Raw genomic sequence first — 47,502 nt, 5'->3', positions numbered from 1 at the left:
GCGACGGAACCCCCTCACGGTCGCCCGGCAGAACTCCGACAACACCCGACCCAGAGACCTTCGCCCCCTCCGGGTCGCCGGACGGCCGGATGCTGGACGCGACAGGCGAATCGGAACCGTGGTTCCTGGGCGGTGTGCCACCGGGCGGGGAGTCCGGGGTGCCCCGGGAGTCCGGAGCGACCGGGGGGCCATCGGGGCGCTTCCCGGCGGGCGGGGTGAGGCCGGCCCCGTCCCCGGAGCCGACGGGATGCGTGGTGACCGGCGGCTGCGGGGCAGGGGTGCTGCCGCTGTCGCGTCCGGCCGGACCCGGCTGGGGGGTCGAGCCGGGGGTCTCCGTCGTCCCCGAGTTCCCGCGGCCCGGTAGCGGAGTGGGGAGCGGTGCCGTGGAGGAGCCGTCGGTCTTCGTCGCTTGGGCGGGCATACCGAGGTCGCCCGAACGTCCGTTGCCGGGGCCGCTGTTGGTGGGGTGGTTGTCCTTGACGGAGACGCCGTCCCTGCCGCCGGACGGAGGGGGAGCCAGCGATCCGTCTCCCCTGCCCGGGCTGTCGGGGGTGGGCAGGGAGAGGTCGCCGCCAGGCGTCCGGGACGGAGGCGGAACCGTCCCTTCGCCGCCACCCGGTATGGGTTTGACGGTGGACGGGGTGACACCGGGCACGGACGCCGGCGGGGCGTCGCCACCAGGAGTGGGCGTGGGGACGAAGGAGCGCCCCCCACCGCCGTAATGCCAGCCCATCATGCCGCCGCCGTGCGCGCCGAAGCCCGCCCCGATGATCGCACTGATGGCCACGGTCCAGTTCACCTCGAAGTCGGCACCCGCGATCTCGGCGCCGAGCGCGCCGAGACCGAGGTCGAAGGCCACCTCGACCCCGGCACCGACGACGGCGCCCCCGGTGGCGCCGGCGATCGCGCCCCCCACGGTGCCGAGTCGGCTCCCGATCGCGGTCACGACGGGGATGAGCCTGGCCAGCAGCGAACCGACGATCGACATCACGCGTGCGAGGAGCGGGCCGAGGCCGATGAGGACGAGCCCGGCGATGACGCCCAGGATGTTCGCCCACATGGCGGCGTTGAGCTGCTCCGCGTACTCCTCGGCCGCCTTGTGCAACTCGTCGGCGTAGCGGTTGATCGTCTGTCCGATCGTCCATGCCTTCTCGGCGGCGGCGTCGAAGGTCAGGGCAAGCCCTTCCTCCCACGCCCGGCGCGCCTCATCGCCCGCCGCCCCGGTCATGCCGATGCCGTCCACGTGGCCGTTGACGGCGACTCGGCGCTCGTGAAGAGCGTCACCGAGCTGGATCCAGGCGTTGCCCAGGGCGTACATCTCCTCGATCTTGATGTCGCCGAGTACGGAATCCGCGTCTTCCATGGTGGGGCCGCCCTCCCTGGGCGTGATGTGTTCGACGGTCGCCTGACTGGTGCCGTACCGGGTGGTCTGTTGAGGTGGCTAGGTCCGGGTCACGGGCTGTGCTCTCGTCGTGGGCGGGTCTTCGGCGCGGGGTTCGCCGCCCCGCCGATCACCGGCACCGGTGCTGGACGGCGCCGCGGACTCCTCGGCCGGCACGTCCCGCTCGTCCATGGCGACCTGGACGAGGGTGGGCTCGTGGCCCCGGCGGACCAGCGTTCCGCGACCGGGCTGACGGCGGTACGCGCGCTGCTCGTTGATGAGGACCCCTTCGCGGTGGTCGCCGGACAGCAGCAGGCCGCCGGAGCCGATCTCCTTGAGCTTGCTCAGCAGCGGGTCCGACAGCAGGGCTCGCGCGGCGCCACCGACCCGGCGGGCCAGTACGAGATGGAAGCCCAGCTCGTCCGCCTGCGGGATGAACTCGGCCAGCGGAGCCAGCGGGCCGCGTCCCATGCTGCCCGCCGCCAGGTCGTAGTCGTCCACGACGACGTACAGTTCGGGGCCCTCCCACCAGCCGCGCTCGGCGAGCTGGGTGGGAGTGATGTCGGCCGGAGGCATCCGGGAGCGCAGGGTCTCGGCGAGGGCCCCGACCTGTCCGGCGACCAGGTCGGAGCTGCCGCCGCGGGCACCGATGTACTCGTCGGCCACCACGCCCAGCAGACTGTGCCGGTAGTCGACGATCATGAACCGTAGCTCGTGGGCGGTGTGGCGGGCGGCCAGACCGCGCATCCAGGCACGCAGGAACGCGGTCTTGCCGGATCCCGAGTCGCCGAAGACCACGAAGTGCGGGTCGCTCGAGGTCAGATCGAGTCCGACGGGAGCCAGATCGGACTCGCGCACCGCGACAGGTACCTCGCGTTCGCCGAGGGCGGCGCCGTGGCCCTCCCAGCGTTCGGCGGGCGTCGGCGCCGCGGCCGGCGACAACTCGCGGACGGTGATCCGGTCGGGCAGTACGCGCAGCGCCGGGGCCGCGGCCCGCTGCCAGCTCTCCGCGATCGTGGACACCAACCGGCGCTCGGCGTCGGCGATGCCGTCCGTGCCGTCCACGCCGTCCAGCCGGGGCAGCGCGATGTGGTGGGTGAGTCCGGGTGAGGCCAGCCCCCTGCCTGGAACGCTCTGGCCCAGGGCACGGGAGGCGGGGCGGCTGATCTCGGACTCGGAGGGGTCGTTGAGCCACAGTTCGAGACGGCCCGGAATGTTGTCGCGTAGGCCGACGCGGATCTCCGCCCACCGGTTGGCGGTCAGCCACAGGTGGACTCCGACACCGAGGCCGCGGGCGGCGATGTCGGTGAGGGTGGTGACGGCGTTGTCGTCGGAGGTGTGCAGAGCGGCCCAGTTGTCGACGACCAGCACGATGTCCGCGGCCCGCACGCCCTCGGGCAGGTCGCCCTCGGCGCGGCGGGTGCGCAGTTCGGCCGCCGACTGGATGCGCAGGTCGCGGAACATCCGCTCGCGCGCGGTGACCAGTCGGCTGACCTCGGCCAGCACCCGGCGCACCCGCTCCTCGTCGCGGCGGCCCGCGATGCCGGCGACATGGGGTGCGTCGCTCAGTCCGTGCAGCGAGCCGCCACCCATGTCGATGGCGTAGAACTGCAGTTCTTCGGGGGTGTGGGTGAGCATGGCGCTGAGCATCGCGGTGCGCAGGAAGGTCGACTTGCCGCTCTGCGGGGCGCCCACCAGCGCGATGTGCCCTTGCCGTCCCGTCAGATCCGCCGTGAGGGGGATCTGTTCCTGGCGCACGGGCACGTCGATCACGCCGATCGGGAACACCAGCCGGCCCCCGTAGGGCCACAGGGAGCAGCGCAGGCCCAGCTCCGGGTCGACCTCCGGCTCACCGAGCAGCGAGCTGAGGGCGAAGTGCGCGGGCAGCGGGGGCAGCCACACCTGGTGGCCCGGGACGTCCTTGTTCACCAGTCGCTCGACCGCGATCTGCAGCTCGGTCGCGCCCCCGTCCGGGGTCCACTCCGAGTGGGTCGCCTCGCTCTCCTCGGGGGCGAGCGGGGCGAGGTCTCCGTGCACGGCGAAGGGAACCGGTTCGGCGGCCACGGCAGCGGCGCCGGAGTCCTGCTCGCGGTAGGGCGCCGACACGTGCGCGACGCGGAAACGCTCGTAGACCGACTCGTCGACCTTCAGATAGGCGGAGCCCGGGATGGGGGGCAGCGCGTAGGCGTCGGCGGTGCCGATGACGGCACGGGACTCGGCGGCGCTGAAGGTCCGCAGGCAGATCCGGTAGGACAGATGGGACTCCAGGCCGCGCAGTCTGCCTTCCTCAAGGCGCTGGGTGGCCAGCAGCAGGTGCATGCCGAGCGAGCGCCCGACCCGGCCGATCTGGACGAACAGGTCGATGAAGTCCTGCCGTTGCGAGAGAAGCTCGCCGAACTCGTCGACGATGATGAACAGGTAGGGCAGGGGGTCGAGCGGTTTGCCGTTGACGTCGGTGCCGCCTGCGGCCTGACGGAGCTGGTACTCGCGCACGGAGTCGACGTTCCCGGCCTCCCGCAGCATGCGCTGCCGGCGCTGCTGTTCGCCCTGCAGGGCCTTGCGCATCCGGTCGACCAGTGCGAGGTCGTCGGCGAGGTTGGTGATCAGGCCGGATACGTGCGGCAGTTCGGTGACGCCCGCGAAAGTGGCGCCGCCTTTGAAGTCGACGAGGACGAAGGCCAGGTGCTCCGGCGCGTGCACCATGGCCATACCGGTAACGAGGGTGCGCAGCAGCTCGCTCTTGCCGGACCCGGTGGCGCCGACGACCAGCCCGTGTGGGCCGATACCGCCCTGCGCCGACTCCTTGAGGTCGAGGTGCAGCGGTTCGCCGGTGCCGGTCACCCCGATGGGGACGCTGAGAAGGTTCTTCGCGTCGGGGCTGCGCCGCCCGGCGGCCGGGTCGAAGGCCGCCATGTCCGCGAAGCCGAGCATCCCCGAGAGGGAGACGTCCTCGGCGAGGACCTGTTCGCGTTCGCCGGACAGCCTCAGCGGCGCCAACGCACGTGCGGTGGCCGCCAGGACGGCGGGCGCCGGCTCGTCGACGGCACCCCTCTCGATCGCCGCGTACAAGCCCGGCATGCGTCCCTCCAGGACGAGTCCACCGCGTGCGTCCGTACGGGCGCGTACGTCGACCCGGCCCGGTTCGGAGCCCTCCTCCTCCACGAGGCACACCACGTGCACCCCCAGGTCGGGTCCCGCCTCGGTGAACAGGTCGGCCAGGAGTGCGGAACGGGCCCAGGAGGCCCCGGGCTCGTAGTCGTCCAGGAAGACCACCAGGTGGCGGCGCGGGCCGCTGTCACGCTGGGCGATGAGACGGCCGTTGCGTTCGGCGCGGGCCGCAACCGCTTGGTCGAGGGCGGCCCGCAGTTGATCGTGGAGTCCGGCGAAGTCGTCGGCGAGCAGGGGGACGACCTCCTGCTCGCGGCTCTGTGTCCGCGGGTCGGGGTCCTGGGTGTGCGGCAGCCACTTCGCCCAGTCCCAGGCGGAGTTGCCGCCGGTGACGACCGCGACCCGCACGTCGTCGGGGGCGTGCAGCACCGAGAGCTGCAGCAGCAGGGTCTGGGCCAGCTCACGGGTGCGCGGGCGCGGCCCCAGCAGACTGACCACGCCGGACGCCCGCAGGTCCAGCCAGGCGGCCTGGCCGTCCACCGTGCTGTGCGCCTCGACGAGTTCGGCGGCTGCGTGCTGGCACTCGATGTCGACCTCGATGGTCGGATCGCTCTGCTCCGGGACGCGCAGGGCATCGGCCAGCGGCACCGTGCCGGTGCCGAGCCGCAGTTGGAGGAAGTCGGTGTCACCGGGGCGGCGTTCCCACACCCGGCGCCGCTGGGTGGCTATCGCCCACAGCCGATCGGGGTGCGGATGCCGCCAGGCGTCGGCGGCCTGCTGGCCGACCCTGCTCAGCTGAGCCCGCTTGCGTACACCGGCCAGGTACTCCAGGTACCGCTCCCGCTGCCGGAACTGGTTGCGGCGCCGACTGCTCCGCAGCTGCATCCGCACACCGATGGTGATGCCCACGGACACCACGACGAAGGCGAACCCCAGCAGGATCATCCATGCCTTGCCGTAGGCCACCATGTACGCGGCCATGCTCACGCTGGACAGCAGCGGCAGGAGCAGCATCAGCCATCCGGCCGCGCCCTGCGGCTGGGGCTTCTGGGGCGGTGAGGCCAGTTTCGTCATGCCCTCCGGCACCGGTGGGGGCGCCATCCGGACGGGGCGGTGGAACGGGATTCGACTCACGGTGACTGCCTAGCTGCCTTCGGGGTGTGGGACACGGGGAGTGGGAGAAGGCGGTACTCAGTAGGGGAAGGTCATGGTGACCGCTGTCCGGTTGGTGTCGGTGACCTCCTCGGGATCACCGCCGCCGCTGCCCGTCGCGGTCAGGTTGGTGATGAACTCGGTGAAGATCTTGGTGACGCCCTGCTCGGCCACGCTGAAGTTGCCCCAGGCCATGCCGACTCCGTCCGCCAGCGTGGGCAGGACCCCCAGGGACGGGTCCTCCTCTGTGCCGAACAGCTCGGTCATGACCCGCGTCCACTCGTTCTGCACCTTCTCGGCGTCCGAGGCGGCCTGGCCCTGCCATGCCACGCGCAGCCCGTTCAGTGTGGTGTGAATGGTGCCGATGCGCTCGGCGACGGAGTTGGAGAGTGCGACCAGTGACTTGGACGTGACGTCCAGGCCGGCCGGGGACACATCGATGACGGAGATGTCGTAGTTGGCGGCTTCGCTGTCAGCCATGACTCGCCTTCCTCGGGTGATGATCCGGTGATCCAGGAGGTATGGGGTGATTCCCTCAAAGGCGCGATAGGGAGACCGCACTGACAATTCATCACATAAGTGGTTAACCTGGCGGCGGTTCTCGACGCTTGAGAAGACGAAGGAGACACCGTGACCGAACCGATCGACTCGCAGTACGACCAAACACCGCTTCCCGAGCCGGAGATGGTGGACGAGGACGGCGACAAAGCCGCCGATCCCTCGGAAGACAACGGCAAGGACCTCAGCCACCTGGTACCGGATCCAGAGGTCGTCTGGGACGTGCCGCCCTCCTTCAACATCGACCCGACGGACCTGTCGGGGGGCGGGGACGGACCGCAGCCGGAGGAGATCAAGGAACCCTCCGCGGATCTGAGGGTCGACCTCGGCGCGCTGCGCACCGCAGAGAAGTCGATGCTCACCGAGGCACGCGGCGCCGTGGACAAGTACGAGGAGGTCCGCGCCCTGGTCGCAGCCGTCAAGGACACCGTCTTCGGACAGGGCGCCACGGACACGTATGAGAGAGGGGGAGACAACAGCAATTCGATGTCGTACGACCCGCAGCAGGGCGAGTCCGTTGCCAACCCGTTCGCCGCGACCGGCGAGACGTTCGCCGCCGAGATGAACCCGGCCATGGAACGCGCGCTGCTCGAGGTCGGCTCCACGATCGAGAAACTGGGCGAGTACATCGCGCTGCTCAACCACTCCGGACAGGTCTACGCGGAGGCGGACCGCAAATCCCGCTTTCCCGCTCCTCCGGCCCAGGCCTGAACCGGCAGGCCGCGCCGCCCCGTTCCGCAGGTGCGGAGCGGGGCGGCCGTGCGCCGTGCCGCGGTGGCACGCCGCACGCCGTCCGGGGTGCGGCGTCCCGGGCGCGCCGCGGCGCCGCTCAGCCATCCGACTGCCCGTCGGTGACGTTGTCGTAGTTCGTGCCCTCCGCGTTGTGGTAGTTCGAGTAAGTGGTGTTCATCCGGCGGAGGATGTCCTCCATCAGCGCTTCCAGGTCGTGCTGGCAGGTCAGGAACCACGACTTGATGTCGTCGAACGTGGCGTAGGACGGACTGTTCCAAGAGGTGCCGATGTCGTTCATCTTGGTGGCGATCGACGCCATGCCGGTCGTGATCTCCGCCGACTCCCGCCCCACAGCGCCGATCGCCTCCTTCAGCGCCGCGAGGTTCGCGAGCCAGTCCTGCGTGCTTTGTTCTGCCATCTGGGAGACACCTGTCTTTCAACCCGGTCCGAAGTCCTCTGGCGTCCTGCCGCTCCGTCCTGCTCAGAGAACCTCTTCCGGGGGGAGGTCCACGGGCAGGAGAGTGGTGAGCAGTTCCTCGTCGGCCGATGCGAGATCGACGGCGCTCAGACCGAGTTCGGCCACGCGCTGCGCGTGCCTCTCGGTCATCCGCTGGAAGACCTGTCGCGCGCTGCGTCCGTTGCCGAACTGTTCGCCGCGCGGCAGCGTCTCGAAGTAGTCGTGCAGCGCGGTGGTGGTCTGCGGCGCGAAGGTGTACTGGTGGCTGTCGGCCTGGTGCTCGACGATGCGCACCAGCTCGGACGAGGAGTAGTCGTCGAAGTGCAGGGTGCGGGTGAAGCGTGAGGCCAGGCCGGCGTTGGACTCCAGCAGCCGGTTCATCTCGTTCGGGTATCCGGCGACGATGACGACCACCTCGTCACGGTGGTCCTCCATCAGTTTCACCAGCGTCGAGACGGCCTCCGCGCCGAAGTCGGTGAACTGGCCCTGCGGCACGAGGGAGTACGCCTCATCGATGAAGAGCACCCCGCCCAGGGCGCGCCGGAAGACGGCGGTCGTCTTGGGCGCGGTGTGCCCGACGTACTCCCCGACCAGGTCTCCCCGGTCGGCCTCGACCAGGTGACCGCGGCTGAGCAGACCGAGCGCCGCCAGGAAGCCGCCGTAGAGGCGGGCCACGGTGGTCTTGCCGGTGCCGGGGTTCCCCGCGAAGACGAGGTGCCTGCTCAGCGGCGGCGGCGCGAGCCCGGAGTCCTGGCGGGCCTTGACCATCTGCATCAGCTTCGTGAGCGTGACCACGTCGCGTTTGACACCTTCCAGGCCGACCAGCCGGTCGAGCTCCGCGCGGAGTTCCTCCAGCTTCGCCGCGGCCGCCTCGGAAGCCTCGGGGTCCTGCTCGCCCTCCCCCGCGGTGCCGCTGGTGCCCACCGCCCTGCGGACGCCGGGAACCGGGGTGCTCCCCTGCTTCGCCGCCGGGGGTGGCAAGGTCGGCAGCACCGGATCGGCCACATCCTCGACATGACAGTCCTGCGCATACACCTCGGCCTCCTCGTCGCGCAGCAGGTCCGTCTCGGTGCCGTCCACGGCGCAGCGGCGCAGCACGATCCGGGAGCGGGCACCGGCGTAGACGGCGGGGAAGCGGCTCTTGGTGAAGTGACAGTCGTCGTAGCCGCCTTCGCCGCCGTCCCCGACGTACAGCGCGTTCTTCGCAGCGGACGCGACCGTGAGGCCATGGACCGTGGGACGAGCGCCCGCGTACACGACGACACCGCTGCCCCGGGACTCGCGTACCGCTCCGCCCTCCACGAGGACGGTGCTGTCCTCCTCCAGGAGCAGACCGGTGGTGGCACCGGTGATCGTCACGTTCTCCAGCAGGGCGCCCGTGTCCCGGCCGACCCGGACACCGGTCTCACCGATGGAGGTGACGGCGCAGTCCGCCAGCAGCGGCCGGTGGGTGGTGATCAGGCGTACGCCGTCGCGGTCGCCTTCTATCCGGCAGTCGCGCAGGGCCGCGTCGCCGCCCTCCACACACAGCCCTGTCAGCTCGACGTCGGTCACCTCGCACCGCTCCGCCAGGAGTTCGGCCCGTTCGGTGACACGTGCACCGTGCTCGGGGGTGCCACCGATCGCGCAGTCCCGTGCGTTCACCCGCGCCGAGCCGCCCAGGTGCACGGCCGTGTAGGCGGTCTCCCGCACGGTGCATCCGGTCAGTGAGACCTCGGCCTCGCCCGTCGCGTACAGCCCGTTGGCACCGGTGCGGGCGAAGGTGGAGTCGCGCGCGGTGGCGTTCCCGGTCGCGCTGACGACCAGCGCGGTGTCCACGCAGTCCACGGCCCGGACCGAGACCAGTTCCGCGACGGCCTCTCCCGTGACCAGCACCGCGGCACCGGTGGTGTGGTGCACGTGGCAGCCGTCCAGCACGATCGCGCTTGCGTCCTCCGCGAGTACACCGGAGCGTCCGGTGCGGAAGATCTCACAGTCGCGCAGCCGTACGCCCTGGGTCAGGTCGGCGGAGCGGCCTGCGGCAGCGGCCGACGAAGAGGCCGCCACCGGGTTCTGGTCCTCGTCGGAGGGACCGACGTCCCGCCGCCGGTGGCGCTGCGGGCCCGGAGGGCGGCCCGCCGTGCCGCGTACCCGGACCCCCTGACCGCTCGCCTCGTACAGGCGGCATTCGCGCAGCGACGCGGAGGCGTGTCCGTCCACGAGGACGGCGGCGCCGCCGCTGCCGCGTATCTCGCAGCGGGTCAGAGTCGCGTGCGCGCCGGCGGTCACCACGATGCCGCGTCCGGCGACGCCGTCCACGAGCGCGTCGGTCAGTTCGAGGGCCGCCTCGTCCTCGACGACCACGCCGTCCCCGGTGCAGCCGCCGACCGTCAGGGCCTCCAGCGTGGTGCGGCTGGTGCCCGTCAGACGCACCGCCATGCCCTCGGCCCGCCGCACCGAACAGCCGCTCAGCAACGGAGCCGCCGCGGCGGCGACCTCGACGCGACCGCCGGTGATCTCGCAGTCCCGCAGCACCGGTTCACCGCCGCGCAGCAGCACCGCGGCCTCCCGGGGCGCGGGGGAAACGAGGGTGAACCCGCGCAGCTCGGCGCGGCCCGAGTGCACGGTGACGGCCGGGCCGCGCGGCGCGACCAGCCGTACGGTGCCCTTGGCGACCAGGACGATGTCCTTGTCCAGCACCAGGCCCTCGGTGTACGTCCCGGCCTGCACGGTGATCACCCCGCCGGGCTTGGCGTCCCTGACGGCCGCACCGATGGAGCGGTGCGCGCCCCAACTGCCCAGTGCCACACGCTGTGCGACCGAGTTCACCCCACGCATGGTCGACCGGTCCGCCTCTCGGTCACAGGTCGCCGCCGAGGTTGGCCAGCCAGCCGAAGAGGCCGAAGACACCGGCGGTCAGCGGCAGGGCGGCGACGACGAGAGCGGTGACGACGGCCCCGGGCCAGGTGGGCCGCTCCGGCTCGATGGGACGCAGGGCCGCGCCGAAGGCGAGGAACAGCCCGCAGGCGACCAGGACGGCACCCGCCGCGAACGCGGCCAGCGGGCCCGCGGTACGCGAGTCGAAGAGGTACTCGGGCACCCGCACGGCCAGCGCGAGCAGCCCCAGCACTCCGGCGGACAGCAGCGGGATCACGCTGGACAGCACGCGCACCGAGCCGGCCTGGAGCAGCAGCCCGACGCTGACGCAGGCCACCAGGAAGAGGGCGTACACGTCACGCGAGGTGGTCAGGGTGAGCAGGGCGGCCGTGAGGACGGTCGCGGTGACGACACTGAGGAAGGTGAGCAACCCATTGCCCCGGCGGACGACGGCGGCGACGTCCGCGCTGCCCAGGGCGGGGGCGCCGGTGTCCGGACCGTCGGGCACGAGCACCGCGATCTGGCTGGTGATCCGGGGCAGCAGCCCTGTCAGCACGAACAGCACCAGGGCCACCACCGCCGCCGAGCTGGTCAGACTCGCGTCCAGCACGACCAACGGCGCCACGAACAGCGTGGTCACCAGCGTCAGCGTCTGGAGCACCACCGTGGCAGGAGCCGGGAAGGCGACCACTCCGGCGAGCGCGCCGATCACCGCGGTGCCCATCACCAGAACCGGAGTGACCACCGGGCCATGGACCGGCGCTCCCAGGCCGGCACAGGCCAGCAGCGGGCAGGCGGCCAGTGCGAGGAGCTGGCGCACCGGACGCGGCAGCGGCCAGTTCTTGCGCTCGGAGTACCAGGCGAGCAGCGCCGAGCACAGCGCGGCCAGTACGAAGAACAGCACGGCCACGCCCGCGATCCGATGCGCGCCGAGCCAGGCGGCCGAGATCACCATGACCACCAGACCGGCGCCGAGAACGCTCTGGGCACGCCGGCGGGCGCTCCACAGGCCGCCGTCCTCGCGGGCGTTCGTGATCTGTTCGTCCAGGTCGGTGACGGTCAGCTCGCTCAGCTCCGCGGCCCGCTGGTCGCGCAGGTACAAGGTGGCACCGTCCACGATGCCTGCACCCAACAGCGTGTCGCCGGGGGCCATGGGAGAACCTCCCGACGGCTCGAGTGTCCAGACCGGGGGCATGCCCTCGGACTCGGGCTGGCCGCACAGGGTGGCGAGTCGCGGGACGTATTCGGCGATCGGGGCATGGGCTGGGAGTGCCAGGTCGACCTGCCTGCGTTCGCCGACCACGGTGATCCGGCAGCGTTCATCGGGCACGGACGTTTCCTTCGGTGTTCGGAGCGGGGAGCCGCAAAGAGATGGCGTGAGGAATGCGGTGCCTCACTGCCGCCAGGTGGACACATTCGACCACTCGGCGTCGCTGTAGTTGTTCCAGTTGACATTCATGGCGTGGGCAATTCGACCCAGCACGCCGTCCTCTCCGAAGAGGCCGTTGGCCGCCAGGTCCCACCCGTTCTGCATGTCCTGGTAATAGGTGGCGGCCTCGCTCTCCCGCCACGCGTCGGCCAGCGGCGACAACTTGTTTTTCAGCAGCTGGAGTTCTGTGGTGATCTCTCCGGCTCTGGCATTGATGGTGCTGCCCGCGGCCTCGAGCCCTTCGCCTACGTAGATCGGCGTGCCGTCGATGTTGGCCATGAAACGCTCCTCGAACGCGCCCGGTCCTGCGGATGAAAGCGCGGATGAATCGGATGGATACGCGGATGGATCAGCCTGCGGATCAGTTGAAGTTCGTGCCGCTCGGGGGCTTCGGAACGTCTTCGCCCAGCTGGGTGAGGTTGTTCAGGTTCTGCTGCTCGGTGTCCTTGTAGTTCACGTAGTTGCCCTGAAGTCCCTTGGAGATTCCGTCCAGGGCGTCGTTGAGCATGCGGGCATAAACGTCGTACTTCGCCATCAAGTTCTGGAACTCGGCCTGGGCTATACCCTGCCAGCTCTGCTCCAGGCTGGTCACATAGACCTTCAGATTGGCCAGTTGCCCGGCGATCTCAGTCGCCGTGGTAGCCGTATTGGTGGAGGCCTCAGCCAGGTACTCCGGTGTCACCCGGTACGTCACACCACCGACGCTTACGGAAGGCTCGACAGCCATGAGTGGAATCCGCCCTTCTCGACCGTTGTCCCGTAGTCAAACATCGCCGTAACGACGGCCGGGCCAGATGAGCAGAACCTGGGCACCTTCTGAACACAACAAGTGGGACGTGCCCAGTGCGCCTGGGCCTCGCGCGTTCGCCTCGCCCCGGCCGTACTGACCACGTGTGAGTTGATGCGCGCACGAGTGCCCAAGGGCTGGTCGAAAGAGGAGGAGGGCGGCGACGCACGGACGCGGCCCGGGACGACCTGAACCCACCCGCCCTATCGGCGTTCAGGCTTCGTTCTCGGACTTGTAGCGAGGTGACAAGGATCCGCCGCCCGGCCAGTTCCCAGCGCAGATGGATTCCGGCCGACGCGCGGTCGCATAGACCTTCGCGCCCCGAGTGACGAGTGAACGAGCTGGGCTGCAAGATGGCGGACGATGCCGCGATGGGCTCCGGTGATCAGTGTCGTGGCTTTACCACAGGATGCGCAGCGCCGAGGCCGCCGCCTGCGGCGCGCCGGCGGCAATATTCCCGGTCCCCTGTCGAGCGGGTGAGGTCACTTCATTTCCCGGGCTGCACAGCAAAGCGAATCCACACATCCTGTCGTTCACGGACAGTCTGGTCACGACATGATGGCTTCAGATGAGCACTCACAATCGCCCTCGCCGCCCCATGGCATCGAACAGCAACTCAGGCAGCGTCAGCGGCAATTCCACGACAACCTGCCGACGGAGTGGGTGGCGATGGGCCTAGCGGGTCCGTTCCATCTGCCTGTCGTCTTTGAATCCTCTTCTCGCCCTGCTGTGCTTCGACGCCTGGCGAGCTGCGTTGATGAGGTCCCGTTCTTCCGGGGTGAGGTTGGACGTCAACTTGGCGTTATTCATCCACCCGTTGAGCAGAGCATGTGAACCACCCAGCCGGAGAGAGTAGGACCACGCGCTCTCCCCTCTCAGGTCTCCCCGCCATCCGGCGGCCCACTTCAGCAGGTGAGCGATTTTCTGTGCCTGACTGTAGCGAATTGAACTCATTGGCCTAATCGGTAAGTTACGTCACGTCCAGATCTTCTGCGGTGCACGGACCGAGTTCACTCTTCGACGACACGGAGTGCTCGGCGCAGGCCGCCTGAAGGGCCGGCCCGGGAGGAAGGCACGTCGGCGGACACGGCACCCTCCGGCCCGACGGGTGCCGCCCCAGAGGACCGGGACACCGTCGCCGCCGAACGCACTGGCGAACCACGCAGGCGCTCGGCTGGAAACCCCAGCCGAGCGCCTGCGTCCACACGACTGCCTGGGGGCGCTGTCTCCCGCCCGGCTTTGGAGCGGTCACCCGGACTGTGTCAGCCGGCCATGGTCATTCGATCAGTCGCCAGCGGGTGTCGTCCGGCGAACCGCACGAGCCGATCACCAGCCGCTGGTCCGGCTCCTTCTTCTCAGCGCCCACTCCATTGACCATGAGGCACAGGTGGTTGCTGGCGTAATTGCGGATCATGACGCTGCCGTCCCCGGCCGGATCGAACCACCACAGCTGGTTGTCGCCCATGGTTCCGGTGCAGTGGGCCTCCAGGAGCCCGGTCCCCGAAGGCTGTCCCCCGCGGGTCGGCAGGTCGATGCACAGACCGTCCTTCAGATTGGCGAACTGCACGAGATCAGTGCCGCCAGGGCCCGCGTCGGGACGAGGGGACGTCATCCTCCACAGCTGGTTGTCCTGGTCGGTGCCGTCGCAGTAGTACTGGTTGACGTCCTCGCCCTTCTTGCCCGCTTCGTTGAACGGGATATCGGCGCACAGCCCGGTGAACACGTTCTTCAGCAGCACCGTGCGAGAGACGGCCGTCAGCTTCTGCAGTTCGGCCTTGGCCACGTCCTCCGCCCGCGTCTCAGTCCGATTCTTCGTCGGAGAGGCCGACGGAGTGACAACGGGGTCGGGCACCCGTCGCTCGACGCTCGTGCCGGGCTCCGTTACCGTCTCCTTCTTCGGCACCGTCTCCTTCTTCGTCACCTTCGGTTCGGTGGACGGCGACGGGGATCTGGTGAGCTTCTCGTGGGCCGCGGCCTGCTCGGCCGCCAGCTCCGCCTTCTGCGCCTCCTCGTCGGCCTGGTAACTGCGCCACGCGCCCACCCCCAGGGTGGCGCCCGCGGCGAGTGCCAGCACGGCCACCGCGCCGGCGACCCGGGTCCCCATGCGGGAGCGCTCTCCTGGCTGCTGGGCACTGGTCGTCAGTGCGTCGGCGAACCGCGCCCGTTGCCGCCGTTTCGTTTCGTCCTGGTCGTTTTCACTCAATGCCGTTCCCAACTCGCAGAGGCTTCAACGGTGTGTGTGCCGAAGCGTCCATCCCGCCCGCTCCGTTCCCGCCCCGGACGCGGCCCTCGGATCCCGGTCCGGGCAGCCGGGCACCGGGGGGGCGCGCGAGGCCGGTCCCGGGACACGAAGACCGCCGCCGGTGCACGGGGCGGGCGGACCGGGCCGGATCCGGCTCATCGCGGCACCGGACCGTACAGCTCGCGCTCCCGCAGCAGTTCTGCCGCCTTCAGCAGCGAGGCGGACAGCCGGCGCCGGTAGGTGCTGAAGGACAGCGCCGCCCGGTTGGCCGCGGCCTGCTGGCTGCGTGGCCCGTTCAGATAGGTGATCTCCAGGATGTCGGCCAACTGCCGCCGGCCGGGCTGCGCCCGCAACTGCGAAACGGTCTCCGTGAGTACCTGGCGCAGCTCGGCGGGGCCGGCATCGGACGCCACCAACCGGGTACGCAGAAGCGCGCTGTGCGCCAGCTGCTCCGGCTCCGAGACCTTCTGGTAGGCGTACTTGACGGCACCCACGAACTCCGGCCACGGCATGGCGGGTGTCACCGGCTCGGCGGCCGGAGCGGAGGCCGCTGCGGGCTCGTCGGCCAGCAGCCGGGTGCTCAGTGCCTCCGCCCAGCGGGCGAACGGCATGCCGCGCCAGTCCCGCACGAACGAGAGGATCGGTTCACCGTCCGCACAAGTGACCGTCTCCCCGGGCTGCTGGTCGTACAGACTGAGGAGCCGCGACAGTTCCTCCTGCTCCCGTGCCGCGCACGTCCAGCTCACCGCGAGACCTGGCGTGGTCGCCCACAAGGTGGTGAGAGCGAAGCATGTAGCCACCGCGCTGCCGGTGCTCCAACGCCCCAGCAGCAGTCGCTCCGTGCGTCGCAGCGATGACGACCGGCCCTTCAAGTGTTCGAGCGCGGCATGCGCGACCGGATCATCGGGCAGGTTCGTGGCACCCGGCTCCAGACAGGGCGCCACGAGTGTGCCGACGAGGTCACCACGGTCGTCCTCAGCGACGACGAACGCCGAGGGCTGTCGGTCCCACCACTGCCGGGCGAGACGGCCGGCCGCGACACCGTGCTCCTGCTCTATGGCAGCCAGCACCGGGTGCAGGTCCTTCGAGAGTGCGGACCGTAACTGGAAACGGTCCGTACCGCTCCAGTCCGCCGCCTCGCGGACGACGGAACTCGCCCTCCCGAGGTGGGCGAGGCCGGCACCGAACGCCCAACGGCCACCGGTGCGTTGGGTCAGCCGTTCTGCCAGATGCGCGTGCAGCCGACGGAACAGGCGCTCGTACTTCTCCGGATCGCGCCAGCGCAGATCGACCAGCAGCGCTTCTCGCACCAGCCCGTGCGGTATGAGACCGGCGGCGGTGCTGTCCACGAACGACAGTCCGTGCAGCCATGCGAACAGCAGCTGGGCCTCCGCCACCGGCACGTCCAGGGTGCGCCGGACCAGTTCCTCGGTGGTGACCCGGGCCAGCGCCTGTACCTGGAGCGCGTCGGACCTGGCCGGTGACGGGGTCTCCCGCAGCAGCAACCTCAACAGCTCCCGTGCCAGGTCGGGCGAGTCGTACAGCTCCCGCTCGCCGCTCGGCCCGGCTGTCCCCGCGGATGCTTCCCTGGCGTCGGCGAAGAGAACCAGAGCGAGTGGCAGTCCGTGCGAGGCCCGTACGGTGTCGGCCGCCGAGGACTCCGGCACACCCCGGTTGCGCAGGAGCAGGAACGCCTCGGCGTCGTCCATGCGCGACAGCCGCACGCTGCGCAGCGCGTGCCACCACTGCGGGTCGGTGCGCCACTCGGTCTCCGGGGGCCGGCGCGAGCCCACCAGGACGAGCAGGTGCGTGGGCATACGGGGCAGGAACTCCTCGCGCAGCCACCACTCCAGCGGACCCAGCGACTCCGCGGAATCGATCAGCAGCAACTGCGCCTCTTCCGGCGGTCCCTGCGCCTCCAGCGCGGCCCGGAAGGCATCCGGTGTCGCGTCCGTGCAGCGCATGTCGATCGTCCGTACGACCGTGCCCTGCGTCCGCGCCTCGTCTGCGAACCGGAGCATCAGGGTGCTCTTGCCGACACCCCCCATGCCGTGCAGCCACACCACGAAGCAGCCCCGGGCCTCGTTGCGCATCAGCTCCCGCAGCAGCCGCAGTTCGGCGGCGCGCCCGGTGAAGGATTCTCTCCGCAGTGCGGCCAGCACGCTTCCATGGGAGTCGACAGACATGGGCGTAGGTACTTCCGTATCTTCCAACCTTGTGAACTGCCGTCGATCGGTCGCCCTCGCATGGAGCGCGGTCTCAACCGCCCGAACCGCTCCGCGGCCGAAGGGCTCTGTTCGGCAGCCGACTGCGCGGTCCGTCGCCGTCTCCATCACCCTCCTCACCAGAATTCCGGCCTGCTGCCGGACCCACGACGACCGGCCGGGACACCCTGAAGTAGTACGTATGCGGCGGCGTCCAGCGTCATCCCGTTGCCCCTCACTGCCGCGCGTCCCGCGCCACGCACGAGCCATCCCTATGGGCCGACACGCCGCGACAACCGCGAGAACTCAAACACTGCTGTCACTTGGTGTCAATTTGCCGCATGGTGTCACATGCTCAGGGGGAGTTCCCCCATACCTCTGCCCGGCGCCCTGGTGTGACACGTCGGGTGCCACGGAGGCCTCGGCCCGGCACGAAGGATGCAATGAACCTGACCCTCCCGCAGCGGATGTACCTGCTCTGCCACACCGTGGACAAAGAGGAGTTCGAGGCCGTCAACCTCCAGGGGCCGCGGGCAACCTCTGCACGCTACGAACTCGCCAACCAGCGCGTCACGTTGCGCCTGGACGGACAGCTTCTCCACGTCGTCCACGACGGTGTGCTCGCAGACCCTCCCCGCCCCGATCAGCCCTGATGCACGCACGCGGCTGCGTGGCGCCCGCATCGTCACCGACGAGCTGCCGCCGCCGGCCAGGCCGAGACGGCAAATGGATACTCAGCCAAGCTGCGACTTCAGCCACCGCAGGACCTCAGGAGTGACCGGGTCGGTGATGTCCGCGAACTCGTCGTGCCGCTTGAGGAACTTGGCGACGTAGGGGCAGACCGGGACGATCCGCATTCCGGATGCGCGCACGTCGGCGAGTGCCTGCTGGACCAGCTGTGAGGCCAGCCCCTGCCCGGCGAACGCCTCGTCGATCTCCGTGTGGAAGAAGACGCGCTGCACGCCCAGGTCACGGTAGGCGGTCAGACCGGCACGTCGGCCGTCGACCAGGATCTCGTACCGCCGATCGGCGTCTGCACGCTCGACGAACGTGCTGGTGGAGGTCTCGCTCATGGTGTGCCTTTCGTCAGGGGGTCAGCGGGTCGGTGGGTTGCGGCGCGGTGTGATGACGGCGTTCGGCAGGACCGGTGCGGGAAGGCGACCGCTGGGAGAGTCCTGGATGACGCCGAAGCGTTCGGAGAAGGTTTCCCAGTCCTCGCGGGCCTTCACGATGTCCTCATGGCTGCGACCGATGAAGTTCCACCACATGACGATCTCCTCCTCGAACGGAGGTCCTCCGAGGAGGATGGCCCGCGCCGGGGCGTCGGTCTCGTTCACCATCGTCAGGGTGTCCGCGCCGCGAGGGACGTAGCCGAGTTCGGCAGGCCGCAGCACCGTGTCGATCAGGCGGATGTCCCCGCTGTCCACGAGGAGGCCGTGCTCGAAAGCCGTGTCCACGGCGAGAGACAGCGCCGCGCGAGGTTCGATGACGATCTCGGCGCCGAGCAGCGGCGTGAACGCCCGGACCGGGGAGGTCCGGCCGGCGAGCGAGCCCAGAAAGACCCTGATTTCGGCCCCGCCGGTCGGCGCGAGTTCGGGCACGTAGTGCTGGAAGTCCCGGGCGGCGTTGCGGTGTTCCTCGGGCAGCGCGACCCACAGCTGGACGCCGTGGATGACCCTGGTGTCCGGCGTGGAGATTTCCGAGTGGGCGATGCCGTATCCGCCGGTCATGAGGTTCATCTCGCCGGGCCGGACCAGGGAGTGGGTACCCAGGGTGTCGCGATGCTCGACCTCTCCGCTGAACAGCCAGGTCACCGTCTGGAGTCCGGTGTGCGGATGCGGGGGCATGTCCATGCCGCCCAACTCGGCGACCTGGTGCGGGCCGTAATGGTCGGCAAAGCACCAAGCGCCGATGAGGGTGCGCGCCCGCTGCGGCAGCGTCCGCCGCACCCGCATCGCACGTGGACCGCCGAGGGGGACTTCACGCGCCGACAGGACATCGACCCGGGGAGCTCCGGCCGGCCGGTCGCCTTCGACGAGCGCACCGCAGCGTAGAGCCTCGACATCGCCTTCCGGGTTGCTCACCGAGAGCACCTCCTCAACAGGCTAGTTGTTACGTCAACTATGATGCCACGGAGGCAGGCCGATGGCCACAGCACCCGCACGGACGCGGGCCACTGAGAGCGTGGCCCGAAGGAGGCCCGACGTGAGCAACCAGACCCACAGCTCCCCACCCCGCAGGATCTTCATCGACAAACAGAGCCCCAAGGCCTTCCATGCTCTGGTGCAGGTCTCGGAGGCGGTCCGGGCAACAGCCTCCGAGGCCGGGCTCGACCGCATCACCGTGGAACTGATCAACGTCCGCGTGTCGCAACTCAACGGCTGCGCCTACTGCCTCGACGTGCATACCAGGGCGGCCCTGCGCACCGGTGAATCACCGCAGAGACTCGGAGTCCTGAGCGCATGGCGGGACACCGACCTGTTCTCTTCCTCGGAGCGCGCCGCCCTGGCGCTGGCCGAGGCCACAACCGATCCGGCGAACGCCACGATCCAGACATCCGCCTATGAGGACGCCCGACAGGCTCTCTCCGCAGACCAGATCTCAGCCGCGATCTGGGTGGCGGTCACCATCAATGCGTTCAATCGCGTGTCGATCATGAGCAAGCACCCCGTACCGCCGCGTCACGACAAGTAGAGGTGGTTGGCCCGCCACACCGCTGGCCTTGGACGTGGCCAGTCCAGCGGAGCGGACAAGACTTGGTTGACGAGTCGCACAAGCCTCATGAGGCTCAATCCGCTCTCAGCCACCACCGCGGCGACGCTTGTGCTGACCAAATGGCGCAGGCCGGGCCACCCGATCCAGAAAGGACGGTTCCTCGTCCAGCTTCTCCACCACGCGCTCGGAAATCCGAGCCAGCAACCGCAGCTCCGACGGCGTGACGTGGTCAAGGAAGAGCTCACCCACCGCCTCCGCATGACGTGCGACGGCTGCTTCGATCACCGCTCGCCCCTCGTCTGTGATAACCACGAACGTGCCACGGGCGTCTTCGGGACTCCTGTCCCGCACCACCAGACCACGCTTCACCATCCGGGCGATGTGATGGGACATCCGGCTCTTCTCCCACTCCAACGCCCTGGCGACGTCCAGGAACCGCCGCCGCCCCTCCGGTACGTCCGTCAGCTCGACCAGTACGGCGATATCTGCAGGCGAAACGTTGCACTCCGTCTGCAGCAAGCGAGACAACCGGCCCATGAGCCTCTCATGCATGCGGACAAAGCTCCGCCACGCATGCTGCTGCTCCGCCGTCAACCTACGCATCGCTCTTCCATGGAAAGGCCGCTGCCGCTCGTCGACGGTCCGGCCCTCGGTCCACAACGGTTGGCTCGGTCGACCGACCAGCGATGCCGCCTCAGCCGAAGGAGCCCCGCCAATCGGGGAGCTCCCAGTGCCCCCGTTCTTGCCCCTTCAGTGGCACGACATCGCGCCGGTGAAGACGCGTTCCCCTCATTCGGCATTCCGAGGGTGCCCGCCGGAAAAGCGGCACCCTCGGCGCGTGGCCCGCCGGCGATAGCAGGTCAGCGCACCTGGATGTTCGCGGCGTTCTCGGCGAGCCAGTCGTCGAAGCTCTTGAGTGCCGGGTTGATCTCCCGCAGAAGGTGCAGGTCGCGGGATCCGGTGAACTCCTGGTCGAAGTCGCCGTAGTACTGGAACATGTTGGCGATCTCGTCGCCCGCCGGTACGCCCAGGGAGCGGAAGACGTCGTAGGGCACCGAGTGATTGGAAGCGCACTGGCTCGCCGATCGCGGCGCCCAGCTTCTGCGCGTACTGGGCGCCGGTCAGGTGGTCGCCCGCCAGGCCGACGGTCTGGCCGATGAACCGCTCGCCGGTCTTGAGGATGGCGAGTGCCGTGCCGCCGATGTCGTTCACGTCGACGCCGGCCAGCAGCTTGCCGTCCTCAAGCGGCAAGGTCAGCGTCAGTACGCCGTCCTCGGCACGCTTGGGACCCATCATCGACAGGAAGCCCTGGAAGTAGAAGGTGGTGTTCAGGAAGGTGGTCGGCACTCCGGCCTGCCGGAACAGCTCGTTGCCCTCGCCCTTGGCGTCGAAGTGCGGGACGTTGTACTTCTCCTGGAGGACGGGCATACGCTCGTCCTCCAGCGGCAGCAGTTCGCGGGTGTCCTCCAGCGTCGACCACACCACATGCCGCAGCCCGGCATTCTTCGCGGCCCGCACGAGAACCTCGATCTCCTCCATCTCCTTGGCCGCCGAACCGTGCGCCCAGAAGTTGGTAACGAGGAAAGCGCCGTAGGCGCCCTCGAACGCTTCGTGCACGGTCGGCTCGTCATGGAAATCCGCCCGCACGACCTCCGCACCGAGCTGCGCGAGTTCCTTGGCCGCGGGTGAGTCGGGGTTCCGGGTCAGCGCACGCACCGTGAACCCCGAGTCCGGATCGGCGAGGATCGCCCGCGCGGTACCGCCTCCCTGCGCACCCGTGGCTCCAGCAACCGCGACGACCTTCTTCTCGCTCATGCCGCTGTCCCTACCTCAGCATATTGTTGATGGATCAACTGAAGCGCACTCTGGTTGATTAATCAACATGTGGCGCAAGATTCAGCCGTGCTCGCTGCGAAGGTCACCCGAGTGGCACAACGCGACCGGCCAGAAGCCCAGTTCGGCCCACACGCGGGCGGCGTTCAGGGCCGCGAGGAGGCCGTCAGTGGCCGCGTGCACGCCGGCCGCTACCTGACAGCTGGCCCGCTTACCCAGAGCACCGCAGTACTGCCGGGCGACCCCGACCGAAGCGGTCCCGCACTTGACCCTCGAGACCTATCCGCCCCGCTGGACCTCTTTCAGGCGCGCCGAACCTTCGGCCGACGGGGCGGAGGCCTGACTACGCAGGCCCAAGCTCCAGGCTGGCAGTACTACGAGCTTGCCGCTCAGGTGACCGGACTGGCTCACTGCCAGTGCCACTGCAGCCTCGTCGAGGGGTGGGTACCCGCGATAGGCACCTGTAGCCGTCCCGCCTCGATGAGGGTGAGGACGTCACCGAGCTCTTCGGGACTCCCCGCTCCGGGCTCGGTCATGTGCACTTGGATTCCGGTGCCCGCGGCGTCGAAGGCCACGATTGAGAGGACGCGTGTCGGACCGCAAGCGAGATCGATCGAGTCCGGGATTTCACCACGGGCCGGACAGGGCAAGTTCGGGCGGAGGTTCCTGACCCCCCGGCGGACCCGGGCTCGGCCGGCTTCTCCCAGGGGCGGGATGATGGCGCTCTTTGAAACTGGCCACCCGCCTGCTCAGGGGTGTCCCCACACTTGCTCGCGATTCCCCAACTGTGGAATGACCTCCTGGGGCAGGGGCCCGTTTGTCCTCGGCCGACAATTAGGTCTGGTTCGCGATCGGGCGGCCGAGCTGTTCGAGGAACTCCTGCAAGCTGGACGGGGCGACCTCGGAGCGGGGCCGTACTCAGTGGTCGGGTCGCCCGGGGGTGAGATTCCCCGGGCGACCCGACCACTCACGGAAGTGCTCCGCCGCCGTCGCAGGTGAGTGGATGAAGCACCCGCCGTCGACGTCGGGCAGTGAGGCCTCACCGATCACCCAGTGGAGCGGGGTGGGCCGTTCGCGGGTGGGGCTGAGCTGGGGCTTTGATAGAACTCAAACCGCCGTTGCCAGTCGCGCGGAGATCACTACCCGACTGCGTGCATAGCGCAATCATGTAGGCCTCGGGCCCTCCGAAGCAGTGCCGCTCCGCCGACCTGATCGGCTGCGGCGTCATGGGTTTTCTCGTTGCTCCACAGCGCGGCCGATGAGTTTGTGGCTCCCGGCCGGTCCAAGCTCGTGACACCCTAGGAAAGGACACCGCCATGTCGGAGCTTCTGGTCGACTTCATTACCTCCCTCGACGGCTACGCATCGGGAGAGGGATGGCCCGGGTTCTGGGGCCTCGAGGGCCCGGAGTACCTCGCATGGCTCGGCGAGCAGCCCGAGGTCACCTACCTGATGGGAGCGAACACCTACCGTCTGATGTCGGGCTTCGCCGCAGGCGAGGTCCCGAAGGGCCAAGACGAGTTCAGGCCCGAGGAAGAGGCGTCCGTCGACGAGCTCACGCAAGCGTCCAAGGTGGTGTTCTCCTCCTCGCTCGAGGAGCCACTGACGTGGGCCAACTCCACGCTCGTCCGCGACGACGCCGTCGAGGCGGTCCGCGCCATGAAGTCGACTGGCTCGGGGCTCCTCAGCACGATCGGCAGCCTCAGCCTGAGCCGGTCCCTGCTACGAGCCGGACTCGTCGACCGCTTCCGGGTCGTGATGTTCCCGGTGATCACCGGGGCCACGGGCGAAGAACGTATCTACGACGGCTATCCGGACGTTGCCCTCGAGATGATCGAGCACCGCACTTTCGACGGCCGCATCCAGCTGGTCGAGTACAAGCCCCGCGTGCTCGAGCACCCGCCGCTCGGCGTCCCTGCGTGACGTCGCCCCGTCCGCCGGTCTGGACGGCCGCCAGGCCGGCGTCGGCGGCTTCGGTCGCTGGGCCCTCGCACGTGCTCTTCACTCCCTACATTCCCCACACGCTTCAAGACACAACGAAGTGGAGGGAAGAGCGTCCCTGGCCGATTTCAGAGATCCTCATCAGGCAAACGTCCGCGGCCGGCGGCGGGGCGAGGCGGCGCCAGAAGTTCAGTCACGAGACACCCGCTCGGTCCAGCACCCGCCCAAGGAAGCCGCGCAGATATCCCGCGACGACGTCCAGGTGGCTCTCCAGCAGGAAGTGACCGCCGTTGATCAGGTGCACCTCCGCGTCTTTTGCGTCGCGGGCGAAGGCTTGCGCGCCGGCCGGGCCGAAGATTTCGTCATTGCGGCCCCACACGGCGAGCACCGGGACCTCGCTGGTGCGCAGAAATTCGTGCAGCAGGGGGTAGAGCGGGCGATTGTTCTGGTAGTCGCGGAACAGTGCCAGTTGGACCTCGTCGTTGCCCTCGCGGGAGACGAGAGCGAAGTCGTGCTCCCAGGTGTCCGGGCTGACCAGGCTCGGGTCGGACACGCCGTGCACGTACTGCCAGCGGATGGCGTCGACGCTCAGCGCGGCGCGTACGGCGGGTTCGGTCTCGGGACTGGGGTTCGCCCCGTAGGCCCAGACGTCGGTCCAGAACGACTCGACGAAACCGTCCTCGTAGCCGTTGCCGTTCTGGGTGATGAGGGCGGAGATCCGTTCGGGGTGCTTGAGCGCGAGGCGCCACCCGATGGGGGCGCCGTAGTCCTGGACGTAGAGGGCGTAGCGCTCCAGGCCCAGTTGGTCGAGCAGTCCGGAGGTGAGTTCGGCGAGGGCGTCGAAGGTGTAGGTGAAGTCCTCCACGAGGGGGGCGTCGGAGTGGCCGAAGCCGAGGTGGTCCGGCGCGATGACGTGGTAGTCGTCGGCCAGCAGCGGGATGAGTTCGCGGAACATGAACGAGCTGGTTGGGTAGCCGTGCAGCAGGACGATCGCGGGGGCGTCGGCGGGGCCGGCTTCGCGGTAGAAGATCTCGTAGCCGTCGACAGTGGCGGTCCGGTGGCGCACCGAGTGCATTTCTAACCCCTTTAAATGCGTAATCCGGTTAGTTCCTCGCCATGCAAGCACGGGATGAACTAACCTGTCAAATGATTCAATGCGGTTAGAGAGAGTGGCACCCAATGGACACGCTGCTGGACCTGCTCAACAGCAGGCCACTGGTCAACGGCGAGGAACAGGACGCGCTCGGCGACCCGGCCGGAGGCAGACGCTGGGCGCGGGAGCACGGCGGCGAAGGGAGCCTCGGGGAACTAGCGCTGCTGCGCGAGACGCGCGACATCCTGCGGGACATAGTGCGTGGAGACAGGCCGCCCGCCGCGTTGAGTCCGCTGCTCGAAGGGGTCCGCCAAACCCCGGAGATCACTTCGGATGGTCTGCAGTGGACACTCAAGACTCCCCCGCACACCCGGCTGGCCGTCGAGGTGGTCCTCGCCTGGGCCGCCACCGAGAAGCACATGCCCGGCCGGCTACGGCCCTGCGCCAATGACGAGTGCCGGCTGTTCCTGCTCGACCGCAGCCGCGCCAACCGCGCCCGCTGGTGCTCGATGGCTGTCTGCGGCAACCGCGAAAAAGCACGCCGCCACTACGAACGCACCCGCTGAGCTTGTGGAGAAGCCGGCCGAGCCCGGGCGGCTCACCCCCGCCCGGGTTCGCCGGGGGTTCAGGAACCTCCGCCCGAACTTGCCCTGTCCAGCCCGTGCGCCGAAACCCAACCGGCCCGGCCCCGGCCGCCCGCCCGGCTCGGAAGCCCGGCTCCAGCTCAGGCACCGCCTGGCCGAACCATCCCTGACCGGGATGGACCGCACTGAACACGCCCACCTCATCGCAGCAGGCCGCCTTGATCGAACAGCGCCGCCACCAGCAGCAGCGCGGCCGACCGCGCCAGCCGGTTACACCGTTCGTTCGGCTCTGTCAGCACCTGCGTCGCCGCCTGGTGTCACTGAATGTCATTATGGCACTCACCAAGAGTTCGAGAGGGAGGCACGTGGCTGCTGCGGTCGCGACCAAGCGCACCAGAGGGGGAATGAGTGACCAGCGGCGGCACCGTCTCCGCCTGGAGATCTCCCGTGAGGCCTGCCAACTGTTCTGGGACCAGGGCGTGGCTGCGACCAGCGGTGATCAGATCGCTGAGGCGGTCGGGCTGTCCACTCGCACGATCTGGCGTCATTTCCGCAGCAAGGAAAGCTGTGCCGAACCCATCGTGATGCAAGGCGTCGACACCGAGATGGCCATCTTGCGTAGCTGGCCGCCTGAATTGCCGCTGGAGGTCCACTTCGTCGTGGAGGCGACAAAGCTGGCCCGGAAGGCGACGCCGACCGAGGTGGCTGACAATGGGCTCGCTATCAAGATGATCCGGTTGGCCGACGACGAGCCGGCCATCCGGACGGCCTGGTTGATGGCGTGCGATCAGGTGGAGCGGGAAATGGTCCGCATCATCGCCCAACGACTCAAGCTTCCGGTCGAGGACATCGACGTGCGTCTCCACGCCGCAGCAGCTTCCGCCGCGCTCCGCATCATCAACGAGGACGTCGGCGCGAAGCTCCTGGAAGGCGTTGATCCTGCTCAGCTCGGGGACACTGCCGCATGGATTGCTCAGGCCATCCGCAGGGCGACAGGCGGTGCCGTAGGTGATCCTGTGAAGCGCTGAACCGCGTGCTCGTCACCCCAACAGAGCGGTGCAGCCGTACTTAACTCCCTTCAGGGCTGCTGCAGCAGCTGACCAAGCGGCTTTTGGACTCCGCCCTCGAGGGCGAGATCACCGACCACCTCGGCAGCCTTGCTCGTCCGGTCCCCTGCGCCGCCTAGCTATCCGCGCCACTCCGGTGGCTGCTTGACGATCCCGAGATCACTTTCAGCGTCGAAACCGGCGCCCTCGTGCGGAAGAGCGACTGGGCGTGCGATGTCGGCCCCCAGGTCGAAGGCGGCAGCGGCGATCGAATCAGCTATGTCCGCTTCCTGGTGCTGCTGCTTCGCCCGTTCATGATGTGCCCTCAGAAGATCAACGATTCTCCGGATCGGACCGTGCCGGAGGTCAGGAGTCGGCGTTTCCTCGCTCATGGATGGTGATTCCCTTCCGTGGACCCCGCGCAGGGGGGTAATCGGTGGCGTGCAGGCACGGTCCCTCAATATGAAGTCCCGTCAGGTGTGACGACCGTTTCTGGGCGAGTCTCAGTGCTGATGCGTCCCGGCGTAATGGCTACGAGAGCAGGCGACCATCGGCGTCCCTCCCACTTGGGAGCACGTCTGAATCAGACGGCGAGGGCGGCCGGTATGTCACCGACAAGTCGGTGCCGGGGGTGTCCCGATGAGGCGTTCGTGAGGAGCCCGGTGGCCCACGGAAAGCTGGGCACAGTGATTGCGCCGGCCCTTCGTCAGGTCGCTGGGGTCGTGAAACCGGACCTCGATGAGTGCGGCGACCATCTCAGGGGCGGGGAACGTTTCGCAGGTTGGCGCGGGCCAGGTCGAGCATCTTGCCGACTCCGCCGTCGAGCACTGTCCGACCCGCGGCGAAGGCGAATCCCTTGACCTGGGCGGCCGAGATGTGCGGCGGGATCGACAGCGCGTTGGGGTCGGTCACCAGATCGACCAGAAACGGTCCGTCGTGGGCGAGCGCCCGCTTGAGTCCCTCGACGACATCCCCGGGGCGCTCGATGCGGATCGCCTCGATGCCCGCGCAGCGGGCGATCGCCGCGTAGTCCACCGGCTCGTGGTCGGTCTCGTGCTCGGGCAGTCCCTCGACCAGCATCTCCAACTTCACCATGCCCAGGGAGGAGTTGTTGAAGACGATCGTCTTCACCGGCAGGTCGTGCAGCTTCACTGTGAGCAGCTCGCCCATGAGCATGCCCAGTCCACCGTCGCCCGACATCGATATCACCTGGCGGCCGGCGTAGGCGAACTGCGCGCCGATGGCGTGCGGCAGCGCGTTGGCCATCGTGCCGTGCAGGAACGAACCGATCACCCGTCGCCGTCCATTGGGGGTCAGGTAGCGCGCCGCCCACACGTTGGACATGCCGGTGTCCACGGTGAACACAGCGTCGTCGGCCGCGAGTTCGTCCAGAACCGAGGCCGCGTACTCAGGGTGGATCGGGGTGTGCCGCTCGACGTCGTGGGTGTAAGCCGAGACCTTCTCCAGCGACCTGGCATGCTTGTGCAGCATCCGGTCCAGATAGACACGGTCTCGCTTCGCCTCGACCAGCGGCAGCACAGCCCGCAGTGTCTCCCGGACGTCGCCGTGGACCCCGAGTTCCAGCACAGTGCGACGGCCGAGGCGGCCCGCATCGTGGTCGATCTGCACGGTCCGCGCCTGCGGCAGGAAGTCGTTGTACGGGAAATCGGTGCCGAGCAGGACGACCAGGTCGGCCTCGTGCATCGCGTCGAAGCAGGCGCCGTAGCCCAACAGACCGCTCATGCCCACGTCGTACGGGTTGTCGAACTGGATCCACTCCTTGCCCCGCAGGGTGTGACCGATGGGGGCGGCAGACTTCTCGGCGAGCGCCATGACCTCGGCGTGCGCGTCCCGCACTCCCGCTCCGCAGAACAGCATCACCTTCCGTGCCGCGTTCAACTTCTCGGCCAGCGCCCGAACCTGTGTGTCCGGCGCGACGACCCGGCCGCGCTCAGTGACCAGGTCACTGCTTCCCGTCGGGTGAGTCGCCTCGGCGTGCGCGACATCGCCCGGTATCACCAGGACCGACACCGCGCTGTTGCCAAGAGCCCGCTGCATGGCGATCCGCAGAACCCGGGGCATCTGCCCGGGGGTGCTGATCATCTCGCAGTAGTCGCTGCACTCGGTGAACAGCCGTTCCGGGTGTGTCTCCTGGAAGAATCCGGTGCCGATCTGGTGGGACGGGATGTGCGAGGCGAGTGCCAGCACGGGCGCACCGGAGCGGTGCGCGTCGTACAGTCCCTGGATCAGATGCGTGTTTCCGGGGCCACAGCTTCCGGCACACACCGCGAGCCTGCCGGTCAACTGTGCCTCCGCTGCTGCGGCGAAGGCGGCGGCCTCCTCGTTCCGTACATGCACCCACTCGATGCCGTCGGTACGGCGCACCGCGTCGACCACCGAGTTCAGGCTGTCACCCACCACGCCGTAGATCCGCTCCACGCCCGCCTGGCGCAGGATGTCCACCATCTGCTGGGCCACAGTCAGATTCCGCATCGCCGGACTTCTCCTCTCGGGCTGCACACCGGTCTCGTGTGACTCTCGACAGCCTCAATATAGTTGATGCATCCACTTTAAGCTCATGGGTGCCAGGGATCGCCGCTGGAGACGGCTCAGCCGCCAGACCCTGACGAGTGCCCCAGAGCCGAGGACGGACAGCAGGAGCCGAGAGCCTTCAGCTCCTGCAAGGAGGTGGCGATGACGACAGGCAGGCCGACCACGTTGTCGGCGACGGGGTTGGCGACAGGTAGGGCATCTGGAAGCAGGCACTGAGCACCTCACCGCGTCGGCGCCGTGGGTGTCCAGGTGGTCGGCGATCTCGGGCAGCCTGGTCGGGTTGAGGCGTCGGCGAATACCTGCGCGTGCACGACACCGGGCAGTCCGGCAGCCACGCGCCGTGTCGCGTGCTTATCCCGGGGGCTTAAACGATGTGGCGGCAGCCGACGGCGAGCGCCCATCCGCCAGAGCACGCTGGGGCTACGGTCCGGATGGGGCGATCTTCGGGTTGCCAGTCGCGACTCGGCGGATCGTGCTGACGCTGAAGTGACATTTGTAATGGGAAGTAGTGACAGACCGCCATGGCGAAGGCGAGGTGCCCAGGAGATCGTAGAGCGATGAGGAAGCACCGCACACCGGCAGCACGGGCCGCTGGCCATGGGACGCGATAGCTGGTTCAAGGAGACCATGGCCTTCTACGACCAGTACCTGACGGGCAAGAAGCCCGCAAAGACCTGTCCCGCCTACGCGGTGCAGACTGGCGCCCGGGGCGGCCAGAAGGCATGGCCGGCCGCGGCCAACCATGTCACCTCAGCCTCGGCGGCGGCAGCTACCTGGACGATGGGCGGCGCCTCCGCGGACCGGCCCCAGGGCAGCGCCGGGGAACGCCCAAGTGAAGCAGCAGAAGGAGGGCAGGACTATGTCCAGCTAGTTCGTTTGGTCGCGCCGGCGGGAGCAGTTCACCTGGATCACCGGGCCCCGGATCACCATGACTGCGAAGAGCCGAGGACGGCACCGCCGTGATGCTTGACGAGCTGTTCTTCCGGCTGGACAAGAAGGACCTGGACCTCGACCTCAAGTCCACCGCCTGGAAGCTGGCGGGCGGACACCGCCTCGCAGCGGAGATCGGTTCCGTCCAGACCCGCGACTGGCTCGACACTCCGTCCAAGCAGAAGATCACGATCGAGAACGCCAGCCTTGCCCTGGCCGTTGACGGCCCCGCCGACGACCGCGCCACTGATGGCCGACGCTCGCCGTACCCGGGCGTCAATGCAGCTGTGAACACTGTGCAGTTCCCTGCAAGCCCGGCCGGCTTTGCCGTGCCGCCCGACCGCTGAACCGCAGTTGCTACCGGCACCGCTCTGGCGCGCCTCACCTCCGCTTGGCGTCCGCCTTCCACCGTCTGAGCACCCCACTGCTTACGGAGAAACCATGCAGAACGAGATGCTGATCGTCGAGGATTTGTTGCTCACGCTGATGGACGACAAATCCGGCGCGATCGCTGGCGAGGGTACGCTGTACTACACGCTCGGAGGGGCCGTGCTGGCCGAGCTCGCCCTCCGCGGCAATGTGTCGGTTGCTGAAGGCGACACGGGACTGACCGGCCTCAAGGTGCACGCCGTTTCCGGCCATTCGGTCGCGGATCCGCTGCTCCAGGCCGCGCACCGGAAGATCGCCGAACGCACACGGGGCGTCCAGACGCTACTTGTCGAGATCGGCGGGGAGCTGCGCAGCCCGGTCCTCGACCGACTCGTCGACCGGGGCATGGTGAGCCGGGAGCGAAAGCGAAGGCTGGGCCTTTTCCCCACGACTTCCCTGTCTGTCGCGAATACCCGGCACAAGGCCGAAGTCCTGCGGGAGGTGCGCGCTGCATTGGTGGACGGGAGGACGCCCAGCGATCGCACTGCGGTGCTGATCGGGCTCATCTCCGCCAGTGGCAGCCTGCCCAGCCTGCACCCCACCATTCCCTGGTCGGGGAAGGTCTACGAGCGCGCAAAGGAATTCGAGAAGGGAGTCTGGGGAGCGGACGCGGTCAACACCGCCGTGATGCGCACGTTGGTGGCGATCTCGGTAGGAAGCGCCGTCGCCGTGACCAGCGCTGTCGACTGAGGCGGGATTCCGGCGCGGCCGGAGGGACCGGTGAAGATGTGGCGTCGGTGATGAAAGCGGTCGACCCTGATGGCTCACACGGCCTGCTCGACGCCAGCACGCAGATCTGCAGCAGCGGTCCGGAGAGGATCGAGGATGCCGGGCGGCTGAGCAAGCCGCCGGCCGACTCGCCGAACGCGACCTCGGCCCGGACGAGATCGACCTGATCTGCGGCGGCAACTACCTGCGGATGCTGGAACGCAGCCGGGCGTCCGGGATAGTGATTCGCTCGGTTGCTCTGCGGCTCGTGGTCTGAGCGGCCGAAGGGGCGGCAGCCGATGGAGTGCTGGCTACCGCCCCGTATGTACGCCCGGGCTACTACCGGCGGCGCAGCACTGCTCCCGCCAGGCGAAGTGACCGCGACGAGTGCCAGCCCGCCCTCAGCGTCGGCAGCGATTCCGTACAACGAGGGGCAAGGCGTCGGTCTCTAGAGCTGATGCAGCGGGAGTGGCTGGCACCGGTGAACGGTCAGAGCCCGGTCCGCGCGACCGCAGACGTCAGCGAGTACAGCCCGGAGGCTTGAGCGGGGTCACCGGCAAGGCGGGCGCGGGCAGCGGCGAGCCGTCGTAGCCGTACACCGTTCCGAAGCGGTCACCGGACATCCACTCCTCGCGTCCCTGGGCGATCTCCTCCTGGGTTCGTCCGATGAGGTTCCACCACATGATGATCTTCTCCTCAAACAGCTCTCCCCCAAGCAGCAGCCCCGAGTCGCTCAGGGCGCGCAGCGGCAGCTCGGAACGTCCGGAGCCTAGATAGAGCATGGAGCCGGGGTCGAGAGGCATCACGTCGACCTCGGTGGTCCCGGACATCGTCAGCACGCCGTACTCGAAGTCCGGCTCCACGGGCAGCCGTACGTCCGCGCCTTCGCCGAGTGCGAGGTCGGCGCCGACCAGCGGTATGTACGTCGTGCCCGGCGAGACCGCGCCGTCCAGTCCGCCCAGGACGGCGGTGGCCTCTGCCGCATGCTCAGGTTCGTGCGGTGGTACACCGCGACGATGAGCACCCGTTCGGCCAGCGGCGGGCTCCATGGCCGGCCCACCAGAGTGCCGTTGCCGCCCCGCTCCCGCACTACCTTCAGCAGCCGCGCAAACTGCGTCGCCTGCAGCCCGGCGAGCGTCTCCACCCACACCCGCTCGGCCCTCAGCACCCCAGCGGAGATGCCCAGTTCACGACCTTGTGCAACACGCTTCTAGCTTTGCAAACTGAAGAATTGAATCGGGGAGTTCGGCTTGAAACCGATACGCGGGTAGACGGGCGCCCCGGCAACGGTCGCGTGCAGGGTGGCGCGAGTCAGCCCGGTGGCCCGGGAGCCCTCGTACAGTGCCTTGCGCGTGACTGCTTCGCCATAGCCTCTGCGCTGCCATTCCGGTTCCGTGGCAACCAGTACGACGAAGAGGCGGCCCTCTGCTGCGATGGTGCCGGCGCACGCCACGGGGAGGTCGCCGCGCATGGCCAGGTACGCATGCACCTCGTTCTTCCAGAGCGCGGAGCCGACAAGTCCGTCGCGGCCGTCCTCAAGGGGGAAACCGTAGCCGCGTGAATTGATGTCTGCGTACGCCTGAAGCTGTTCATCGGTGGTCACGCGCACAAACGTCAGGTCCGGGTGAACAGGATCGGGGATGGGAAGGAGGTCGCCGGCCATACCGGTGCCGGGGAAGGCGTACTGCAGTCCTGCCTGCTTGGCCGTTTCCTCCAGCGTGGAGCGGGCCCCGTCGTCGAGGAGATCCTCAAAGAGCCACAGGAAGCCCGGGTAATTCTTCGCCCGCATGATGTCTGCCGCCTGGGTCAGGCGTTGCCGAAAGAGCTTCGCGTCAGCGCCTACATCGGTCAAGGTGATGGCGTTCCAGAACGCGAACCGGCTGCCCACCGGACTGCGATGCCTGGGAGGTCACGCACGTCCGCATCCGCATCCCGGTCGAGCACCATCGCACGCCATGCCACGGCGAGCTGCTCCATCGACTCGATGGATTCCGCAAGGACCGTCATCGTATCTCCTCACATTCTCGTGAATCTCATGACCAGAAGACCGCGATCACACGCCCTGAGCTGCCCGAGCACGGCCTTGTGCAACTCGCTTTAGGCGGCATCCGCGACCTTTACGCGACCAGCGCGCGGTTGCTGGTCGCGGTGGGGCTGGGCTACCGGCAGCGGAGCGCAGCGCATGCGGCTTGCCGGCGGCCTGCACTCCGGTGAGGCCTGCAGCCTCTACGTCTTCGACAGATTCGTCGTCGGCCTCCGCCCATGAATCTCGCGACGGACGTGACCTACGACCACGACCTCGACCTCATCGCCAATGCCGTCCACGTCTTCGGCGTGGGACCTGGCGGCCGACGGGACGGCGGCCGTATCGCGCCCACGGAAGCCCGCAACAGGTCCGTGGCGTCACCCGACAGCACGGCGGGCCTCCACCTCGCCAAGAGGATCGGCGTCCAGACGTTGAGAGGACCGCTGAATACGGTCCCCGCGGGGCTGTGACACGCGCCATTCGTCGCGGAAGGCCGTGACCTTACGCCGGGAGTACCACAAGCTTGCCGCCCGGGTGCCCGGACTGGCTCACTTCCACCGCGACCGCGACCTCGTCGAGGGAGTAGGTACCCGAGATGGGCACCCGCAGCCGTCCCGCCTCGATGAGGGCGAGGATGTCCCGGAGCGCTTCGGGACCGCCCGCTCCCGGCTCGGTCATGTGGATCTGGATTCCGGTGCTCGCGGCGTCGAAGGCCACGAGCGAGAGGACGCGTGTCGGGCCGCCGGCGAGTTCGATCGAGTCCGGGATCTCACCGCGACCCGAGGCGTCGAGGACCGCATCGACTCCCCGGGGGGAAATCGCTCGTACGCGGTCGACCAGGCCCTTGCCATAGGTGACCGGTTCCGCTCCGAGGGAACGGAGCTGTTCATGGTTGCGTTCGCTCGCGGTGCCGATGACACGCGCACCGCGGGCAACGGCCAGCTGCACGGCGAACGTGCCCACGCCACCGGCAGCGGCATGGACCAGCAGAGTCTCACCCGTGGTGACCTTCAGCTTGTTGAGAACCTCCCAGGCAGTGATGCCCGTACCAGCCAGGGTCGCGGCAACCTCCCACGGGACGGAGGCCGGCTTGCCGACCAGTGCAGCGGGGTCGGCGAGCGCGGACTGCGCGTAGGAGGGGGTGGTGGAAGCCCCCAGCACCTCGTCACCGACGCTGAAGGCGGTGACGCCCGCGCCGACCTGGTCGACTACGCCGGCCACGTCGGAACCGAGACCACCCGGAAGGTCGAGGGGCATCACCTGGCGCATGTAGCCGTGCAGGATCCTCCAGTCGATCGGATTGACACCTGCGGCCCGTACCGCGAGCCGTACCTGCGCGGGGCCCGCAGTGAGCGGCGGAACATCGACGATACGCAGCACATCAGGGGTGCCGTACTCGGCGAACTGCACTGCAAGGGACATCTGCTCGACTCCAAGGTCTTGGGTGCTGCATGTGGGAAAGCGGGCACGGCCGCGTCACTGACCGCAGGGCCCCGCGTGGTCGCAGTACGGCTGGAGACTGCTCTGCCCGCAGCCGCACAGCATGACTCTGGTCTCCGCGCGCGAGCCTTGGGGCGTGTCCACGCTCAGCTCACCGCGCACGGTCAGCTGCCCGGTGGAACTGCGGGTGATCGTGGTGGGCCTGTCAGGGGTTTCCGTCCCGCCGTCCACGAGTTCGTACTGGAGCGCGCCCGAGGGACAGCGCCGTACCACTTCGGCCAGGCGATCGGCCGTAGCCTTATCCGGCTGGATCCACGGGCGCTTCGCCGTGTCGAACACCTCGGGCAGGCCATGGACGCATTCGGCAGCGTGCAGGCAGCGCCTGGCCTCGAAGGTCACCGTGATCGACTCCGCCTGGTATGCCCTCTGCTCGGATTCGCCGCTCATGCCCGCCTCCGTCACTGCCGTGCTCGGCTCTTCAGTCACTGACCTTGCTGCGGGACTGATACAGCAGGTCCTGGTACTCGGGGTGCCGGCTGATCCAGCCCGCGAAGAAGGGGCAGGTGGCGAGCACCCGCAGGTTCGCGGCGCGTGCCTCGTCAAGGGCGGCGCGGGCCAGCGCGGACCCGACTCCCCTGCCCTCGTACTCCGGCTCGACCTCGGTGTGCACGAACGCGACGAGTTCCGTCGTACGGATGTATTCCGCGACGCCCGCCACCCTGGACTCTCCGTCGGCGCGGGCCTCGTAGCGCTTCGCCTCGGGCACGTCGCTCACTTCGACCGTCATGTGTCCTCCTCGTGGGCCTGATCCCGCTCGACTCGACGGAATCCCGACAGCCAGGGCCTCAGCCTAACCCCATCAGGTTGATGCATCAACTTCATCCTCGACGAGGGCGGTCGTACCGCAGAGCGAGCACGGGGGCGAATTCGGCGCCGCGTCCCGACATGGCCCCGGTTGGCCACCTTCATTCCGCGGGTGAGAGCTTCCACGTAGGGAAAGCCCAGTTCTCCGCAGGAACGATTCCGGTGGCGACACGACCGATCTGCCGCGACCCGTTCTGGCGCTACCCGACCTCATGGCCAGCAATTCCCGGGATCTCGAACGGCAGGCGACGCGGCTCGCACCACTCGCCCTTGACTCCGAGCCGGACAACTTCCGCACGTTCTTCACCTGTCCGACGGGTACCGATCCCGGCGCCTTCCGGCTCGTACACCAGGACGGGGTCTGAGCCGAGGCATCCCGGGCACGACGGACGCGGCTGCGCCGAGAGTTGCATCACCGCCACTGCGAGTAGATGAGCTGTCAACGATTTCGTTAGACTGCCCCCATGGACGCACCACCGCGCTGGCTCACCCAGGACGAGAAGGCCGCCTGGGACAGCTTCATCCGTATGCAGGAGACGCTCATCGGACGGCTGTCCCGCCACGTCCAGGCCGACTCCGGAATGTCCGCCGCCGACTACGTCGTGCTCGTCAGCCTCACCGAAAGGAGCGACGGGCGGATGCGCTTCTTGGATCTGGCCAAAGACGTGGAGTGGGAGAAGAGCCGCATGTCCCACCAGGTCACGCGGATGGCGAAACGCGGGCTCGTGGCCAAGGAGGAATGCCCCGACGACGGACGCGGAGCATTCATCGTCGCCACCCCGGCCGGCTACAGGGCCATCGAAGAGGCCGCACCCCCGCACGTCGAGCACGTCCGCCGCCTCTTCACCGACGCCCTGACCCCGAACCAGCTCAAGACATTCGGCCGGATCTGCAAGCGTGTCCTGGACCACATGGAGAAGCAGCCGGACTGACCGTGTGAGGGGACGCAACTCCCCCAATCACGGGAGGTCACCCCCGCGCCAGCCCGGCGAGGACATCCTGGTACGCGGGCCGCCAGCCGGGTTCGCGACGGACGCGCTCACCGCTGAACCGCTGGTCCGGGATCTTCGGGGCCCCTCAGCACGGACGGGGCCATGCACATGGCTGGTCGCATCGCGGACGCCCGACGAGGGAACAGATTGCGCCGCAGGTCTGGTGCTGTTGCTGGTGGCGATGACCGCGCCCTGCGAGCGATCTGGTACCTCGCACGGTCATCTGCCATACCAGGAGTCCGGGTAGCGGTAGGTGGATGTGCCAGGTCAAGGGATGATAAGTGCTTTCACCACGCGCTGCGCAGCAACGTCTTCGAGCGCGGCCTGCGCCTCGTCGAGACCGTATGCCTTGCTGATGAGGTCGGTCCACGGGAACTGCCGCCTGTAGCGCGCCATCACCTGAATCGCACGGTACATGTGCCCGACGTCGCTGCCCCAGCATCCGCGGATGTCCAGGTGCTTCTGGTTGAGGTCCAGGTGCGGGTTGAAGGCCGCTTCACCGGCGTTGGTGTACTGGCCGACGACGACATACCGACCCGCGTCCCGAGTCAATCGCATGCCCTCAGGAACCGCAGAGGGCACCCCGGTCGCCTCGATCGTGACATCGGCTCCGCGTCCGCCGGTCGCCTCCCGGATCGCCGCCTGCCGGGCTGCGGGCGTTGTGGTGTCGATGTCGATGACGGCATCTGCACCGAATCGGACCGCCGTGTCCAGCCTGACCTTCGGCCCTCCGATGACGATTACCGATCCGGCTCCCCGCAGCTGGGCGAGCACGGCAGCGCACAGACCCACAGGTCCGGCGCCCTGGATCACGACCGTGTCACCGAAGGCGATCTCGCCAAGAGTCACCGCGTGCAGCGCTGTCGGCATGCCGCAGCCACCGGAGAGGAACGCGCGCCAGTCCAGTTCGTCGGGCAGGGGAATCACGTGAACGCCCGGCTTGAGATAGATGTACTCCGCCCATCCCCCCAGTAGGCCTTCATCAGCAGGCAACGTGACCCCGTACACCTTCCGTGCCGGGCAGCGGGTGGTGGCGTGGCCGACAGTGCAGTACCAGCAACGCCCGCATGTCCCGTACACGTCCAGGAACGTCACCACCTGCCCTACTTCCAGGGGCACCCCGGACACGTCCTTCGCAACCTCCCCCCGCACGTCCACAGGGCCGAGCGCGGTGATCTGCCCGACGCTGACATGCCCCGGAATGATCGGGTAGGGCACGCCTGCGAGCTGGCCTTTCCACAGGTGTGTGTCCGTGCCGCACACCTCGCTGCCGAGAGTCCGCAACAGGATCGCGCCCGGCTCCAGCTCGGGCTGGGAAAACCTTCGCAGTTCCAGTGGCGCATCAGGCCCAGGCATAACGACTGCAGATATCACCGTGGATTCCTGTCCTTGGAGAGTCGGGTTGTAGGTGGGCGGGGGTATGTGGAATTGGTCGATGGTGTAGTCGCCGAAGCGGAGGACGTTCTCGCGCCGGCGGGGGCCGAGGACCGCCAGGTCACTCGCGTAACCGGCGGCTAGGGGCGATGCCCAGCATTGCCCCTAGCCGCATGGTCAGCACAACTGTGGCCGAGCTTTAGGCGATGAGATCGGGAGGTCGCCGAGCTTCTTCAGTTCCGGTATCTGATTTTCTGCAGGTGCTCAGGAGAACACGCATTTTGAAGTGCCCGTGCGAAATATTTCCGTCGCGCTGGGATTGTTGTTTGTTTCCCCTTGCGCCGGTGTGCCGGCATGTCCAACTGCCGGGCCTACACCATTGTGTTGCCGTTGGCGGATTTTTCGGCAGGGACGATGTCCTGGACGACGTCCCAGTGTTCCACGATGCGTTCGTTTTCCAGCCGGAAGATGTCGACGATGGCCACGGGGTTCGGGGCCCAGCCGTGGACGATGCTGTGGGTGAAGACCAGATCGCCTTGGGCGGCGATCCGCTGGGGCTCCCAGGAGAAGCCCTCCAGGTTCGGAACGACGTTGCGCAATATGTCGAGCCCATTGGGCATCTGCGGGCTGTGCTGGATATAGGGTTCGGCCCAGTATCGGTCTATCGCGGTGAGGTCCTTGTCGGCGAACAACTCCCGCATCGCGGTGAGCACGATGTCGACGTTGCGTTTTGCCTCATCGTCCTGCACGGCGGCGTGGTGGGTCATGGTCAGGTTTCCTTAATCGTTCCGGTGAAGTGGTGGAGCTTGCCGTCGACGGTCACGTTGGAGTACAACTTCCCGTTCTCGAAGTCCTCCAGGTGCGTCACCGTAGCTCCGCTCGCCTCGGTCCAGGAGTTCAGGTAGACGCCTTCGCGGATCTCTTGCAGGTTCAGCGCCACCGTTTCGGCGTGACCGTCGGGGCGAGTCCCCCGCCGTGCTCTACGACGAAGCTGCCCTGGGTCGGCGAATCGAACGTGAACTGCACCGTCAGATCGCCGACGTCGAAGTGGTAGCTGTGGCCGGTGAGTTGCTTGGCCATGGCATGTCCTTCAGATAGTCAATCACAACTTCGAAGACGAGTTGAAGTCTCAACTCGCAGTTGGTGTTCACGCAAGCCTTCTGAGACGTGGAACACACTCAGGTGCTTCTGGAGCAGTTCACCTCAGACGGCGGACCCCGCTGCGAGCGGTGTCCGACCTGGTTGACAACCCTCCAGCGCAGGCCCCATGAGGTTGCCGCCACCCGCGCTGAGCGATGCACGCCGCTCGATTGGGCGCTGTGCCTCGCGGTGACATCCCCCCTTCCCCGACACCGCCGTACGCCAACTCAAACCCGTTGACTTGCCGTGCCGTCGATGCAGCTCTCGCACGAGGATTGCCCCTTGGGGAGGGCGCTTCGCCAGCACAAGGCGAGTCTCCGGTGCCGCACCGGCAAGACCTCCTCCGACAACTCCTTCTGACAGACGCTGTTCGCCGCCGCGGCCGTTGACGCGCGGTGGGCGCGTACCCTGCGGGTCAGGCACCAGAACGCCCGGAGACGGGGTCGGGCCGCTGAGTCCGCTCGCCGAGGACCCGCGCGAAGAGCGCCTCCCGCAGCGCCACTTCACGAGGATCGTCCCAGAGCCGAAATCCGGTGCGGTTCATCGCGTACGCGAAGCCCGTACCGGTGTCCGGGTCTGCGAAGGCGAACGACCCGCCCAGGCCCATCGTCCCGAAGGCGCGGTCCGACTTGGAGCCGAACCTGAACGACGGGAACGGCTTGACGTACCCCAGGGAGAACCTCGTCTCGACGCGCAGCACCTCGTCGAAGTGTCCGTCCGTCGGAGGTGTGGCAGCGATGCGCAACGCGTCCATCGTGGCGTCGGTGAGGCCCAGGGCGGTGCCGCCGGTTGCCACCTCGCCGTAGAGCTTGGCGATCGACCGCACCTGGCCGACGCCGTTGGCCGCCGGAATCTCCGCGGCCTGTACATCCGGCCGGTTGAAATTCTCCACGGTGCCCAGCACCCGCGGATTGCCGAACGCCCGGGAGGTCAAGCTCCGTGGCTTCGCGTATGCCCGGACGAATGACGCCGGCATCGCTCTCAGGTGCAGCATCATCTCCCAGGAGCGAAATCCGTGGATGCGTGCGACCCGATCGCGATCAGCGTCCTGCGGCAGGCCGAAGTGGAAGTCGAGGCCGAGCGGCGTCGCGACCTCGTCGGCGAAAAACCGGCCGATACGGCGTTTCCCGGGGTCGATCCGGCTGATGAGCTCGCTCTCGTACCAGCCCAACGACTGGCCGTGGTAGCCGTGCCGGGTGCCCGGCTCCCATGCCGGACGCTGCTCGGCAAGGGCCGTGGCGAGGGTGCGCGAGCCAGTCAGGTCGCCGAGCTCGAGTGGCCGGTCGATCACCGCCAGCCCGGCCTGATGGGCGAGCAACTGACGGACGGTGACATCACCCTTGCCGGCGGCGGCGAACTCGGGCCAGTAGGTCGCCACGCGCTCGTCGTGGTCAAGCAGCCCACGTGCGTGCAACACCGCGAGCGCCACTGCTGCCACGCCCTTGGACGTGGAGAAGACCGGCACCATCGTTTCCGCCTCCCAGGGGGCACGGTTGCGCCCGTCCCGGTATCCGCCCCAGAGGTCCACGACCTTCTGCCCGCCGTGGTAAACGACGCAGGCGGCGCCGATCTCGTCGCGTGCGGCGAAGTTCTCGCGAAAGGCGTCAGCCACTGCGCCATAGCCTTCGTCCACGTCACCGCGAACCATGTGGGCCGGTACATCGAGCTTGAAGACCACTGCTTTCCCTTCATTGATGTCTGCGTAACCCGGAGCTGACCGGCGTGCCCACAGAGGCACTGGACGAACTCGTCGACCGACTGGCCTAAAAGCTGGGCGAGGCACGCGAGCAAGGCCGGTTCCAGCAACGAGGAAGCGAACGCGTCCGCGCTCGCGGCGCTCGGGCCAACGAGTCAACGGCAGCACCCTCACCAGGGCGAGCCACCCCTGGCCGAGCACGGCTACACGATCCCGCCCTCGACAGGCCAGGCCCAGACACCCGCTCACATCACCGCGTTCCCCGCCAACAGCAACCCCGCGAAGACCAAACCAGCGTGTTGACTCTCCGCAGCCCTTCAGGACTGGTGCTAATATAGATGATGAATCAACCAAATGGTGGGGAGTCGCCAGCGGGAGCCAGGTACCCGTATTCGGCCCGCTGCAGGAACCGAGGCATCGGTGCACCCCTTGAGGCCCGCGGACGCGAAGCTCCAGGAGCGAATCCCATGAGTACCGAGAACAACATCGGACTTGACTCGCCACTGACACCCGAGGAGAGCGTCCTCGCACGTCGGCGGACGCACTTTTGTCACTGCACGGCCATCGAAGGCGAGGTCAGCCAGGCGGCCCCTGCCCGCATCTGCCTGAAGCGGGCGAGCGAAGATCAATCGCGACACAATGTCTCAGCTCTCGGATGAATCGGTTTGATCGGCGTCGAGAATCGATGATGAGCGCGCCCATATCGCCGAGTGCGGAAATGCCAAGCCCGCCAAGGCGCCTGCCAGGAGGGGCAACCTCAGCCGGCGAACTGCCCGACCAGGCCCCGGTCCGCCCTGCGGTGGACCAAGCACCAGTTCACTGACGTGCAGCTGCGCCCACCACGCCAGAATCTGGTTGACATGTAAACCAAAGGGGTGTCAAGGTTTACGTGTCAACTAGATCGGCGGAGGTGGTGTGGGCGACCGAGCGGACTGCGGAGCAGAGCATTCGACGTTCGGCGAACAGGATCCCCTCTCCCGTCTGCGCGCGAACTGCTGCCGGCGATGACGACACGCGGGGCCCGACCGGCAGAAAACTCGAGCAGGTTACCGGGGACAGACGTCCCGCCCGGTCGTCACGAACTACGCACCACCACACCCCGACACAACGAAAGCGTCAAATAAATTGAACACGATGGATGTTTCGCAGATCGAGTTCGGTATCGACAGCTTCGGAGACCGGCCCCTGAACGACCTGGGCGTGATCGTTTCACACGCGCAGGCGATTCGCGCCGCGGTGGCCGAAGCGGTCCTTGCCGACCAGGTCGGTATCGACGTTGTTGCGTTGGGCGAGCACCACCGGCCTGAGTACGCGATCTCCAGTCCTGAGACGGTACTGGCGGGCATCGCGACAGCCACGGAGCGCATCCGGCTCGCCTCGGGCGTGACGGTGTTGTCCTCGGACGACCCGGTGCGGGTTTTCCAGCGGTTCGCCACGGTCGATGCGCTCTCCAACGGCCGCGCCGAGGTGATCCTCGGACGCGGTTCCTTCACCGAGTCGTTCCCCCTGTTCGGGTACGACCTCAAGGACTACGAGGTGCTGTTCGAGGAGAAGATCGACCTCTTCCATCGGCTCCTGGACGAGAAGCCGGTCACCTGGGAAGGCACCACGCGTGCCGCCCTGCACAATGCGGACGTGTACCCGAAGACCGATTCGGGACGCCTCAACACTTGGGTAGGGGTGGGCGGGACACCGCACTCCGTGCTCCGCACCGCCCAGTACGGCTTCCGGCTCATGCTGGCAATCATCGGCGGCGCCCCTGACCGGTTCGCTCCGTACGTGGACCTGTACCGGCGTGCCAGCGACGAGTTCGGTACGACCGCACAGCCGGTCGGGACGCATTCGCCCGGCTTCGTCGCCTCCACCGACGAAGAGGCCAAGGAGCTCTTCTACCCCGGGTACAAGGAGATCCGCGACCGGATCGGAGGGGAGCGCGGCTGGCCGCCGCTCCGCCGGGAAGAATTCAACGCCGAAGTGGACCGCGGGTCTCTGTACGTCGGCTCGGTCGAGACGGTCGCGACCAAGATCGCCCATGCTATCCGGGTCCTGGACGCGGGCCGGTTCGACTTGATTTACTCCGCCGCCGGCACCGTTTCAGCCTCCGCACGTCTACGTTCGGTCGAGCTGTACGGCACCCAAGTCATCCCGCGGGTCCGCGAGCTTCTGGCCGAGCAGCCCGCGACCACGGCGGGAGCGACGCGATGAGCAACCCTGTCACCACTATCGGGATCCTGGGAGCCGGGAAAGTCGGCACCGTCCTGGCGCGCCTGGCGGTCGCCGCCGGCTATCGAGTCCTGATCTCAGGGTCCGGTGACCCCTCCAAGATCGCGCTTACCGTCAAGATCCTCACCCCCGGAGCAACCGCCGTGTGGCCGGCCCAGGCCGCGGATGCCGCCGACGTGGTGATCCTGGCTCTCCCGCTCGGCAAACACCGCAACCTCCCCGTCCCGGAGCTAGAAGGAAAGCTGGTCATCGACGCGATGAACCACTGGTGGGAGATCGATGGTCCCCCCGACACGATCCTCCCGCCCGATACCTCTTCGAGCGAAGTCGTTCAGCGGTTCCTACCGAACGCCCGTGTGGTGAAAGCCCTCAACCACATGGGCTACCACGACCTCGAGGACGAGGCTCGTCCAGCCGGCAGCCTTGAGCGCAAGGCGATCGCAATCGCCGGTGACTCGCCCGAGGATCTGACCGTTGTGTCTGCACTGATCGACACGCTCGGATTCGACCCACTCACCATCGGCGACCTCGCAGCGGGCGTCCAACTCGAGCCCGGAACCCCCGCCTTCGGAGCCAACGTCGACACCGACCAGCTTCGCGCTCTTACCGCCACCCCTGCTCCGACAAAGCTTTTCGAGCGCTCGTAACCGAAAAACAGCACCTCAGCCGGACCGGAGCACTACGGCCACTGCGTGACGCTCTCTGAAGAAAGACAGTCAGATGACCCAGGAACTGACAGACAACACCGGTGCATCCGTGACGGACGAGCTCGATCTCGTCACATTTTCAGGAGTAATCACGCACGCCACACTCGGCGAAACGTGAGGTCATCTCCCTGGTCGCATCGATAATGTAACGCCGCGAAGCGCCGTCAGGTGCAGCCCGATACCAGGGCGCACGCAACGCGGTACCCACAGCGTGAAGATTGTAATTGTGCATGGAGGACGAATGCGGCCAATCATTCCCGACTACTTGGCCGAGGTACTGGGAGATGTGGAGTCGGACGCGTCCGGAGAGCTGGCGGGATACATTCCTGAGCTCGCAGCAGCGGACCCCGAGCGCCTAGGAGCGGCCTTTGCCATGATTGGCGGAGAGGTCTATGGTGCCGGTGACATCGATATCGAGTTCACAATCCAATCGATCTCCAAGCCGTTTGCATACGCGTTGGCCCTGTCTGATCGCGGATTCGACCCTGTGCTCGCCAAAGTCGGTGTCGAGCCGTCCGGAGAGGCGTTCAACGAGATCTCCCTCGAAAGCGATACGGGGCGGCCTCTCAATCCCATGATCAACGCTGGCGCGATCACCGTACACTCACTGACCGGCGCGGAGGACCTGAATCCGGCAGAGCGTGTGGAACGCGTGCTCCACGGCCTCTCGGCGTTCGCCGGTCGTCGACTGAGGACGGATGAGGCGGTATGTGCGTCGGAGATGGAGAACGCGCACCGCAACCTCGCCATTGCACACATGCTCCGCAGTCACAACGTCCTCACCGAGGATCCCAGGGCCGTCGTGGACGGCTACACCCGCCAGTGTTCCGTGCTCGTCACCACGCGAGATCTGGCGATGATGGCCGCGACGTTGGCCAACCGTGGGATAAACCCTCTCTCGGGTGAGCAGGTGGTGCCGGAACCGGTGGTGCGTCAGGTGCTGAGCATCATGTTCAGCTGTGGAATGTACGACGCCGCTGGTGACTGGGCGACCCAGGTCGGTATTCCTGCAAAGAGCGGGGTGGCCGGGGGCCTGATCGGCGCGCTCCCCGGACAGATAGGCATTGCCACGTTCTCACCACGACTGGACAGGCACGGGAACAGCGTTCGCGGGGTGTCACTGTTCGAACGATTCTCTTCAGACATGGGTCTGCATGTGATGGAGGTCCCCGCCACTGCGCGTGCCGTCGTGCGGTCTCACCATGTCGTCGGCAGCGGACCAGACGCGCTCCGGGTCCTGCAACTGCAAGGTGGCATCGGCTTTGCCGGAGCCGAGAGAGTTGTGCAGGAAGCCGAGGGCATTTCGCCTTCGGACGTCAGGGTGGCTTTGGACCTGACAAGGGTCCATTCGATCGACGACGTGGCACGGCGCGTGCTGCTGGAGGTCGCACGCCGGCTGACGCTGAATGGTCACGAGGTCTACCTCGTCGACCCAGAAGCGATCATGCCCGATCCCGACCCCGGCGATGGTGGCCGAGTCACAGTCGTAGACGACGTGGATCACGCTGACCGACACACTGCGACCGCGGGAGGAGGTCAGATCGGTTGAACGCGCATGGTGAGATTCGCGCCCCACCGCAGGCCGATGCGGAGCCGCGAAACCTCTGACCCACCTCCGATGACACACAGTTTCCACATACAGATATCGGCCGGCGTTCGTTTCGTCGGCCAGAAGGGGAAGAAATCATGGGTTACATCACCGTCGGCACGGAGAACAGTACGCCGGTCGAGCTCTACTACGAGGATCAGGGTTCTGGACAGCCGGTCGTCCTGATCCACGGCTACCCCCTGAACGGGCACAGCTGGGAACGTCAGACGCGCGAGCTGCTGGCCCAGGGCTATCGCGTCATCACCTATGACCGTCGGGGCTTCGGCCAGTCGTCGAAGGTGAACTCCGGCTACGACTACGACACCTTCGCCGCTGACCTGAACACGGTCCTCGAAACCCTCAACCTGCAGGACGTCGTCCTTGTCGGTTTCTCGATGGGCACCGGGGAACTCGCCCGCTACGTGAGCCGCTACGGTCATGAGCGTGTCGCGAAGCTCGCCTTCCTCGCCTCGCTCGAGCCGTTTCTCGTCGCCCGCGACGACAACCCCGACGGGGTGCCGCAGGAGGTCTTCGACGGCATCGCCGCGACCGCAAAGGCGGACCGGTACGCCTGGTACAAGCAGTTCTACGCGGACTTCTACAACCTCGACGAGAACCTCGGCACCCGTATCAGCGAGGAGGTCGTGACCGGCAGCTGGAACGTCGCGATCCGCAGCGCTCCGGTGGCTGCGTATGCCGTGGTACCGGCATGGATCGAGGACTTCCGCGCCGACGTCGAGGCGGTCCGCGCGAGCGGAAAGCCCGCACTGATCCTGCACGGAACAAAGGACAACATCCTCCCGATCGACGCCACCGGGCGCCGGTTCCACAAGGCACTGCCCGAGGCCGACTACGTCGAGGTTGAAGGAGCGCCGCACGGCCTGCTCTGGACCCACGCCGACGAGGTCAACACCGCGCTGCGCGACTTCCTCTCGAAGTGACGGTGGATGACCGGCTGTTCCCCTGACGGCATCTCATGACGCGGAACCGCGTCATCGCCGCCGAGAGGCGTATGCGGCGCCGAACTGATGTTGAGGCGCCACATACGCCCCTCGAACGCGGAAGGGATACGACATGCCGTGGAGCACTCGCCAGCTCGCTGATCTGGCAGACACTACGGTGAACACCATCCGCCACTATCACCGTCTCGGTCTGCTCGATGAACCGGAGCGCCGGCACAACGGGTACAAGCAGTACGAGGTGCGGCACCTGGTGAGTCTGCTGCGCATCCGACGTCTCGCAGAGCTCGGTGTGCCGCGCTCACCGATCGGTGACGTCAGCGCCGGCAGTGACAGCACACCGGGTGTTCTGCGCAACCTCGACGCCGAACTGCAGAGGCGCATCGAACGCATCCAGAAGGCACGGACAGACATCGCGGCAATCCTCCGCACCGGCGCGCCGGCGGACGTCCCCGCCGGATTCGAGTCCGTGGCATCTCGGCTGTCCGAGGCCGACAGCTCGATGATCCACATCGACGCGCATCGGTACGACCAGAACGCCTTGGCGGACGTTCAGAAGATGGTGGAGGCGGACACCGATGACCTCAGTGCTGACATCGATCGATTGCCGGCGGCCGCAGACGAGGAGACGCGGCAACTTCTGGTGGAAAGGCTCGCGCGGAATCTCATCGACGATCCCTGAATAAGCGACCCTGCTTCGCGCCTGTCCAAGAGCGGATACGTCACCGCGCAGACATTTGTGCATGCTATGTCAGAGCTGTACAACCCTACTCAGTTGGACGTGATTGTCCGTGCCAGCTCTCTTGCGGAAGACCATGTGTGTGCCATGCGAAAGGCGAGTGGACAGGCGGACGGGGTACCCACTCCACGCGAAACTTGAGTTGCTTTCAGTGAACGGAGCATCCAAAGTGGACGTTTTCATTATCGGCATCACCGGCGGCGTCGGTAGTCTGCTCGCGCAGAAACTGCGCTCGCGAGGAGACGCCGTCCGCGGGCTCGTTCGCCGAGATGACCAGCAGGCCGAGCTCGCGACGCGAGGCATGAACGCACGAGTCGGCGATCTCTCCAGCATGACCGTGGCAGAGCTGGCGGAATCGTTCAGAGGTGTCGACGCGATCGTCTTCAGCGCCGGTTCGAATGGCGGTAGCAAGCAGGTCACGAAAGCCATTGACGGCGATGGGGTCGCGAAAGCGGTCGAGGCGGCCCGCCTGGCCGGTGTCGAGCGCTTTGCCCTGGTCTCAGTTCTCCCGGAATCATGGCGGGAACGCGACCTCGGCGAGGAGGTCGAGTACTACTTCGCCGTGAAGAAGGGCGCAGACATCGCGCTCAGCCGCAGTGACCTGAACTGGCTGATTCTCCGACCCTCCCTGCTTCTCGACGGCCCAGGAGCCGACACCGTGTCCCTGGGCCCCGCAGAGTTCCACGGCCAGATCACGCGCGACGACGTTGCCAGTACCCTCGCCGAACTGCTCCACGAACCCCTTATCGGTCGGCAGATCCTCGAACTCAACGCGGGTTCGACACCAATCGAAGAGGCGGTCCGAGCGAATGTTCGCTAAGGGCTCGCAGAGATTCAACATGTTGCTTCTCTGCGAGCCCTTAGACCAAAGTCGGTGGAGGAACCGACCGGAGGATGATGCGCCGGATGTGTCACTGAGAGACAGTGAGGTCTTTCAGCGTGGCCACTGATCGGGTGACGGGCTCGATCCCCGCAACGCACGAGGCTCCCGTGCCGTTGGGGGAGGTGTTCGAAGTC

General features: G+C 67.6%; 43 protein-coding genes and 6 pseudogenes. 19 read left to right on the top strand and 30 right to left on the bottom strand.

What is annotated here, in order from left to right; translation table 11 throughout:
- From AB0I98_RS31450 to AB0I98_RS31440, 3 genes and pseudogenes are all read right to left on the bottom strand, one after another.
- Window positions 1-1,363: pseudogene (locus AB0I98_RS31450) on the bottom strand (hypothetical protein); the annotation flags it as partial.
- 78 nt (window positions 1,364-1,441) lie between these two features.
- Window positions 1,442-5,623, bottom strand: a complete 4,182-nt coding sequence (gene eccCa / locus AB0I98_RS31445) for a type VII secretion protein EccCa (RefSeq protein WP_362947914.1) — start codon at window positions 5,621-5,623, stop codon at window positions 1,442-1,444.
- A gap of 57 nt (window positions 5,624-5,680) precedes the next feature.
- Window positions 5,681-6,121: a WXG100 family type VII secretion target gene (locus AB0I98_RS31440; protein ID WP_362947913.1), complete on the bottom strand. Its 441-nt coding sequence runs from the start codon at window positions 6,119-6,121 to the stop codon at window positions 5,681-5,683.
- Between the two features lie 150 nt (window positions 6,122-6,271).
- Between AB0I98_RS31440 and AB0I98_RS31435 the strand changes: the two genes are divergently transcribed.
- Complete coding sequence (locus AB0I98_RS31435; protein WP_362947912.1) at window positions 6,272-6,910, top strand: hypothetical protein; 639 nt, start codon at window positions 6,272-6,274, stop codon at window positions 6,908-6,910.
- A 118-nt stretch (window positions 6,911-7,028) separates the two neighbouring features.
- Here AB0I98_RS31435 and AB0I98_RS31430 read toward each other — a convergent pair whose 3' ends face one another.
- From AB0I98_RS31430 to AB0I98_RS31400, 7 genes are all read right to left on the bottom strand, one after another.
- Window positions 7,029-7,349: a hypothetical protein gene (locus AB0I98_RS31430; protein ID WP_362947910.1), complete on the bottom strand. Its 321-nt coding sequence runs from the start codon at window positions 7,347-7,349 to the stop codon at window positions 7,029-7,031.
- Window positions 7,350-7,412: 63 nt separating this feature from the next.
- Window positions 7,413-10,205, bottom strand: coding sequence for a right-handed parallel beta-helix repeat-containing protein (locus AB0I98_RS31425; RefSeq protein ID WP_362947908.1), 2,793 nt, complete (start codon window positions 10,203-10,205; stop codon window positions 7,413-7,415).
- A gap of 22 nt (window positions 10,206-10,227) precedes the next feature.
- Entirely contained in the window at window positions 10,228-11,574 is a 1,347-nt protein-coding gene (locus tag AB0I98_RS31420) for an EsaB/YukD family protein (RefSeq protein ID WP_362947906.1), read from the bottom strand.
- A 63-nt stretch (window positions 11,575-11,637) separates the two neighbouring features.
- Window positions 11,638-11,952 carry a WXG100 family type VII secretion target gene (locus AB0I98_RS31415; protein ID WP_362947904.1) on the bottom strand — a complete coding sequence of 105 codons (315 nt, stop codon included), beginning with the start codon at window positions 11,950-11,952 and terminating at the stop codon, window positions 11,638-11,640.
- A gap of 82 nt (window positions 11,953-12,034) precedes the next feature.
- The gene (locus tag AB0I98_RS31410) at window positions 12,035-12,400 is read right to left on the bottom strand and encodes a WXG100 family type VII secretion target (RefSeq protein ID WP_362947903.1); all 366 of its coding nucleotides are present in this window, start codon (window positions 12,398-12,400) and stop codon (window positions 12,035-12,037) included.
- A 1,336-nt stretch (window positions 12,401-13,736) separates the two neighbouring features.
- A complete protein-coding gene (locus tag AB0I98_RS31405) occupies window positions 13,737-14,564 on the bottom strand; it encodes an RICIN domain-containing protein (RefSeq protein ID WP_362947902.1) in 828 nt (275 codons plus the stop codon).
- Window positions 14,565-14,857: 293 nt separating this feature from the next.
- Window positions 14,858-16,888 (bottom strand): ATP-binding protein, encoded by a 2,031-nt coding sequence (locus AB0I98_RS31400; protein WP_362947900.1) that lies wholly within the window; start codon window positions 16,886-16,888, stop codon window positions 14,858-14,860.
- Between the two features lie 461 nt (window positions 16,889-17,349).
- Between AB0I98_RS31400 and AB0I98_RS31395 the strand changes: the two genes are divergently transcribed.
- Entirely contained in the window at window positions 17,350-17,559 is a 210-nt protein-coding gene (locus AB0I98_RS31395; protein ID WP_362947898.1) for a hypothetical protein, read from the top strand.
- Window positions 17,560-17,640: 81 nt separating this feature from the next.
- Here the strand turns inward: AB0I98_RS31395 and AB0I98_RS31390 are convergent, their stop codons facing one another.
- Window positions 17,641-17,979 carry a GNAT family N-acetyltransferase gene (locus AB0I98_RS31390; protein ID WP_362947897.1) on the bottom strand — a complete coding sequence of 113 codons (339 nt, stop codon included), beginning with the start codon at window positions 17,977-17,979 and terminating at the stop codon, window positions 17,641-17,643.
- Between the two features lie 21 nt (window positions 17,980-18,000).
- Complete coding sequence (locus tag AB0I98_RS31385) at window positions 18,001-18,990, bottom strand: pirin family protein (protein WP_362947896.1); 990 nt, start codon at window positions 18,988-18,990, stop codon at window positions 18,001-18,003.
- 121 nt (window positions 18,991-19,111) lie between these two features.
- Here AB0I98_RS31385 and AB0I98_RS31380 point away from each other — a divergent pair, with 121 nt between their 5' ends.
- A complete protein-coding gene (locus AB0I98_RS31380) occupies window positions 19,112-19,600 on the top strand; it encodes a carboxymuconolactone decarboxylase family protein (protein ID WP_362947894.1) in 489 nt (162 codons plus the stop codon).
- Between the two features lie 105 nt (window positions 19,601-19,705).
- Here the strand turns inward: AB0I98_RS31380 and AB0I98_RS31375 are convergent, their stop codons facing one another.
- The 4 genes and pseudogenes from AB0I98_RS31375 to AB0I98_RS31360 all read right to left on the bottom strand — a co-directional run bounded on the left by AB0I98_RS31375 (window position 19,706) and on the right by AB0I98_RS31360 (window position 22,029).
- Window positions 19,706-20,173 carry a MarR family transcriptional regulator gene (locus AB0I98_RS31375; RefSeq protein WP_362947892.1) on the bottom strand — a complete coding sequence of 156 codons (468 nt, stop codon included), beginning with the start codon at window positions 20,171-20,173 and terminating at the stop codon, window positions 19,706-19,708.
- A 237-nt stretch (window positions 20,174-20,410) separates the two neighbouring features.
- A complete protein-coding gene (locus AB0I98_RS31370; protein ID WP_362947891.1) occupies window positions 20,411-21,436 on the bottom strand; it encodes an NmrA/HSCARG family protein in 1,026 nt (341 codons plus the stop codon).
- A gap of 81 nt (window positions 21,437-21,517) precedes the next feature.
- Window positions 21,518-21,730 (bottom strand): annotated as a pseudogene (locus AB0I98_RS31365) (transposase); the annotation flags it as partial.
- 131 nt (window positions 21,731-21,861) lie between these two features.
- Window positions 21,862-22,029 carry a hypothetical protein gene (locus AB0I98_RS31360; protein ID WP_362947890.1) on the bottom strand — a complete coding sequence of 56 codons (168 nt, stop codon included), beginning with the start codon at window positions 22,027-22,029 and terminating at the stop codon, window positions 21,862-21,864.
- Between the two features lie 741 nt (window positions 22,030-22,770).
- Between AB0I98_RS31360 and AB0I98_RS31355 the strand changes: the two genes are divergently transcribed.
- The gene (locus AB0I98_RS31355) at window positions 22,771-23,376 is read left to right on the top strand and encodes a dihydrofolate reductase family protein (protein ID WP_362947888.1); all 606 of its coding nucleotides are present in this window, start codon (window positions 22,771-22,773) and stop codon (window positions 23,374-23,376) included.
- A 211-nt stretch (window positions 23,377-23,587) separates the two neighbouring features.
- On the opposite strand, the gene AB0I98_RS31350 is transcribed toward AB0I98_RS31355, so the two are convergent.
- Complete coding sequence (locus AB0I98_RS31350; protein ID WP_362947886.1) at window positions 23,588-24,469, bottom strand: alpha/beta hydrolase; 882 nt, start codon at window positions 24,467-24,469, stop codon at window positions 23,588-23,590.
- A gap of 104 nt (window positions 24,470-24,573) precedes the next feature.
- On the opposite strand from AB0I98_RS31350, the gene AB0I98_RS31345 reads away from it, so the two are divergent.
- Window positions 24,574-25,053 carry a CGNR zinc finger domain-containing protein gene (locus AB0I98_RS31345; RefSeq protein WP_362947885.1) on the top strand — a complete coding sequence of 160 codons (480 nt, stop codon included), beginning with the start codon at window positions 24,574-24,576 and terminating at the stop codon, window positions 25,051-25,053.
- 383 nt (window positions 25,054-25,436) lie between these two features.
- The gene (locus AB0I98_RS31340; RefSeq protein WP_362947884.1) at window positions 25,437-26,099 is read left to right on the top strand and encodes a helix-turn-helix domain-containing protein; all 663 of its coding nucleotides are present in this window, start codon (window positions 25,437-25,439) and stop codon (window positions 26,097-26,099) included.
- 158 nt (window positions 26,100-26,257) lie between these two features.
- Here AB0I98_RS31340 and AB0I98_RS31335 read toward each other — a convergent pair whose 3' ends face one another.
- Together AB0I98_RS31335 and AB0I98_RS31330 are read right to left on the bottom strand one after the other, a co-directional pair.
- The gene (locus AB0I98_RS31335) at window positions 26,258-26,509 is read right to left on the bottom strand and encodes a hypothetical protein (RefSeq protein ID WP_362947883.1); all 252 of its coding nucleotides are present in this window, start codon (window positions 26,507-26,509) and stop codon (window positions 26,258-26,260) included.
- Window positions 26,510-26,873: 364 nt separating this feature from the next.
- On the bottom strand, window positions 26,874-28,610 hold the full coding sequence (locus AB0I98_RS31330) for a pyruvate dehydrogenase (RefSeq protein ID WP_362947881.1): 1,737 nt from the start codon (window positions 28,608-28,610) through the stop codon (window positions 26,874-26,876).
- A 687-nt stretch (window positions 28,611-29,297) separates the two neighbouring features.
- Between AB0I98_RS31330 and AB0I98_RS31325 the strand changes: the two genes are divergently transcribed.
- The 3 genes from AB0I98_RS31325 (at window position 29,298) to AB0I98_RS31315 (ending at window position 30,719) form a co-directional block, all read left to right on the top strand.
- Complete coding sequence (locus AB0I98_RS31325; protein ID WP_362947879.1) at window positions 29,298-29,633, top strand: hypothetical protein; 336 nt, start codon at window positions 29,298-29,300, stop codon at window positions 29,631-29,633.
- Window positions 29,630-29,947, top strand: a complete 318-nt coding sequence (locus AB0I98_RS31320; protein ID WP_362947877.1) for a hypothetical protein — start codon at window positions 29,630-29,632, stop codon at window positions 29,945-29,947. Before AB0I98_RS31325 ends, AB0I98_RS31320 begins: the two co-directional genes overlap by 4 nt.
- 94 nt (window positions 29,948-30,041) lie before the next feature.
- The gene (locus tag AB0I98_RS31315) at window positions 30,042-30,719 is read left to right on the top strand and encodes a GPP34 family phosphoprotein (protein WP_362947875.1); all 678 of its coding nucleotides are present in this window, start codon (window positions 30,042-30,044) and stop codon (window positions 30,717-30,719) included.
- Window positions 30,720-31,255: 536 nt separating this feature from the next.
- Here the strand turns inward: AB0I98_RS31315 and AB0I98_RS31310 are convergent.
- From AB0I98_RS31310 to AB0I98_RS31300, 3 pseudogenes are all read right to left on the bottom strand, one after another.
- Window positions 31,256-31,711, bottom strand: a pseudogene (locus AB0I98_RS31310) (pirin-like C-terminal cupin domain-containing protein); the annotation flags it as partial.
- A gap of 2 nt (window positions 31,712-31,713) precedes the next feature.
- Window positions 31,714-31,905, bottom strand: a pseudogene (locus tag AB0I98_RS31305) (IS5/IS1182 family transposase); the annotation flags it as partial.
- A 42-nt stretch (window positions 31,906-31,947) separates the two neighbouring features.
- Window positions 31,948-32,744, bottom strand: a pseudogene (locus AB0I98_RS31300) (GNAT family N-acetyltransferase).
- 255 nt (window positions 32,745-32,999) lie between these two features.
- Between AB0I98_RS31300 and AB0I98_RS31295 the strand changes: the two are divergent.
- Entirely contained in the window at window positions 33,000-33,233 is a 234-nt protein-coding gene (locus tag AB0I98_RS31295) for a hypothetical protein (RefSeq protein ID WP_362947874.1), read from the top strand.
- Between the two features lie 31 nt (window positions 33,234-33,264).
- Here AB0I98_RS31295 and AB0I98_RS31290 read toward each other — a convergent pair whose 3' ends face one another.
- The 3 genes from AB0I98_RS31290 to AB0I98_RS31280 are packed head-to-tail and all read right to left on the bottom strand — an operon-like array spanning window position 33,265 to window position 34,990.
- A complete protein-coding gene (locus AB0I98_RS31290; RefSeq protein ID WP_362947872.1) occupies window positions 33,265-34,185 on the bottom strand; it encodes an NADP-dependent oxidoreductase in 921 nt (306 codons plus the stop codon).
- A 54-nt stretch (window positions 34,186-34,239) separates the two neighbouring features.
- Complete coding sequence (locus tag AB0I98_RS31285; RefSeq protein WP_362947870.1) at window positions 34,240-34,650, bottom strand: (4Fe-4S)-binding protein; 411 nt, start codon at window positions 34,648-34,650, stop codon at window positions 34,240-34,242.
- Between the two features lie 31 nt (window positions 34,651-34,681).
- Entirely contained in the window at window positions 34,682-34,990 is a 309-nt protein-coding gene (locus AB0I98_RS31280) for a GNAT family N-acetyltransferase (RefSeq protein ID WP_362947868.1), read from the bottom strand.
- 289 nt (window positions 34,991-35,279) lie between these two features.
- Between AB0I98_RS31280 and AB0I98_RS31275 the strand changes: the two genes are divergently transcribed.
- Window positions 35,280-35,432 (top strand): hypothetical protein, encoded by a 153-nt coding sequence (locus AB0I98_RS31275; RefSeq protein ID WP_362947867.1) that lies wholly within the window; start codon window positions 35,280-35,282, stop codon window positions 35,430-35,432.
- A 99-nt stretch (window positions 35,433-35,531) separates the two neighbouring features.
- On the top strand, window positions 35,532-35,999 hold the full coding sequence (locus tag AB0I98_RS31270) for a MarR family winged helix-turn-helix transcriptional regulator (protein ID WP_362947865.1): 468 nt from the start codon (window positions 35,532-35,534) through the stop codon (window positions 35,997-35,999).
- Window positions 36,000-36,326: 327 nt separating this feature from the next.
- On the opposite strand, the gene AB0I98_RS31265 is transcribed toward AB0I98_RS31270, so the two are convergent.
- The 5 genes from AB0I98_RS31265 to AB0I98_RS31245 form a co-directional block, all read right to left on the bottom strand.
- A complete protein-coding gene (locus AB0I98_RS31265; protein WP_362947863.1) occupies window positions 36,327-37,433 on the bottom strand; it encodes a zinc-binding dehydrogenase in 1,107 nt (368 codons plus the stop codon).
- A 371-nt stretch (window positions 37,434-37,804) separates the two neighbouring features.
- Window positions 37,805-38,200 carry a nuclear transport factor 2 family protein gene (locus AB0I98_RS31260; protein WP_362947862.1) on the bottom strand — a complete coding sequence of 132 codons (396 nt, stop codon included), beginning with the start codon at window positions 38,198-38,200 and terminating at the stop codon, window positions 37,805-37,807.
- 2 nt (window positions 38,201-38,202) lie between these two features.
- Window positions 38,203-38,373: a hypothetical protein gene (locus AB0I98_RS31255; RefSeq protein WP_362947861.1), complete on the bottom strand. Its 171-nt coding sequence runs from the start codon at window positions 38,371-38,373 to the stop codon at window positions 38,203-38,205.
- Window positions 38,364-38,513, bottom strand: coding sequence for a hypothetical protein (locus AB0I98_RS31250; protein WP_362947859.1), 150 nt, complete (start codon window positions 38,511-38,513; stop codon window positions 38,364-38,366). The genes AB0I98_RS31255 and AB0I98_RS31250 overlap by 10 nt, the downstream gene beginning before the upstream one ends.
- A gap of 475 nt (window positions 38,514-38,988) precedes the next feature.
- Window positions 38,989-40,221, bottom strand: a complete 1,233-nt coding sequence (locus tag AB0I98_RS31245; protein ID WP_362947948.1) for a serine hydrolase domain-containing protein — start codon at window positions 40,219-40,221, stop codon at window positions 38,989-38,991.
- 50 nt (window positions 40,222-40,271) lie between these two features.
- On the opposite strand from AB0I98_RS31245, the pseudogene AB0I98_RS31240 reads away from it, so the two are divergent.
- The 7 genes and pseudogenes from AB0I98_RS31240 to AB0I98_RS31210 all read left to right on the top strand — a co-directional run.
- Window positions 40,272-40,572, top strand: a pseudogene (locus AB0I98_RS31240) (ISAzo13 family transposase); the annotation flags it as partial.
- A gap of 831 nt (window positions 40,573-41,403) precedes the next feature.
- Window positions 41,404-42,474, top strand: a complete 1,071-nt coding sequence (locus AB0I98_RS31235; protein WP_362947857.1) for an LLM class flavin-dependent oxidoreductase — start codon at window positions 41,404-41,406, stop codon at window positions 42,472-42,474.
- Window positions 42,471-43,139, top strand: a complete 669-nt coding sequence (locus AB0I98_RS31230; RefSeq protein WP_362947856.1) for an NAD(P)-binding domain-containing protein — start codon at window positions 42,471-42,473, stop codon at window positions 43,137-43,139. The genes AB0I98_RS31235 and AB0I98_RS31230 overlap by 4 nt, the downstream gene beginning before the upstream one ends.
- Window positions 43,140-43,440: 301 nt before the next feature.
- Window positions 43,441-44,748 carry a glutaminase gene (locus AB0I98_RS31225; protein WP_362947855.1) on the top strand — a complete coding sequence of 436 codons (1,308 nt, stop codon included), beginning with the start codon at window positions 43,441-43,443 and terminating at the stop codon, window positions 44,746-44,748.
- A gap of 137 nt (window positions 44,749-44,885) precedes the next feature.
- Window positions 44,886-45,728: an alpha/beta hydrolase gene (locus AB0I98_RS31220; protein WP_069867377.1), complete on the top strand. Its 843-nt coding sequence runs from the start codon at window positions 44,886-44,888 to the stop codon at window positions 45,726-45,728.
- A gap of 133 nt (window positions 45,729-45,861) precedes the next feature.
- Complete coding sequence (locus AB0I98_RS31215; protein ID WP_362947854.1) at window positions 45,862-46,428, top strand: MerR family transcriptional regulator; 567 nt, start codon at window positions 45,862-45,864, stop codon at window positions 46,426-46,428.
- Between the two features lie 226 nt (window positions 46,429-46,654).
- Window positions 46,655-47,305, top strand: coding sequence for an NAD(P)H-binding protein (locus AB0I98_RS31210; RefSeq protein WP_362947852.1), 651 nt, complete (start codon window positions 46,655-46,657; stop codon window positions 47,303-47,305).
- Window positions 47,306-47,502 lie beyond the last annotated feature (197 nt).

The sequence above is a fragment of the Streptomyces sp. NPDC050211 genome, from assembly GCF_040656035.1.
In the GTDB taxonomy this organism is placed as follows: Bacteria; Actinomycetota; Actinomycetes; order Streptomycetales; family Streptomycetaceae; genus Streptomyces.
This window is presented reverse-complemented; position numbering and strand designations above follow the sequence as displayed.

Bases quoted from the DNA above. Each gene is read 5' to 3' on its own strand.
- AB0I98_RS31440 (WP_362947913.1), bottom strand. From the start codon at position 6,121: ATGGCTGACAGCGAAGCCGCCAACTACGACATCTCCGTCATCGATGTG.
- AB0I98_RS31430 (WP_362947910.1), bottom strand. From the start codon at position 7,349: ATGGCAGAACAAAGCACGCAGGACTGGCTCGCGAACCTCGCGGCGCTG.
- AB0I98_RS31425 (WP_362947908.1), bottom strand. From the start codon at position 10,205: ATGCGTGGGGTGAACTCGGTCGCACAGCGTGTGGCACTGGGCAGTTGG.
- AB0I98_RS31415 (WP_362947904.1), bottom strand. From the start codon at position 11,952: ATGGCCAACATCGACGGCACGCCGATCTACGTAGGCGAAGGGCTCGAG.
- AB0I98_RS31410 (WP_362947903.1), bottom strand. From the start codon at position 12,400: ATGGCTGTCGAGCCTTCCGTAAGCGTCGGTGGTGTGACGTACCGGGTG.
- AB0I98_RS31405 (WP_362947902.1), bottom strand. From the start codon at position 14,564: ATGGGGACCCGGGTCGCCGGCGCGGTGGCCGTGCTGGCACTCGCCGCG.
- AB0I98_RS31400 (WP_362947900.1), bottom strand. From the start codon at position 16,888: ATGTCTGTCGACTCCCATGGAAGCGTGCTGGCCGCACTGCGGAGAGAA.
- AB0I98_RS31395 (WP_362947898.1), top strand. From the start codon at position 17,350: ATGAACCTGACCCTCCCGCAGCGGATGTACCTGCTCTGCCACACCGTG.
- AB0I98_RS31390 (WP_362947897.1), bottom strand. From the start codon at position 17,979: ATGAGCGAGACCTCCACCAGCACGTTCGTCGAGCGTGCAGACGCCGAT.
- AB0I98_RS31375 (WP_362947892.1), bottom strand. From the start codon at position 20,173: ATGCATGAGAGGCTCATGGGCCGGTTGTCTCGCTTGCTGCAGACGGAG.
- AB0I98_RS31370 (WP_362947891.1), bottom strand. From the start codon at position 21,436: ATGAGCGAGAAGAAGGTCGTCGCGGTTGCTGGAGCCACGGGTGCGCAG.
- AB0I98_RS31355 (WP_362947888.1), top strand. From the start codon at position 22,771: ATGTCGGAGCTTCTGGTCGACTTCATTACCTCCCTCGACGGCTACGCA.
- AB0I98_RS31350 (WP_362947886.1), bottom strand. From the start codon at position 24,469: ATGCACTCGGTGCGCCACCGGACCGCCACTGTCGACGGCTACGAGATC.
- AB0I98_RS31345 (WP_362947885.1), top strand. From the start codon at position 24,574: ATGGACACGCTGCTGGACCTGCTCAACAGCAGGCCACTGGTCAACGGC.
- AB0I98_RS31335 (WP_362947883.1), bottom strand. From the start codon at position 26,509: ATGAGCGAGGAAACGCCGACTCCTGACCTCCGGCACGGTCCGATCCGG.
- AB0I98_RS31330 (WP_362947881.1), bottom strand. From the start codon at position 28,610: ATGCGGAATCTGACTGTGGCCCAGCAGATGGTGGACATCCTGCGCCAG.
- AB0I98_RS31325 (WP_362947879.1), top strand. From the start codon at position 29,298: ATGGCCTTCTACGACCAGTACCTGACGGGCAAGAAGCCCGCAAAGACC.
- AB0I98_RS31315 (WP_362947875.1), top strand. From the start codon at position 30,042: ATGCAGAACGAGATGCTGATCGTCGAGGATTTGTTGCTCACGCTGATG.
- AB0I98_RS31295 (WP_362947874.1), top strand. From the start codon at position 33,000: ATGAATCTCGCGACGGACGTGACCTACGACCACGACCTCGACCTCATC.
- AB0I98_RS31290 (WP_362947872.1), bottom strand. From the start codon at position 34,185: ATGTCCCTTGCAGTGCAGTTCGCCGAGTACGGCACCCCTGATGTGCTG.
- AB0I98_RS31285 (WP_362947870.1), bottom strand. From the start codon at position 34,650: ATGAGCGGCGAATCCGAGCAGAGGGCATACCAGGCGGAGTCGATCACG.
- AB0I98_RS31280 (WP_362947868.1), bottom strand. From the start codon at position 34,990: ATGACGGTCGAAGTGAGCGACGTGCCCGAGGCGAAGCGCTACGAGGCC.
- AB0I98_RS31275 (WP_362947867.1), top strand. From the start codon at position 35,280: ATGGCCAGCAATTCCCGGGATCTCGAACGGCAGGCGACGCGGCTCGCA.
- AB0I98_RS31270 (WP_362947865.1), top strand. From the start codon at position 35,532: ATGGACGCACCACCGCGCTGGCTCACCCAGGACGAGAAGGCCGCCTGG.
- AB0I98_RS31260 (WP_362947862.1), bottom strand. From the start codon at position 38,200: ATGACCCACCACGCCGCCGTGCAGGACGATGAGGCAAAACGCAACGTC.
- AB0I98_RS31250 (WP_362947859.1), bottom strand. From the start codon at position 38,513: ATGGCCAAGCAACTCACCGGCCACAGCTACCACTTCGACGTCGGCGAT.
- AB0I98_RS31245 (WP_362947948.1), bottom strand. From the start codon at position 40,221: ATGGTTCGCGGTGACGTGGACGAAGGCTATGGCGCAGTGGCTGACGCC.
- AB0I98_RS31235 (WP_362947857.1), top strand. From the start codon at position 41,404: ATGGATGTTTCGCAGATCGAGTTCGGTATCGACAGCTTCGGAGACCGG.
- AB0I98_RS31230 (WP_362947856.1), top strand. From the start codon at position 42,471: ATGAGCAACCCTGTCACCACTATCGGGATCCTGGGAGCCGGGAAAGTC.
- AB0I98_RS31225 (WP_362947855.1), top strand. From the start codon at position 43,441: ATGCGGCCAATCATTCCCGACTACTTGGCCGAGGTACTGGGAGATGTG.
- AB0I98_RS31220 (WP_069867377.1), top strand. From the start codon at position 44,886: ATGGGTTACATCACCGTCGGCACGGAGAACAGTACGCCGGTCGAGCTC.
- AB0I98_RS31215 (WP_362947854.1), top strand. From the start codon at position 45,862: ATGCCGTGGAGCACTCGCCAGCTCGCTGATCTGGCAGACACTACGGTG.